The sequence below is a fragment of the Xanthomonas sp. CPBF 426 genome, from assembly GCF_903989465.1.
In the GTDB taxonomy this organism is placed as follows: Bacteria; Pseudomonadota; Gammaproteobacteria; order Xanthomonadales; family Xanthomonadaceae; genus Xanthomonas; species Xanthomonas euroxanthea.
The window spans coordinates 343977-401647 of record NZ_LR861805.1 but is presented as its reverse complement, the minus strand read 5'-3'; the positions used below and the strand labels follow the sequence as shown (position 1 = coordinate 401647).

General features: G+C 67.7%; 51 protein-coding genes (2 of these 51 cut by a window edge). 30 read left to right on the top strand and 21 right to left on the bottom strand.

All coding sequences use genetic code 11. The features are described 5' to 3' along the window. The 4 genes from H7A87_RS01690 to H7A87_RS01675 form a co-directional block, all read left to right on the top strand. A protein-coding gene (locus H7A87_RS01690; protein ID WP_104649551.1) for a LysR family transcriptional regulator crosses the window boundary here: on the top strand, positions 1–146 show its final stretch. 793 nt of this gene lie to the left of the window's left edge; only the last 146 of its 939 coding nucleotides appear in the window; its start codon lies beyond the left edge, outside the window; its stop codon occupies positions 144–146. After that, entirely contained in the window at positions 146–811 is a 666-nt protein-coding gene (locus tag H7A87_RS01685) for an epoxyqueuosine reductase QueH (RefSeq protein WP_119129342.1), read from the top strand. Before H7A87_RS01690 ends, H7A87_RS01685 begins: the two co-directional genes overlap by 1 nt. Before the next feature lie 93 nt (positions 812–904). Further along, the gene (locus tag H7A87_RS01680; protein ID WP_119129341.1) at positions 905–1807 is read left to right on the top strand and encodes a methylenetetrahydrofolate reductase; all 903 of its coding nucleotides are present in this window, start codon (positions 905–907) and stop codon (positions 1805–1807) included. 274 nt (positions 1808–2081) lie between these two features. Then, positions 2082–4040, top strand: coding sequence for a choice-of-anchor X domain-containing protein (locus H7A87_RS01675; protein WP_180496859.1), 1959 nt, complete (start codon positions 2082–2084; stop codon positions 4038–4040). Between the two features lie 295 nt (positions 4041–4335). On the opposite strand, the gene H7A87_RS01670 is transcribed toward H7A87_RS01675, so the two are convergent. The 7 genes from H7A87_RS01670 to H7A87_RS01640 form a co-directional block, all read right to left on the bottom strand. Continuing rightward, positions 4336–5475: an MFS transporter gene (locus H7A87_RS01670; protein ID WP_119129340.1), complete on the bottom strand. Its 1140-nt coding sequence runs from the start codon at positions 5473–5475 to the stop codon at positions 4336–4338. Between the two features lie 134 nt (positions 5476–5609). Next, positions 5610–6461, bottom strand: coding sequence for a formyltetrahydrofolate deformylase (gene purU, locus H7A87_RS01665; protein ID WP_164739953.1), 852 nt, complete (start codon positions 6459–6461; stop codon positions 5610–5612). Positions 6462–6529: 68 nt separating this feature from the next. Then, positions 6530–6922 carry an XVIPCD domain-containing protein gene (locus H7A87_RS01660; RefSeq protein ID WP_104583895.1) on the bottom strand — a complete coding sequence of 131 codons (393 nt, stop codon included), beginning with the start codon at positions 6920–6922 and terminating at the stop codon, positions 6530–6532. A 386-nt stretch (positions 6923–7308) separates the two neighbouring features. Further along, positions 7309–8184, bottom strand: a complete 876-nt coding sequence (locus tag H7A87_RS01655) for an NAD(P)-dependent oxidoreductase (RefSeq protein WP_119129338.1) — start codon at positions 8182–8184, stop codon at positions 7309–7311. Between the two features lie 81 nt (positions 8185–8265). Next, complete coding sequence (locus H7A87_RS01650; RefSeq protein ID WP_180496858.1) at positions 8266–9384, bottom strand: NADH:flavin oxidoreductase/NADH oxidase; 1119 nt, start codon at positions 9382–9384, stop codon at positions 8266–8268. Positions 9385–9444: 60 nt separating this feature from the next. Next, complete coding sequence (locus H7A87_RS01645; RefSeq protein WP_119129336.1) at positions 9445–10326, bottom strand: NAD-dependent protein deacetylase; 882 nt, start codon at positions 10324–10326, stop codon at positions 9445–9447. Beyond that, positions 10323–10943, bottom strand: coding sequence for a TetR/AcrR family transcriptional regulator (locus H7A87_RS01640; protein WP_119129464.1), 621 nt, complete (start codon positions 10941–10943; stop codon positions 10323–10325). The genes H7A87_RS01645 and H7A87_RS01640 overlap by 4 nt, the downstream gene beginning before the upstream one ends. Positions 10944–11288: 345 nt before the next feature. On the opposite strand from H7A87_RS01640, the gene H7A87_RS01635 reads away from it, so the two are divergent. After that, entirely contained in the window at positions 11289–13772 is a 2484-nt protein-coding gene (locus H7A87_RS01635) for a TonB-dependent receptor (RefSeq protein WP_232087906.1), read from the top strand. 101 nt (positions 13773–13873) lie between these two features. Beyond that, complete coding sequence (locus tag H7A87_RS01630) at positions 13874–14884, top strand: nuclease (RefSeq protein WP_119129335.1); 1011 nt, start codon at positions 13874–13876, stop codon at positions 14882–14884. A 331-nt stretch (positions 14885–15215) separates the two neighbouring features. On the opposite strand, the gene H7A87_RS01625 is transcribed toward H7A87_RS01630, so the two are convergent. Further along, positions 15216–16442: an MFS transporter gene (locus tag H7A87_RS01625; protein ID WP_119129462.1), complete on the bottom strand. Its 1227-nt coding sequence runs from the start codon at positions 16440–16442 to the stop codon at positions 15216–15218. Between the two features lie 155 nt (positions 16443–16597). Here H7A87_RS01625 and H7A87_RS01620 point away from each other — a divergent pair, with 155 nt between their 5' ends. Together H7A87_RS01620 and H7A87_RS01615 are read left to right on the top strand one after the other, a co-directional pair. Then, complete coding sequence (locus H7A87_RS01620) at positions 16598–17485, top strand: LysR family transcriptional regulator (protein ID WP_119129334.1); 888 nt, start codon at positions 16598–16600, stop codon at positions 17483–17485. A gap of 576 nt (positions 17486–18061) precedes the next feature. Next, positions 18062–18730 carry a hypothetical protein gene (locus tag H7A87_RS01615; protein WP_104649560.1) on the top strand — a complete coding sequence of 223 codons (669 nt, stop codon included), beginning with the start codon at positions 18062–18064 and terminating at the stop codon, positions 18728–18730. Between the two features lie 18 nt (positions 18731–18748). Here H7A87_RS01615 and H7A87_RS01610 read toward each other — a convergent pair whose 3' ends face one another. Together H7A87_RS01610 and H7A87_RS01605 are read right to left on the bottom strand one after the other, a co-directional pair. Then, the gene (locus tag H7A87_RS01610) at positions 18749–19555 is read right to left on the bottom strand and encodes a TatD family hydrolase (protein ID WP_115675691.1); all 807 of its coding nucleotides are present in this window, start codon (positions 19553–19555) and stop codon (positions 18749–18751) included. A 566-nt stretch (positions 19556–20121) separates the two neighbouring features. After that, entirely contained in the window at positions 20122–21039 is a 918-nt protein-coding gene (locus H7A87_RS01605) for a LysR family transcriptional regulator (protein ID WP_104583904.1), read from the bottom strand. 127 nt (positions 21040–21166) lie between these two features. Between H7A87_RS01605 and H7A87_RS01600 the strand changes: the two genes are divergently transcribed. The 7 genes from H7A87_RS01600 (at position 21167) to gvpU (ending at position 30581) form a co-directional block, all read left to right on the top strand. Then, on the top strand, positions 21167–22219 hold the full coding sequence (locus H7A87_RS01600; RefSeq protein ID WP_119129333.1) for an aromatic ring-hydroxylating dioxygenase subunit alpha: 1053 nt from the start codon (positions 21167–21169) through the stop codon (positions 22217–22219). 17 nt (positions 22220–22236) lie between these two features. Further along, a complete protein-coding gene (locus H7A87_RS01595) occupies positions 22237–23196 on the top strand; it encodes a PDR/VanB family oxidoreductase (protein WP_119129332.1) in 960 nt (319 codons plus the stop codon). Between the two features lie 562 nt (positions 23197–23758). Beyond that, a complete protein-coding gene (locus H7A87_RS01590) occupies positions 23759–25330 on the top strand; it encodes an adenosine deaminase (protein WP_180496856.1) in 1572 nt (523 codons plus the stop codon). An 89-nt stretch (positions 25331–25419) separates the two neighbouring features. After that, positions 25420–26571, top strand: coding sequence for a nucleoside hydrolase (locus tag H7A87_RS01585; protein WP_119129460.1), 1152 nt, complete (start codon positions 25420–25422; stop codon positions 26569–26571). 201 nt (positions 26572–26772) lie between these two features. Beyond that, positions 26773–28233, top strand: a complete 1461-nt coding sequence (locus tag H7A87_RS01580; protein ID WP_119129331.1) for an AtzE family amidohydrolase — start codon at positions 26773–26775, stop codon at positions 28231–28233. Beyond that, positions 28233–29813 (top strand): gamma-glutamyltransferase family protein, encoded by a 1581-nt coding sequence (locus H7A87_RS01575; protein WP_119129330.1) that lies wholly within the window; start codon positions 28233–28235, stop codon positions 29811–29813. The genes H7A87_RS01580 and H7A87_RS01575 overlap by 1 nt, the downstream gene beginning before the upstream one ends. Positions 29814–30122: 309 nt before the next feature. Continuing rightward, entirely contained in the window at positions 30123–30581 is a 459-nt protein-coding gene (gvpU, locus tag H7A87_RS01570) for a gas vesicle accessory protein GvpU (protein ID WP_104583975.1), read from the top strand. A gap of 383 nt (positions 30582–30964) precedes the next feature. On the opposite strand, the gene H7A87_RS01565 is transcribed toward gvpU, so the two are convergent. Beyond that, complete coding sequence (locus H7A87_RS01565; RefSeq protein WP_119129329.1) at positions 30965–32164, bottom strand: MFS transporter; 1200 nt, start codon at positions 32162–32164, stop codon at positions 30965–30967. Positions 32165–32583: 419 nt separating this feature from the next. Further along, the gene (locus H7A87_RS01560) at positions 32584–33477 is read right to left on the bottom strand and encodes a LysR family transcriptional regulator (RefSeq protein ID WP_119129328.1); all 894 of its coding nucleotides are present in this window, start codon (positions 33475–33477) and stop codon (positions 32584–32586) included. 584 nt (positions 33478–34061) lie between these two features. Between H7A87_RS01560 and H7A87_RS01555 the strand changes: the two genes are divergently transcribed. From H7A87_RS01555 to H7A87_RS01520, 8 genes are all read left to right on the top strand, one after another. Next, positions 34062–35333 carry an allantoate amidohydrolase gene (locus tag H7A87_RS01555; RefSeq protein ID WP_119129327.1) on the top strand — a complete coding sequence of 424 codons (1272 nt, stop codon included), beginning with the start codon at positions 34062–34064 and terminating at the stop codon, positions 35331–35333. After that, complete coding sequence (locus H7A87_RS01550; RefSeq protein WP_115675681.1) at positions 35323–36579, top strand: alanine--glyoxylate aminotransferase family protein; 1257 nt, start codon at positions 35323–35325, stop codon at positions 36577–36579. Before H7A87_RS01555 ends, H7A87_RS01550 begins: the two co-directional genes overlap by 11 nt. Then, positions 36576–37466: an allantoinase PuuE gene (gene puuE / locus H7A87_RS01545; protein ID WP_119129326.1), complete on the top strand. Its 891-nt coding sequence runs from the start codon at positions 36576–36578 to the stop codon at positions 37464–37466. The genes H7A87_RS01550 and puuE overlap by 4 nt, the downstream gene beginning before the upstream one ends. After that, positions 37463–37858, top strand: coding sequence for an oxalurate catabolism protein HpxZ (hpxZ, locus tag H7A87_RS01540; protein WP_104583916.1), 396 nt, complete (start codon positions 37463–37465; stop codon positions 37856–37858). Before puuE ends, hpxZ begins: the two co-directional genes overlap by 4 nt. Further along, a complete protein-coding gene (gene uraD, locus H7A87_RS01535; protein ID WP_119129325.1) occupies positions 37855–38346 on the top strand; it encodes a 2-oxo-4-hydroxy-4-carboxy-5-ureidoimidazoline decarboxylase in 492 nt (163 codons plus the stop codon). The genes hpxZ and uraD overlap by 4 nt, the downstream gene beginning before the upstream one ends. Beyond that, positions 38343–39764: an FAD-dependent urate hydroxylase HpyO gene (gene hpyO / locus H7A87_RS01530; RefSeq protein ID WP_119129324.1), complete on the top strand. Its 1422-nt coding sequence runs from the start codon at positions 38343–38345 to the stop codon at positions 39762–39764. Before uraD ends, hpyO begins: the two co-directional genes overlap by 4 nt. After that, complete coding sequence (gene uraH, locus H7A87_RS01525) at positions 39734–40093, top strand: hydroxyisourate hydrolase (RefSeq protein ID WP_119129323.1); 360 nt, start codon at positions 39734–39736, stop codon at positions 40091–40093. The genes hpyO and uraH overlap by 31 nt, the downstream gene beginning before the upstream one ends. Positions 40094–40198: 105 nt before the next feature. After that, entirely contained in the window at positions 40199–40672 is a 474-nt protein-coding gene (locus tag H7A87_RS01520; protein WP_016901421.1) for a DUF1456 family protein, read from the top strand. A gap of 630 nt (positions 40673–41302) precedes the next feature. On the opposite strand, the gene H7A87_RS01515 is transcribed toward H7A87_RS01520, so the two are convergent. After that, positions 41303–43420, bottom strand: coding sequence for a methyl-accepting chemotaxis protein (locus H7A87_RS01515; RefSeq protein WP_180496855.1), 2118 nt, complete (start codon positions 43418–43420; stop codon positions 41303–41305). A gap of 183 nt (positions 43421–43603) precedes the next feature. On the opposite strand from H7A87_RS01515, the gene hrpB reads away from it, so the two are divergent. Both hrpB and H7A87_RS01505 read left to right on the top strand, forming a co-directional pair. Continuing rightward, positions 43604–46105: an ATP-dependent helicase HrpB gene (gene hrpB, locus H7A87_RS01510; protein ID WP_119129322.1), complete on the top strand. Its 2502-nt coding sequence runs from the start codon at positions 43604–43606 to the stop codon at positions 46103–46105. A gap of 300 nt (positions 46106–46405) precedes the next feature. Beyond that, on the top strand, positions 46406–46837 hold the full coding sequence (locus H7A87_RS01505; RefSeq protein ID WP_104649576.1) for a hypothetical protein: 432 nt from the start codon (positions 46406–46408) through the stop codon (positions 46835–46837). Positions 46838–47236: 399 nt separating this feature from the next. On the opposite strand, the gene H7A87_RS01500 is transcribed toward H7A87_RS01505, so the two are convergent. Together H7A87_RS01500 and H7A87_RS01495 are read right to left on the bottom strand one after the other, a co-directional pair. After that, the gene (locus H7A87_RS01500) at positions 47237–47809 is read right to left on the bottom strand and encodes a pseudouridine synthase (protein WP_119129321.1); all 573 of its coding nucleotides are present in this window, start codon (positions 47807–47809) and stop codon (positions 47237–47239) included. A 328-nt stretch (positions 47810–48137) separates the two neighbouring features. Continuing rightward, positions 48138–48992, bottom strand: coding sequence for a class I SAM-dependent methyltransferase (locus tag H7A87_RS01495; RefSeq protein ID WP_053046057.1), 855 nt, complete (start codon positions 48990–48992; stop codon positions 48138–48140). A gap of 229 nt (positions 48993–49221) precedes the next feature. Here H7A87_RS01495 and H7A87_RS01490 point away from each other — a divergent pair, with 229 nt between their 5' ends. From H7A87_RS01490 to H7A87_RS01475, 4 genes are all read left to right on the top strand, one after another. Further along, complete coding sequence (locus H7A87_RS01490) at positions 49222–50193, top strand: aldo/keto reductase (RefSeq protein WP_104583922.1); 972 nt, start codon at positions 49222–49224, stop codon at positions 50191–50193. Positions 50194–50312: 119 nt separating this feature from the next. Further along, complete coding sequence (locus tag H7A87_RS01485) at positions 50313–51341, top strand: NADP-dependent oxidoreductase (protein ID WP_119129320.1); 1029 nt, start codon at positions 50313–50315, stop codon at positions 51339–51341. A 76-nt stretch (positions 51342–51417) separates the two neighbouring features. Further along, entirely contained in the window at positions 51418–52221 is an 804-nt protein-coding gene (dkgB, locus tag H7A87_RS01480) for a 2,5-didehydrogluconate reductase DkgB (RefSeq protein WP_119129319.1), read from the top strand. Between the two features lie 143 nt (positions 52222–52364). Then, complete coding sequence (locus H7A87_RS01475; protein WP_104583925.1) at positions 52365–52667, top strand: hypothetical protein; 303 nt, start codon at positions 52365–52367, stop codon at positions 52665–52667. Between the two features lie 61 nt (positions 52668–52728). Here the strand turns inward: H7A87_RS01475 and H7A87_RS01470 are convergent, their stop codons facing one another. Next, complete coding sequence (locus H7A87_RS01470; protein WP_164739289.1) at positions 52729–53139, bottom strand: hypothetical protein; 411 nt, start codon at positions 53137–53139, stop codon at positions 52729–52731. Positions 53140–53299: 160 nt separating this feature from the next. On the opposite strand from H7A87_RS01470, the gene H7A87_RS01465 reads away from it, so the two are divergent. Further along, positions 53300–54166, top strand: a complete 867-nt coding sequence (locus H7A87_RS01465) for a DUF2884 family protein (protein WP_119129317.1) — start codon at positions 53300–53302, stop codon at positions 54164–54166. A gap of 258 nt (positions 54167–54424) precedes the next feature. On the opposite strand, the gene H7A87_RS01460 is transcribed toward H7A87_RS01465, so the two are convergent. The 5 genes from H7A87_RS01460 to zapE form a co-directional block, all read right to left on the bottom strand. Beyond that, a complete protein-coding gene (locus H7A87_RS01460) occupies positions 54425–55126 on the bottom strand; it encodes an alpha/beta fold hydrolase (RefSeq protein ID WP_104649584.1) in 702 nt (233 codons plus the stop codon). 282 nt (positions 55127–55408) lie between these two features. Continuing rightward, positions 55409–55837 (bottom strand): organic hydroperoxide resistance protein, encoded by a 429-nt coding sequence (locus H7A87_RS01455; RefSeq protein WP_104583929.1) that lies wholly within the window; start codon positions 55835–55837, stop codon positions 55409–55411. Positions 55838–55941: 104 nt separating this feature from the next. Further along, positions 55942–56403, bottom strand: coding sequence for a MarR family transcriptional regulator (locus H7A87_RS01450; RefSeq protein ID WP_104583930.1), 462 nt, complete (start codon positions 56401–56403; stop codon positions 55942–55944). A 106-nt stretch (positions 56404–56509) separates the two neighbouring features. After that, positions 56510–57190, bottom strand: coding sequence for a hypothetical protein (locus tag H7A87_RS01445; RefSeq protein WP_232087905.1), 681 nt, complete (start codon positions 57188–57190; stop codon positions 56510–56512). 2 nt (positions 57191–57192) lie between these two features. Next, positions 57193–57671, bottom strand: partial view of a cell division protein ZapE gene (gene zapE, locus H7A87_RS01440; protein ID WP_119129316.1) — the 3' portion only. The gene runs 616 nt beyond the window's last position; the window shows 479 of its 1095 coding nt (coding positions 617–1095); the start codon falls outside the window, past its right edge; it ends in the stop codon at positions 57193–57195.

Here is a 57671-nt window from a genome sequence, read left to right as displayed (position 1 = left end):
TCCCCAAGCAGATCTTCCTGGGCGCACGCGAGGCGGATATCGCCGTCGACTACCTGCGTGCCTTCATTGAACTGGCGCGCCAACCCGCCAATGGCACCGCCAACACCACCGCCGACACAACGACCACTCCGCCGGGAGCCCACTGATGGACAGCACCGCCACGCGCACGCCACTGCCACTGCCTGCCGGCCACGACAAGGTCTTGCTGCATTCCTGCTGCGCGCCATGCTCGGGTGAGGTGATGGAGGCCATGCTGGCGTCCGGCGTCGACTACACCATCTTCTTCTACAACCCCAACATTCATCCGCGCAAGGAATACGAGCTGCGCAAGGACGAGAACATCCGCTTTGCGCAGCAGTGCGGCGTGCCCTTCGTCGATGCCGACTACGATCGGGACAACTGGTTCGAGCGGGCCCGCGGGATGGAGAACGAACCCGAACGCGGCATCCGGTGCACGATGTGCTTCGACATGCGGTTCGAACGCACCGCGCTGTATGCGCACGAACACGGCTTTCCGGTGATCACCAGCTCCCTGGGCATCTCGCGCTGGAAGAACATGCAGCAGATCAACGACTGCGGCGTTCGCGCTGCGGCCAGGTATCCCGGCCTGATGTACTGGGAGTACAACTGGCGCAAGGGCGGCGGTTCCTCGCGCATGGTCGAGATCAGCAAGCGCGAGAACTTCTACCAGCAGGAATACTGCGGCTGCGTCTACTCGCTGCGCGACACCAACCGGCACCGCGCCGAAAGCGGGCGCAATCGCATACAACTGGGCGTGAAATTCTATGGCGATGGGGAACAGCAAGACTAAGCGCCTCGCCAGGGCAGCGACGCTGGCCGGGATTTCAGTCTGTGTCATGGCGCCCTTCCCGCTCGCCCAGGGCCCACGTAGCGGCGCCACCCAATGACCACCAACGCACGGCAAGATCGTTTGACTCATCCGCACACGCCACGCCTGGCCAGCACCATCACCGATGCCTATTCCCTGGAGGTCAGCGCAACCGCCATTGCCGGGCTGAGCGCAGCGGCGCCCGCGATCATGCGTGGCGCGACCATTGCCATCCCCTACCTGCCCAACCAGGACGACGCCGCGCGGCTGGCCGCCGCATGCATGGTGCGCAAGCTCGGCTTTGCGCCCATGCCGCACCTGTCCGCGCGCCGGATCGGCTCGCGCGACGCACTGCACGCCTTCGTCAGGCGCGCCGTCGATGAGGCTGGCGTCGAGCGTTGCCTGGTGATCGCGGGCGATCCACCGTCGCCGATCGGGCCGTTTCCGGACAGCGTGTCGCTGATCGACACCGGGGTCTTCGAGCGCTGCGGCATCCGGACCATCGCCGTGGCAGGGCATCCGGAAGGACATCCGGGCATGCCTGCAAGCGAGCGCTGGGATGTGCTGAAACGCAAGTGTCGCAGCATCGCCGAGCGCGGCATGGCACCGCTGATCGTCACCCAGTTCGCCTTCGATGCCGACCTCGTGCTGACGTGGTTGCACGCGCTGCGCGCGCGTGGCATCGCACACCCCGTGCGGGTGGGCGTGCCTGGTCCCGCCGGCGTGGCGGTGCTCGCACGCTATGCCGCACGCTGCGGTGTCGGCGCCTGCACCGCGATGCTGTCCAAGTACGGCATCTCGCTGGGCAAGCTGTTGGGCACCGCCGGGCCGGATCGGTTTGTCGATCGCCTCGCCACCGGCCTCACCGGAGCGCATGGAGAGGTCAGCCTGCACTTCTTCCCGTTCGGCGGCATCGCGCAGACGGTCGCGTGGGTGGAGCAGTACCGCGCCCGCACCGCGCCGCACCGCGCCGACTGACACCTGCCGGGCACGCCGCGCGTCATCGGCCGCAGACCTCGAATGGGCGAGCACGAGCGTGCGGGTGGGCGAGCTGTCCACGACCTGGATCACAGTCTGGACTGCTTCATTTCTGTGGCTGTGCTTGCGGCGCGCCGGGTGCTGCAGCGCACAGCGGACCTGTCACACGGGCGCGGTATAACCATCGGCGAATCGCGGCGAGGGGGCGCTGCATCCGGTGTCGTTGCACTGCGCGACGGCATCGCTTCTGCAACGTTCAAGGAGAGATGTCGCCATGCCGAAGCCGTCGCTGTTGTCCTTGCTGTGCACCCTGTCGCTGGTTTCCCTGCCGCTTGCCGCGGCCGAGCTGCAGCCCAAACAACTGGCTGGCCCGCCGGAGGAGTTCGCGCAGATGCGCGCACCCGACCCGGCCGAGTCGGCGATTCTGTCCAAGAGCGCCTTGCTGCCGGTGGAATTGACGCCAGCCGGCAACTCCGCACGCTGGCAAGGCACGCTGCCGGTGGAAAACGGCCATTTACGTTTCATGGTGCTGGCCGGTGAACAGCCGTGGGAGGCGGCGGTGACTGCACCACGCATTGCCGGCGCGCGCGCGGCCGCCGTTGCTCCGCAACTGCAGGCGCAGCGCACGCTGCTGGGCACCGCAGAAAGCGGCACCAGCGGCATGCGCTATGCGGTGGAATCGGCGCAGAACGGAGCGTGGTCGCTGGCCCTGCAATCAGCAACGCCGGTGGCGCAACGCGGGTATGTGCTGATGGAAGGCGATGCGCGCACGCAGCTGGCCTCGTACCCGCGCCATCGTCGGCAGCAGGTCGGCCAGTCGCTGACGCTCAACGCCTTGCTCAGCGGCAACGATGCAGCCGGTGCGAGCTTGCTGGCCGCGCAGGCGGGGCAGATCGAGACAGCGAGCCTGCGTGTGATCGACCCGCAAGGCGGCATCCGCACGCTGCCGATGGCAGACGACGGGCAGCACGACGACGGTGCTGCCGGCGATGGCGTGTATGGCGGCACGTTCCAACCGACAGCCGAAGGCACCTGGATCGCACAGGTGATCGTGCGCGGTCGCGACCAGGCCGGGCAGCCGTTCGTGCGCACCAGCGAGCATGTGTTGCCGGTGCTGGATACCTCCCTGCGCCTGCTCGGCAACGCGCTCAGCGCACGCGCTGCCGACGGCACCCGGCTCAGCATTGCCTTGCCGGTCGCCGCGCGCGGCAAGGCCCCGTCGCATTACCGCGTGTTCGGCCAGGTCTGGGGCACCGATGCCAAGGGCAGGCAGGTGCCGGTGGCATGGATCGGCGGCATGCTGACGCCGCAGCAAGGCCAGCTGCCGTTGAGCCTGGACGAACGCTGGGTCGCGCGTGCCGGCGCGCGTGCGCCGTTCACGCTGCGCGGGCTGCGCATCGAAGACCCGGACCATTACATCCCGCTGGTACAGGCCGACACGCTGCCGTTGCAGCTGCCCGCGTTGCGCCGTGCCAGCATCGTGCGGTCTGCCGGTGCCATCGACGAGAGCATGCGCATGGGGCCGCGCCCGACAACGCTGGCCCGCGCCAGTGCGATGGCGCAGCCGCAGGCCACGGGGTCGCAACTGGTGCTGGTGCATGGCTATTGCTCCAACGGCGTGTGGCCGCAGGCGCAGTTCACCAACGCGTCCTCGTTCATCGATGCCAAACAGAACCGCAGCAACGACCAGTTCGCACAGCGGCTGGCGCAGTTCGCCAGTCAGTGGTCCTCGTTCGCGACGGTGGCGCACAGCCAGGGCGGCATGGCGGCGCTGCATCTGTACACCTACTACTGGAGCGGGCTGGATAACGCCACCGGTGGGCGGGTGATGCAGTCGGTCGGCACCCCCTACCAGGGCACCAATCTGTCCGGCATCCTGGCGGCCGTGGGCTCGTGGTTCGGGGTGGGTTGCGGCACCAATACCGACATGACTTACGACGGCGCCAAAGCCTGGCTGGCCGGCATTCCGGCCGATGCGCGCGCCAAGGTGAACTACTACACCACCTCGTTCGCCAAGACCAACTGGTACACCAACGACTACTGCAACGCGGCCTCGGACCTGGTACTGAACGACCCGGAAGATGGCACCGTGGAGCAGGTCAACGCGCAGCTGCCGGGCGGCGTGAACCGTGGCCACACCACCGGGCAATGCCACACCACCGGCATGCGCGACCCGGCGCAGTATCTGGACGCAAGCCGCAATGCAGTGATGAACGCCAACGCCGCGAAGTGATGCGGCATCCATTGCAGGGTCCGTGGCCGCCCACCACGCACGCCGTAGATGCGTGGTGGGTCCGATGTGGCCTGCCGCCTCGGCTCCCGCGAAGGTGGGCGGACAAGCCCCTGCTGCGACGAGGTCCGCGTGATGCGGGCAGCGCACACCGCGCTGCCCGCCATCCACCGCCTGCACGGGCTGCACGGTCCCGACGACGACATTGACGAGCCTGCACCCCGCCCTTCGTAGGAGCGTGCCTGCGCGCGACGCATTGCCGAAGAGTCACCGACTGCAGGTCGGTGACCCAGCACGCTCACACCCTCAACCAACGCGTCGACACCGCCACGCCCACCATCAACACCGCGACACCGAGCAGGGCGCCGACTAGGCCGATGCCATGCGCGGCGAAACCGATCAGTGCCGGCCCGGCCAGGATGCCGGCGTAGCCCAGGGTGGTGACCGCGGTGATGGCGATGCTCTCCGGCATGCGCGTCTGGTTGCCGGCCAGCGAGAACAGGGCCGGCACGATATTGGCGCAACCCAGGCCGACCAGCACGTAACCGGCCAGCGATGCCTGCCACGGGCTCACCAGCGTCAGCACCAGGAAGCCGGCGCTGGCCAGCAGCGCGCCCACCACGATCGAGCGGATGCGCCCCAGGCGCTCCACCACCGCATCGCCGAGCAGGCGCGTCACCGTCATGGTCAATGCAAACGCGACATAGCCCACGCCGGCGGTGCTCGGGGCAACCTGGTGCACATCGGCCAGGAACACCGAGCTCCAGTCCAGGATGGTGCCTTCGGCCAGAAACACCACAAACGCCAGGATGCCGATGAACAATACGATGCCTCTGGGCAGGGCCAGCAACGGCCCCTGCTGCGCCACGCGCTCGGTCCGCCAATGGCGCACCGACAGCACGCCGACCACGAGCATGGCGATCACCCCGGCGAGCGCCGCGCTCAGCGGGGAAACCCGCGCCGACAGCAGCAAGGTCATCGCGCCGGCACCGACGAAACCGCCGATGCTGAAGAACGCATGGAATCCGGACATCATCGCGCGCCGGGCATCGCGCTCGACCACCACCGCCTGCATGTTCATCGCGCAATCCATCGCGCCCACGCCGGCACCGAACGCGAACAGCACCGCGCCCAGCATCCACGGATTGGCGACAACGGCCAGCAGCGGCAGGCTGATGCAGATCAGCGCCGCCGTCACCGCCATGACCGCACGGAAGCCGAAGCGGGCCGACAAGGCACCGGCCAGCGGCATCGCCAGAAACGAGCCTGCCCCCAGGCACAACAGGATCAGGCCGAGCGCGCCATCGTCCACGCCGGTCCTGGCTTTGGCGAATGGCACCAGCACCGCCCAGACCGCGGCAGCAAAGCCGGGAATGAAGAACGCCGCGCGGGTGGCGTGCTGTTGCACGCGAGCGCTGGAGCCGGGGACAAGCGACATGCAGGCAATTCCAGAAGGGAGCGGCGAACCGAGTGCGACGGTGGGCGCTAGGCCGGCGCGTTCGCGGGCCGGGTGTGGCCTGCGCACTGCTCCACTGCGCGTGCTGCAACCGTCCGTGGGGATATGCGAGGGTGCTAGCGAAACACCACCGTGCGATGGCCATTGAGCACGATGCGGTGTTCGACATGGCGACGCACCGCACGCGCGAGCACCAGCGATTCGGTGTCGCTCCCCAGCCGCACCAGGTCGCGCGGCGTCATCGCGTGATCCACACGCGCCACGTCCTGTTCGATGATCGGGCCTTCGTCCAGGTCTTCGGTGACGTAGTGCGCGGTGGCACCGATGATCTTGACCCCGCGTGCGTGCGCCTGGTGATACGGCTGCGCGCCCTTGAAGCTGGGCAGGAAGCTGTGATGGATATTGATCGCGCGCCCCGCCAATGCGCGGCACAACGCCGGCGACAGGATCTGCATGTAGCGCGCCAGCACCACCAGATCGATCTGCAGCGCTTCGATGAGGGCAAGCAGCTGCGCTTCCTGCGCAGCGCGCGTGTCCGCGCTCACCGGCAGATGGTGGAAGGCGATGCCGTAGGAGGCGGCCAGCGGCGCGAAGTCGGCGTGGTTGGACACCACGGCTGCGATATCCACCGGCAATTGCCGGCTGTGCATGCGGAACAGCAGATCGTTGAGGCAATGCCCCTGCTTGCTCACCAGCACCAGCAGCCGCGCGCGACGGCGCGCATCGTGCAGCTGCCAGTCCATCTGGAATTCCTCGGCCAGCTGCGCAAAGCGGCGTTCCAGCCCGGCAATCTCGGTGCCCGGCGGCTTGTCGAAGTGCACGCGCAGGAAGAAGCGGCCACTCTCGTCGTCGCCGAACTGCTGTGCGTCGAGGATGTTGCAGGCCAGGTCGAACAGCAGGCCGGTCACGCGATAGACGATGCCGGTGCGGTCGGGGCAGGACAGGGTGAGGATGTAGTCGGAGCGCATCGGCACAATGATAGCCAATGCACCCGGCTGCGGGCGCAGTGCTTGCGCCCGTAACTTTCCCGTGCGGCTCAGCGCGGCGGCAGGCGCAGCATCAGTCGCCGATTGATGTCATCCAGTTGCGCCATCGATGCCTCCACCGAGGTCTCCATCGCTTCCTGGGTGGTGATGTGCGCACGCAGATGCGCAGGGTCGGCCAGTTCGCCACGCACCAGGAACACGTTCTCGCCCACCTCGCCGACGTGCCGGCTGAGCACCACGTAATCCACCTGGTCGAAGCCGTGCTGCTTGGCCAGCGGCAGCAGGCGCGCGGCCATGCGCACACTGGCCTCGTCGGTGGGTTTGTCCAACTCGGCATCGAGCACGGCCACCGCTTCGCGGATCTGCGCAAACAGATAGTGGTCCGGATGCTCGGGATGGTCCGGGCCCACCGGGCCCTGGTCGACGACCGGTGCGGCGGTCATCGTCTACCACCGGCGCAGCGCAGTGCGCGCGGTGTGCGCCCGGTCGAACCGAGCGTGATATGCAGGTGTCGCATCGCATCCTCCCTGGAGCGGCGGCTGTCACGAGCCGGCATTTTAGAAGGTCTGCTGCATGTTTAGGTGAGTAAGAGATGGGCTGTGCTGCTTTGAAGCGAAGCGGCCTGAGCGTGTGCAGCAGATGTCGCTGACGGTAGGCGAAATCTGCTGCACATGGGCTTCGCCCCGTACCCTCACCTTGACCCCCGCTCCGCCTCCCCCCTGCCCGCGCCGGAGCGCGGGCGCTTCAAGGCACGCACGCCAGTGACGCGCGAGCGATGCCTTCTCGCTTCGCCGAGAGCGGGGCTAGCTCCGCCTTGCGGATGCGGCGATCAGGCCTGCCCTGCCCGCCGCGCCGATACCTCTGCCAGCACGGCCCAGTCGGCGTTGCCGTCGCCATGGGCGATCGCCTCGTCCAGGCCGGCGCGCAGCAACTCGCCCAGCGGCATCGGCACCTGCTTGTCGGCACCGGCCTGGATCGCCAGGTCCACGTCCTTGCGCCCCAGGGTGGCGGTGAAGCCGGCCGGCAGATAGGCGCGCTGCATGATCAGGCGGCCATAGCCCTGGTACGCGGGTGCGGCGAACAGGGTGCTGGTGAGCATGCCCAGGAACTGGGTGGCGTCCACGCCGTGGCCGCGTGCCAGCGCGCTGGCTTCGGCCATGGCGCCGATCGCGCTGGCCAGGCAGAAGTTGGCCGCCAGCTTGACCGCATTGGCCTGCTCGGGGGTGCGGCCGATCTCCCAGGTGCGTAGACCGAGCACGTCGAACATCGGCTGCACGCGCGCCAACGCTGCCTCGTCGCCGGCGGCCAGGATGTTGAGCTTGCCGGCTTCGGCCACATCGACGCGGCCAAGCACCGGTGCGGCCACGTAGGCCACGCCGCGCTCGGCATGCAGGGCGGTCAACTCGTGCGCCAATGCCACCGAGATGGTGGCCATGTTGACGTGCACGCTGCCCGCCGGCAGCGCGTCCAGCACACCATGCTCCAGCAGGGTCGCGCGCACCGCGTTGTCGTCGGCCAGCATCGAAAACAGCAGCGGGCCATGCGCGGCGTCGCGCGGTGCATCCACCACCGTGGCGCCGGCCTCGCGCAGCGATTGCGCGCGCCCGGGCGAACGGTTCCACACACTCAGTTCGAACCCGCCGCGCAGTAGGTTGTGCGCCATCGGCAGGCCCATCGTGCCCAAGCCCAGAAATCCTATCGGCATCTGTTTTCCTTATTCGATCTTGCGTCAAGAGCGGCAATCCAGACACCGCACGCTCTGCTTCTTTACCACTCCCCGCGTTAATCAGCTGGCGAACACGCCACGCGCATCGCGTGGCTCGCAGCGCAGGTATTGCGGCGCGGGTGTGACCGACGCACCAAGTGCAGCGGCCGCATGCCACGGCCAGCGCGGGTCGTACAGGATGCCGCGCGCCAGCGCGATCGCATCGGCCTGGCCGTCCTGCAGGATCGCCTCGGCCTGCGCCGGCTCGGTGATCAGGCCCACGCCGATCACCGGCGTGTTGACCTGCGCCTTGATCTGTTGCGCAAACGGAATCTGGTAGCCCGCCTGCACCGGAATCTGCTGGCGCGGATCCAGCCCGCCGCTGGAGACATGGATGTAGTGCGCACCGCGCGCATCCAGCGCCTTGGACAAGGCGATGCTCTGCTCGACATCCCAGCCGCCCTCCACCCAATCGGTGGCCGAGATGCGCACGCCGATGGCGATCTTGTCCGACACCGCCGCGCGCACCGCGTCGAAGATGCGCAACGTCAGCCGCATGCGGTTTTCCAGCGAACCGCCATAGGCATCGCTGCGCTGGTTGCTCAGCGGCGACAGGAACTGATGCATCAGATACCCGTGCGCGGCATGCAGCTCGACCAACTCAAGACCCAGGCGTTCGGCGCGCTGCGCCGCATCGACGAATGCCTGCACCACCGCATCGATGCCGGCATCGTCCAATGCCTGCGGCAGCGGCTGGCCGTCACCGAACGCCAGCGCCGATGCGGACACGGTCTGCCAGCCATGCGCGTGATCCGGCGCGATCGCCGCGCCGCCGTTCCACGGCAGATCGGTGGAGGCCTTGCGCCCGGCGTGCGCCAGTTGGATGCCGATCGGCATCGGCGACCAGCGCCGCACCGATTGCAGTACCTCATCCAGCGCCTGCTCGGTGGCATCGTCGTACAGGCCAAGGTCCGCATAGGAGATGCGCCCCTGCGGCTGCACCGCGGCCGCTTCCAGGATCAGCAGGCCGGCACCGGATTGCGACAAGGTGCCCAGATGGATGCGGTGCCAGTCGCTGGCGCGGCCGTCCTGCGCGGAGTACTGGCACATCGGGGCGATGACGATCCGGTTGGCGAGCGCAAGCGGACCGAAGCGGATGGGGGAGAACAGCTGGCTCAAGAGGGCATCCACAGATGACACGGGGGTGCCCATTGCACTGCGCCGCGCGCGTGGGCACAACCGCTGCGATGGATCACTGCGTCATGCCGAGCGCGCACTGGCGTCATCGACGCTGCGTGCAAGCAACGGATCGAACGGCGCGTGCAGGAATGTCAACGCCTGCGCGCACGACTGTTCGACCTTCAGGCTGAGCAGCTCGTCCGCGCGGGTGCGCCCGAAGTTGAGCGCGGCGATCGGCAGGCCGTTGCGTGCAGCGGTCTGCACGAAACGAAAGCCCGAATACACCATCAGCGAGGAGCCCACCACCAGCACCGCATCGGCCGCCTGCAGATGCGCAAATGCACGCTCCACACGCTCGCGCGGCACGTTCTCGCCAAAGAACACCACATCCGGCTTCAGCACGCCGCCACACACCGGGCACGGCGGCACCGCAAAATGGTCGAAGGCCACATCGTCCAGGTCCGCATCGCCATCGGGCGCCTGCGCCGCGTCCAGGTCGGCCCAGCCGGGGTTGGCCTGTTCGAGCAGCAGCTGGAAGTCGGTACGTGGCATGCGCCGCCCGCAGCCCATGCAGCGCACCACATCGAGCCGGCCATGCAGGTCGATCACCGCCTGGCTGCCGGCCGCCTGGTGCAGGCGGTCGACGTTTTGCGTCAGCAGCACTTCCAGCTGGCCGCGCGCTTCCAGTGCGGCCAGTGCGTGATGGGTGGCGTTGGGCCGCGCCAGGCCGAAGCGCGGCCAGCCGACCAGGCTGCGCGCCCAGTAGCGCTGCCGGGTGGACAGCTCGCCCATGAAGGCCTGAAACGTCACCGGTTGCGGGCGCTTCCAGCCGCCTTGCAGATCACGGTAATCGGGGATGCCCGAATCGGTGCTGCAACCGGCGCCGGTGAGCACGAACAGGCGCCGGTGGCGTTCGATGAAGTCCTGCAGCGGGTTGCCGTCCTGCACCGGTGACGCCGTCATCGTGCAACTCCGGTGGCCATGAGGTAACTGTGCAGCAACACCACCAGTTGCGCCTGCAGCGGCGCAATCCGCACAGCCGGCGCGCCATCCTCGAGCAGGCTCTTCAACGGCCCGGTGATGGCCGCCATGCCGATCTCGGCCACCGCCTGGCAATCGTCGAAGCGCACATCCGAGGCGGTGGCGAGCGCGGCGGCGAACGCCTGCTGCGAGCGCCGGCGCGCCTGCGCGCCCAGGATGGCGCCACCATGCAACTCGGCAATGGCGTACAGCGCGCGTGAGACATCCACATGCTGCAGCTTGGCCTGCACGAAGGCACGCACCAGGGCCTGGCACTGCTGCGCAAGCGTGCGCCCGTGCTGTTGCGCGCAGGCCAGTTCCACCGCATCGATCACCGTCTGCAGATGCCACTGCAGCAGCGCGATCAACATCGCCTGACGATTGGGGTAGTACTGGTACACGCTGCCGACCGACACGCCGGCACGCTCGGCCACCCGCGTGGTGGTGCAGCCCTGCAGGCCGTCGGCCACCAACACCTGGATGCTGGCCTGGCGAATGACCTCCACGGTGGCGCGCGAGCGCGCTTGCTGCGGGGCTTTACGCGGTGCGGGCAGGGGCAGGGAGGTGCTCACGAATGCGAATGTCCACACGGATGGATGGCACATAGTCTGGGGGCCTTCTGCCTGATTCCAAGGAAGCGCCTCGTCCAGCTCCGCCCCGGTGGGCGCTGAGCACCGACGCCGGCCGCGCTCGATGCCTTTACCCTCTGCCACGTACAGTTGAAACCGCTTGAAAACAGGCGCCACGTCACAAATCGTGGTGCCGGATCACGCAGTTAGCGTGATCCGGTGCACACGCAACGCTGCGGAAACATGGCACAGCGACAGTGGGCAGCTCCCCCGCTACCCCCCATCCCTGCCATGCCCTACACCCACACCCGGACGCGCTCCGGAGTGCGTCATGCCGTGTCGCGTCGTCCGCTCGTCGTCGCGCTGGCACTGACCCTGGCCACCCCCGCGCTCGCGCAGGAAGCCGCGCCCGCCACGCCTGCCACCCGCAAGGGCGAGGACGGCATCTTCTCGCTGGACCGGATGATCGTCACCGGCGCCGGCCAGGCCCAGAACCAGTTCGATGCCTCGTATGCGATCACCGCGCTGACCGCCGAGCAGATCGACAAGCTGGCCCCGCTCAACCTCGCCAGCCTGATCGGCTCGATGCCGGGCATCTATGCCGAATCCACCGGCGGCGAAGTGCAGAACGTCTACCGCATCCGCGGCATTCCCGACGAGGGCTCGTTTGCGGTGATCCAGGAAGACGGCATCAGCCCCTACCCGGACAACAACGGCTACTTCTACAAGACCGAAGGCCTGGTGCGCCCGGACCTGATGGTCGAATCGGTGGAGACCGTGCGCGGCGGGCCCTCGCCGATCTTCGCCTCCAATGCCGCGGCCATCGTCAACTTCGTCACCCGCCAGGGCGGCGACACGCCCGAAGGCGCAGTGCGCACCACCGTCGGCGACACCGGGCTGTACCGGCTCGACGGCTATTGGTCGGGCAAGCTGGCCGACGGCTGGTATCTGGCTGCCGGCGGCTTCGTGCGCCGCAACGACGGCTACCGCGACGTGGACTTTCCGGCCGACGAGGGCGGGCAGTTCCGCATGAACCTCACGCACACGCTGGACCACGGCAGGATCACCTTCACTGCCAAGCATCTGGACGACAAGAACGCGTTCTACATGCCGATCCCGCTGTACGACCCGCGCGACACCACGCGTTCGCTGGACCCGTTGATCGACCGCTTCACCGGCACCTTGAGCACCGCGCAACTGAAGCGCGCCAGCATCGTGTCCAGCGATGCCAACGGCACGCCGCAGCGCGAACTGCGCGACCTGTCCGATGGCCGCCACATGAAATTCAACCATCTGGGCGCGAACCTGGACCTGGCCTTCGACAATGGCTGGAGCCTGTCCAACAAGGCCATCGTCAATCGCCTGGACATGACCTTCGACGCGCTGTATTCCAGCAATGCGCCGCAGGACGCCAGCGCGTATGCCAACAGCCGCCGCGCTGCCGCCAGCGCCGCGTTTCCCGGCCTGACATCGCTGGGCTACGTCTACACCGATGATGGCAGCCGCTTCGATCCGGCCAGCACCGACGGCCTGGTGATCCAGGGCCAGTACCGCGCCATGAACGTGCGTGCCGATTCGTTTGCCGACGACCTGCGCCTGCATCGCCGCTTCGACTGGGGCGGCGACACCCACGACATCACGTTGGGCGTGTACGGCGCCTACTACGCGCGTTCCTACAATTCGCGTTACCAGAGCTATCTGTTGGAGATGCGGCAGAACCCGCGCACCATCGACCTGCTCGGCTACGACGCGGCCGGCAACGTGGTCGGCGGCGTGACCAAGGACGGCGTGGTGATCTATGGCGCCGACCGCACTCAAGGCAAGGCCTACACCAGCATGCTGGCGCCCTACATCGCCGACACCTGGCAGGTGACCGACAAGCTGCGCCTGGAAGGCGGCGTGCGTCACGAGCGCTACCGCTACCGCGCCTGGAGCATGTTGCGCAGCACCGGCAACCTGGGCATGGCCGACACCCTGGCCGACGATGCCGCGCGCCTGTTCACCGGGGCCCGCGCGCACACCGCGCTGGACGTGGGCGTGACCAACTGGACCGCGGGTTTCAACTACGACATCAACCCGACGGTCGGCATCTATGGCCGCGCCTCGCGTGCGCACCGCGCGCCCAGCGAGGGCGCCAACGAAGGCAATGTCAACATCCCCACCGCCGACCAGTTCGAGCTCGGCACCAAGCTCAACTTCGACACCCTGGACGTGTTCGCCACCGCCTTCTACACCAAGTACGACCCATACAACATCGGCACCAGCGCGGTGAACCCGCAGACCGGCGCGGCCGAATCCAAGGACTACCGCGGCAGCGTCACCAACCCCGGCATCGAACTGGCAGCGGTGTGGACGCCGGCGCAGTGGCTGCGTTTGGATGCCAACCTGACCTACAACGACACCAAGGTGTCCGACCTGACCGAAGTGGTGGCCAATGGCGCAGTGGCCGTGGTCAACGTGGACGGCAACATGCCCAACCGCCAGCCAAAGCTGTACGGCAATGCGGGCCCGACGCTGTACTTCACCACCGGTGCGTTCGACTGGGAAACCTCGTTGCGCTACGCCTACGTCGGCAAGCGCTACGCCGACCTGGAGAACACCACCGAGCTGGCCGCCTACGACACCCTGGCGGCCAACATCCTGGTGCGCAACGGGCCGTGGGATGTGCAGCTGTCGGTCGACAACCTGACCAACACCTTTGCGCTGACCGAAGGCAACCCGCGCACCGACACCATCTCCGGCCAGGGCACGCGCGAACCGATCTACGGCCGCCCGATCTACGAGCGCAACTCGCGGCTGGTGGTGACTTACCACTTCTGAGTGCACCGACGTCCGGGGTGTCGCAGCCTCGCTACCGGCGCTCCACTTCCCGATCCATCGCCTGCAGCGTGGCGTACGCGCTGCAGGCCACAAGGACTGCCATGACACCCTCCCCTCTTGCCTGTGCGCTGCTGTTTGCGGCAGCGACATGTTCCGGCAATGCCGCCGCCTGGGGCCACCGTGCGCACGCGGCCATCGACAGCGCCGCCGTGCAGGCACTGCCCGACGACGGCCCGGTCTTCCTCAAACAATATGTGCAGGTGATTGCCGACGGCGCAACGCTGCCGGACGGCTGGCGCAGCGAGAGCGAGCCATTTCTCAAGATCGAAGAAGACCCCAACCACGGCTGGTTCCGCGAGCAGTTCGCCTTCATGCAACACCCGCCGCGCTCGCGTTATGCCTTCGTGCTGGCGCTGTATGACGAACAGCGGCGCATCGCCAGCAGCGACCCGCAACGGGCGCAGCACATGAACGTACGCTGGGCCGGCACCTTGCCGTATGCGGCCACCGAAGGCTACCAACGCATCGTGGCAACCATGCGGCAACTCCGCGCGCTGCGTGCCAAGGGCCAGGACACCCGCGAGCTCGAACGTACCTGCGCGTTCTATGTCAGCTGGTTCGCGCACTACATTGGCGATGGCGCGCAGCCGCAGCACGACAGCATCCACCACGACGGCTGGCAGGGGCCGAACCCGAACGGCTACAGCACCGACCCGAAGGTGCACGGCAAGTTCGAGAGCGATTACGTGGACAAGATTGCGCTGACCCCGCAGGACCTGCTGCGCCGCATGCCGGCCCTGGCGCATCAGCAGGGCGATGTGTTCGAGCAGATCCTGCACTTTCTCGACGTGGGCACCGGCCGTGTCGAGCAGGTCTATCGCCTGGAAAAGGCCGGCGCGTTCGACGATGCCTCCAGCAGCGACGGCCGCGCGATGGTCTACCGCACCGCCGGCGATGGCGCGGCGATGCTGCGCGACCTGCTGGTGCGCGCCTGGCGCGAAAGCGCGCTGCAACCAGAAACATCCACGCTGCCGCGCAGCATGGACCCGAGCCATCCGCAGTACGACCCGGCCACCGGATCTGCACCTGCCGGCAGGTCGCCAACCGCATGACCGCCGTAGGCGACATCGGCTGCCGCCAGCGGCGTGCCGACCCGCGCGCCGGCACCGCTCGCTGCGCGCCTGTCGGCAGGACGGCGCAGCGGGCCCTGCGGCTCGATCCTGCCGTCACGCGGCGTCAATGGACCTTGTTGAGCTGTTGGACAAAGCGCAGCAGATCCTGACTGACAAGCGCTGCCACCGGCAACCGCGCGCGCCAGCTTTTACCACTCCCGATTCCCGATTCCGCCAGGCCAACCACCCGCATGCCGGGCACGCCCATGCGACGCGCAGCTGGCGTCCATATCGGCCTCGGTGGTTCCCGGATGCTCGCGCCGGTCGCTCCTCACTCGCCGCGTGCGGGATGCGGCGCAAAGCGCCCGTACGGCCGCGCGTCGTCGGCGCGCTGGCGTAGCACGTAGGCCGCCGCGAAGGCGAGCGCCAGCAAGGTCAGGCACATGCCGACCAGGGCGCCCCAGCCACCGTGCTGCCAGAACCAGCCGCCGAGCGCACCGATCACGCTGGAGCCGGCGTAATACGCCAGCAGATACAGCGATGCGGCATGGCTGCGGTGCGCACCGCCGAGCCGGCTCACCCACGCGCTGGCGGCCGAATGCGCAATGAAGAAGCCGATCGTCAGCAGCACGATGCCGGCCACCACCAGCGCCAGCACATGCGCCAGGGTCAGCGCCACGCCGAGCACGCACAGCACGATACCGGTGCTGACCACCGGGCCGCGCCCGAAACGATCCGACGCCGCGCCGGCCACCGACGAACTGACGATACCGAACACATAGGCGCTGAAGATCATGCCGATCTGGCTCTGGCTCAGGCCGAATTCCGGCCCGCCCAGCCGGAAGCCGGCGTAGTTGTAGAGGCACACGAACACCCCCATCAGCAGGAACGGCAGCGCGAACAGGAACGGCAGGTTGCGGTCGCGCAGATGCCCGGCCCAGGCGCGCAGATGGAAGCGCAGATTGATGCCGTGCCGGCGCACGAAGTTGCGCGACGGCGGCAGCAACCAGAAGAATGCCAACGCACACAGCAGGTCGAACACGCTCAACATCGCCAGTGCAGTGCGCCAGTCGTAGTGATCGGTCAGCACGCTCATCACGATGCGTCCGCTCATGCCGCCAAAGGCATTGCCGGCCACATACAGGCCGGTGGCCGCGCCCATCTTGTTGGCCGGCAGCTCTTCGCCCAGGTACACCATCGCCACCGCCGGCACCCCGCCCAGCGCGATACCGGACAAGGTGCGCACCAGCACCAGCGCGCCCCAGTGCGGCAGGAAGGCGGCGAGCAGGTTGAGCAGCGCGGCCAGCGCGATCGACACGAACATCAGCCCGCGCCGGCCCAGGTTCTCCGACACCGCGCCGGCGCAGAAGATCGCCAGGGCCAGCGCGCCGGTGGCCAGCGACAACGGCAGCGAGGCGGTGGCCGCATCCACGCCGAAGGCGCGCGCAAACTCGGGCAGCACCGGCTGCACGCTGTACAGCAGCGAGAAGGTCGCAAAGCCGGCCAGGAACAAGGCCAGCCGGATGCGGCCGCTGGCGGGTGCGTCGGCAGCGGGTATGTCGTTTGCAAGGCGGGTGCCCGGCGAGCTGGCAGCACGGCGATCAGGAGAAGACACGGAAGCAGCATCGAGGCAGGAGGACGGCGAGTATTCGCCTGCCAGGACCCCCTGTCCAATATATGATGCTGGCAGTTGCCATATGCAGGACAGATAGCATGGAACTTCGCCACTTGCGCTATTTCCTGGCCGTCGCCGAAGAAGGCAATTTCACCCGGGCCGCAGCGCGGGTCGGCATCGGGCAACCGCCGCTGAGCCAGCAGATCCAGGCACTGGAGCGCGATCTGGGGACGCCGCTGTTCCGGCGCACCCACAGCGGCGCCGAGCTGACCCCGGCCGGCGAGGCCTTCCTGATCGAGGTGCGTCGCGTGCTCGCCGACGTGGAGCGCGCCGCAGAAACCGCGCGGCGGGTGGCGCGTGGCGAATCCGGCCGGCTGCGGCTGGGCTTCACCGCCTCGGCCGCGTTCAATCCGGTGGTGCCGCATCTGATCCGCGACTTTCGCCGGCAATGGCCACAGGTCGAGCTGTTGCTGGAAGAAACCAACACCGCCGGACTGCTGCTGGCCCTGGCCGATGGCCGCCTGGATGCGGCGTTCGTGCGCTACGGCCTGAGCACGCCGCCCGACCTGCAATTGCTGCGCTTTGCCGACGAACCGATGAAGATCGCCGTGCCCACCGCGCATCGCCTGGCCGCCCGCAACAGCGCGCCACTGGCGGCGCTGGCGGGCGAGCCGTTCATCCTGTTTCCGCGCAGCTTCGGTTCCAGCCTCTACGACGAGATCCTCGCCGCCTGCCGGCAATCCGGCGTGACCTTGCGCATCACCCAGGAAGCGCCGCAGATGTCGTCCATCGTCAATCTGGTCGCGGCCGAACTGGGCGTATCGGTAGTGCCGGCCTCCACCGCCCAGCTGCAGCTGCCCGGCGTGCGCTATCTGGATATCGAAGGCCAGATGCCGCTGGCCCGGCTCGCCCTGGCGGTAGCGCCAGGTGCGTTGGACACGGCGCCGCTGGTCCGGCATCTGTGGGCCCTGGCGGAAGTGCTGTGAGCCAGGCTGATCTTGAGCCCACAACACCACGGTTTTTGTAGGAGCGCACTCGTGCGCGATGTGGCTCTTCCGGTAACGCCCTCGCGCACAAGTGCGCTCCTACACCTGCCAACAGATGGCCAGATGCCGCTGGCCAGACTGGCCCTGGCAGAAGTGCTGTGAGCCAGGCTGATCTTGAGCCGACAGCACCACGGGTGTCGTAGGAGCGCACTCGTGCGCGATGTGGCTCTACCGGTAACGCCCTCGCGCACAAGTGCGCTCCTACACCTGCCCAGGCGGAAAGATGTTGGATTGCGTTGCCTGCCAACAGCGATGGCGCTGGTTTTGAGCCGAGGTCTGATCAACACACCCCATCAGCCACACCCGAAGCCGTTGATCCTGTGGAAGCGCACATGCCCGCGATGCTGCTTGCGTGGCGACATCATCGCGGCCAGAGCCTTCGCTGCAGACAGCATGCACGTTGCCTGCGCACGCACGTGCCCTGCCGAATCCGTGCACGCCATCCGGGCACACCGCTTGACCTCAACCGCGATTGAGGTCGTTCAATGCCCGCTTCTTCCACCACCTGCGCCTGCCATGCATCTTCGTCACCTGTTGCTGCCCTGCCTCGACCCCGACCTCAGCCTGCGCTTCTATCGCGACGTGCTGCAGCTGCCGCAACACGGCAACAGCGTTCGCATCGGCTGGAGCACGCTGGAATGTGTGCAGGCGCAGCAGCCGGTGGGCAGTGTGCATCTGGCGTTCAACGTGGCGCCCTCGCGCTTCGACGCCGCTGCGCAGTGGATCGGCGCGCGCAGCAACCTGCTTGCCGATCCACACGGCCGCCGGGAGTTTCGACTGGATGGCGTTTGGCAATCGCACTCGGTGTATTTCGCCGGCCCCGATGGCGCGGTGCTGGAGTTGATCGCGCGCCAGGCCGTGCAGGACGTGGTCACCGGCGACGGCGCGTTCCACGGCGAAGAACTGCTGTGCCTGAGCGAGATCGGGCTGCCCAGCAACGATGTCGCGGTGGTGACCAGCAGCGTCGCCCATCACTTCGGCGTGCGGCCATTTGCACCGGCGGTCGAGGGCTTTGCCGCGCTGGGCGACGATGATGGCTTGTTGATCGTCGTCGATCAGGCACGCCGCTGGTTTCCGCAGCAACGGCAGCTACCGTGGGCCAGCGGTGTGCGGGTCAGCGTGGATGCACCGCAACCGGGGCTGCGCCTGCGCGATGCGCAGGGCTGGGAGTTGCTGGCGGCGTGATTGCCCACGCCGCGCACCTCATGCCGCGGCTGCAGGCGCGGGCAGACGGAAGAATGCCCGCGCGGCGGCCGTGCTGTTGGCCGCGGTCAGCGCCACGTCCTCGCCACGATCGCGCGCGAGTTCTTCGACGATATGCGACAGGAACCTTGGCTCGTTGCGGCGGTCCTTGGGCATCGGCTTGAGCGTGCGCGGCAGCAGGTAGGGCGCATCGGTCTCGATCATCAACCGGTTGGCCGGGATATTGCGCACCAGCTCGCGCAGATGCGCACCGCGGCGCTCGTCGCACAGCCAGCCGGTGATGCCGATGTAGTAATCGCGGTCCAGGTAGTCGAACAGTTCTTCGCGGGTGCCGGTGAAGCAATGCACCACGGCCGGGCCGAGCCGGCCATCGAAGCTGCGCATGATCGACAGGAAATCGTCGTGCGCCTCGCGCTGGTGCAGGAACAGCGGCTTGCCGTTGTCGGCGGCCAATTGCAGCTGGCGCTCGAAGGCCTTGTGCTGCGCCGGCCGCGGGGCGAAATCGCGAAAATAATCCAGCCCGCATTCGCCTACCGCCACCACCTGCGGATGCGCCTGCAGCGTGCGCATTTCGGCCTCGCATTCGGCGGTGAATTCCACTGCGTGGTGCGGGTGCACGCCGGCGGTGGCGTAGAGGAATCCGGGGTGCTGCTGGGCCAGCTGCAAGGCCAGCGGCGAATGTTCCCGGCTGGCGCCAGTGATCACCAGTTGCGCAACGCCTGCCTCGCGTGCGCGTTGCAGCACTGCGTCGCGGTCGCGGTCGAAGGAGTCGTGGGTGAGGTTGGCGCCGATATCGATCAACTGCATGCTGCGGTGTCGCCTGAAAGAGCAGATGTAATTGTACTGGGTGGACGTTGCCCTCATCCGCCCTGCGGGCACCTTCCCCGCAGGCGGGAGAAGGGAAACGCACGGCGTCAGCTGCGTGTTATCGGCGTACCTGCATGCGAATGGCCGTACCTGTATGCCCTCATCCGCCCTGCGGGCACCTTCTCCCGCGGGCGGGAGAAGGGAGACACACGGCGTCAGCTGCGTGTTATCGGCGTACCTGCATGCGAATGGCCGTACCTGTATGCCCTCATCCGCCCTGCGGGCACCTTCTCCCGCAGGCGGGAGAAGGGAGACACACGGCGTCAGCTGCGTGTTATCGGCGGTGCCTGCATGCGAGTGGCGGTACCTGTATGCCCTCCTCCGCCCTGCGGGCACCTTCTCCCGCGAGCGGGAGAAGGGAACCACACGGCGTCAGCTGCGTGTTATCGGCGTACCTGCATGCGAATGGCAGTACCTGCATGCCATCGGCCTGCACGAACGCACGGTCTTTCCCCTCTCCCGCCTGCGGGAGAGGGGCAGGGGTGAGGGCCGCTTGCGCAGCACACTCACCCCACCACCGGCACCACCATCGCATCGATCTTCGCCGCCAGTGCCTGGATCGCCAGTTGCGCCGAGCGCGAGAGTTGCCGCTGCGGGGCCACGCACAGCGCCAGCGTCATCGGCTTGGTCAGGTGGCGGCGGAACGGCACGAACGCCAGCCGGCCGTCGGCCACATCCGGTGCGGCATCCAGCCACGACATCAGGCCCACGCCGGCACCGGCGCGCACCAGCCCGCGCAAGGTGCGCACGTCGTTGCAGTGGGTCAGCCGCTTCACGTCGATGTGCTGGCGCTGGTACAGCACCTTGGCATGCTCGCCGACGATCAACGGCGCGGCCGGCAGCAGCAGGCGATGCTCCAGCGTTTCGCTCAGCTGCAGCTCGGTGCGGGTGCTGAGCGGGTGGCCGACCGGCATCGCGATGCCCAGCGGGATGTCGGCAAAGGCGCGCACTTCCAGGTCCACACTGCTCACCGGGTCCAGCAGCAGGCCGATGTCCACATCGGCCGAGGTCACCATTTCCATCACCCGCTGGTTGCGCGCGGTGGACAGGTTGAAGGTGATGCCGGGGTACTCCTGCACCAGCGCCGCCACCGCTGCCGGCACCACGCCCTCGCTGAGCGCGTCGATCATGGCGATCTCCACATGCCCGCGGCGCAGCCCCTTGAGCTCGTCGAAGCGCTCCAGGGTGCGGGCGTAGGCCTTCTCCCAGCCGCGCACGTCCACCAGCAGCAGCTCGCCGGCGGCGGTCAGCCGCAGCCGCCCGGGCAGGCGCTCGAACAGCTGAGCGCCCAGCTCTTCCTCGGCCTTGAGGATCTGCCGGTCGATCGCCGAGGCCGACACGTGCAGCACCTCCGAGGCCTTGCGGATGCTGCCGCAGCGGGCCACCTCGATGAAGTAACGGGTGAAGCGGGAAAAGGTCAGCATGCGGCGGGGCCCGGTTGGTGTTGCATTTTTTGCAATGGCTTGGCTGAAAATCGATGTTTGATAACACACCCCCGGCTTCCTAGAGTCAATCCGGCACCGCTCCCGCCCTCCGCCAGAGACTGGACCCATGGATGTCGCCGTCCCCGCCCTGCCGCTGCACTGCACCTTCGCCGCCGCCGATTGGCAACGCCTGGCCCAGCACTGGCACGCGGTGGCGCTGAGCAGCGAAGTGGGCGAGGCGCCATTCAAGGCCACCCTGCTGGACGAGCCGCTGGTGCTGTACCGGCTGGGCCAGGAGCTGGTGGCCGCGCGCGATGTCTGCCCGCACCGCGGCGTGCCGCTGAGCATGGGCACCGCCGATGGCGGCGGCGTGGTCTGCGCCTATCACGGGCTGCGCTTCGGCGCGGGCGGGCGCTGCAACCACATCCCGGCCAGTCCCAATCAGAACATCCCGGCCAAGATGCGCCTGCACACCTATGCGGTGGCCGAGCGCTATGGCTTGATCTGGGTCTGCCTGGCCAAACCGGCCGGCGTCAGCGAGGCCGAGGTGCAGATCCCGCCGATGCCGGGCTGGGACGAGGAGGGTTTCCAGCAGATCGTCTGCCCGGCGTTCGATATCGGCGGCAGTGCCGCGCGCCAGCTGGAAGGCTTCATCGACGTGGCGCATTTCGCCTTCGTGCACACCGCCACCTTTGCCCAGCCGGACAAGCGCGAGGTGCCGGCCTACACCACCACCGAAACGCCGACCGGCTTCAATGCCGACTATCTGAGCTCGGTGGCCAATTATTCGGTGGACATGCCGCTGCCGGACGTGGACCCCGACTTCCAGTGGCTACGCCATTTCGAGGTGCACCTGCCGTTCACCGCCACCCTCACCATCCACTTCCCGGTGCCGGGCAAGCGGCTGGTGATCATGAACGCGGCCAGCCCGGTGTCCAAGCACAAGACGCGCCTGCTGGTGCCGATTGCGCGCAACTTCGACACCCATCTGCCGGTGGAGGACGTGCACGCCTTCAACCTGCGCGTGTTCGAGGAAGACCGCGCCATGGTCGAGGCGCAGCGCCCCGAATACCTGCCGCTGGACCCGCTGCTGGAAGTGCATATCCCGGCCGACCGCAGTTCCATCGCCTATCGCCGTGGCCTGCGCAGCCAGGGCTATAGCGACTTTTTCCTGCGCTGAAAGCCGAGGAGCACGCCATGCAGTTGCACGAGGTGCGCGTTGCCGAAGTCGTCGACCAGGGCCATCGCCAACGCGCGATCCGGCTGGAGCCGGTCGGCGCGCAATTGCCGGCCTTCGAGGCCGGCGCGCATGTGGACCTGCATCTGCCCGACGGCATGATCCGCCAGTATTCGATCGCCAGCGCGCCGCATGTGCGCGACCACTATGTGCTGTGCGTGAAGCTGGCCGATGCTTCGCGCGGTGGCTCGCGGCATCTGTGCGAGCAGCTGAGCACCGGCGATCGCCTGCGCATCTCCACACCGCGCAACCTGTTTCCCCTGCATCCGGGAGAGCGCCACGTCCTGCTGGCCGCAGGCATCGGCATCACCCCGCTGCTGTCGATGGCCGAAGCGCTGGAAGCGCGTGGCGAGCCCTTCGTGCTGCATTACTACGCGCGCCGGCACGCCGATGTGGCGTTCGGGCAGCGGCTGCAGCAGGGCTTCACGCATGGCCAGGTGCAGGTGCATCTGAGCGACGGCGGCGAAAGCCCGCGCGTGCATGTGCCCGAGGAACTGGCACAGGCACGTGCGCGCGACCAGCTGTACCTGTGCGGGCCGGCCGCCTTCATGGACCACTTCACGCTGCTTGCCAGGGCGCACGGCTGGACGACGGAGCAACTGCACCGCGAACACTTCGCCGCCGCCGAGCCCGGCATCGCCCACGATGCCGACAGCGCCTTCGAAGTGGAGCTGGCCGCCAGCGGCCGCGTGGTGCAGGTGCCGGCCGAGTGCAGCATCGCCAGCGCCTTGCTGGATGCCGGCATCGAGGTACCGCTGTCCTGCGAGCAAGGCATGTGTGGCGCCTGCCTGACCGGCGTGATTGCCGGAACGCCCGACCACCGCGACAGTGTGCTCAGCGACAGCGAGCACGCGCAGAACCGGCAGATCACGCTGTGCTGTTCGCGTAGCCGCACGCCGCGGCTGGTGCTGGATCTTTGAAGGTGCCTGTCTGTCGTGACTGCCTAAGCACTGACATTGCCACCACGGCTGTGCACGCGTGACGACCGCACTGACCGATGCAGCCGGCGACCACGGCGCATGACAACCCGCGATGCCGATGGGCCCGACACGCTGCCCAGCGTCGCAAGGGCACTGTGTCCGTCCGGGACAGCGATGCACTGCGCACCGCGCAGGCTCCCGCACGTATCGTGTGCCCGACGCCGGAGAGCACTCCGTCCATGCAGCGCGATTGTTTGCAATGCCCCTGTGCGTTTCACGCCGGATGTGCGGACGCGCAGCATGCAATGCAGCGCGTCCGCAAGCCGCAGCGCTGGAAGTCAGGCTCCGCATCTGGCGGGCGACATGCGCAGCTGCTCACGCGTTGCGTCATGCAACGCGGAGGTGTCTTTCAGCCTCACCCGTGCAACGGGCGGCCGGCGTGATCTCCCGTGCCAACTTAAACCACCTCAACCGCTGGCCGTCCACCGCGCTGCAAGGCATGCTTTGCGTCTACCGGCGGCGTGATTGCGCCATTGTTTTTTCTTTCCGAGTTATCCAACGCATGTCCATCGTTCATCGCAGCCTGCTTTTGGCGTTATGCGTCCTGTTGCCCACCGCCGCGCAGGCACGCAACCAAGCCTCGCCTGCACAGCAACGCGAGCAGCAGGTGGCGCAGCTGTTGCGCACCGCCGCCGATCACCCTGCACAACTGCGTGCCTGGCTGCAGGCGATGCCCAAGGGCGGCGACCTGCACAATCATCTGTCCGGCTCGGTGTATGCCGAGGACTACCTGCAGTGGGCCAGCGACGATGGCGCCTGCGTGCAACTGGACGACCTAAGCCTGCGTGCGCCGCCGTGCGCCAAGGGTCAGGAGCCCGCACGCGACCTGGCCACGCGCAATGCCGCGCTGTATGGCCAGCTGGTGGATGCCCTGTCGATGCGCAAGTTCCTGCCCAGCCCGTCGCAGCCCACCGGACACGACCAGTTCTTCAGCACCTTCGGCAAGTTCGACGCGGTGGTGCGCATGCGCGTTGCCGACACCGTGGCCGCGGTGCTGGAACAGGCCGCGCGCGACCGCGTGCCGTATGTGGAAATCATCGCCAACCCGCCACAGATGGACCAGGCGGCAACACAGATGCAGTCCCTGCCCTGGCAGGGCGACGACGACGCGGCCAACCTGCGCGCCCTGCAGGATGCCTTGCCGCCCCTGGTGCAGGCCGCACAAGCCGCGCTTGCCGACACCGACGCGCAGGTGCGCCGTGTGCTGCACTGCGACCAGCCCACTGCGCGTCCCGGCTGCCAGGTGACGTACCGCTACGTGCCTTATGTGCTGCGCGTGTTGCCGCAGCCGATGGTGTTCGGGCAGATGGCGCTGGCGCACGCGCTGATCGCCGCCGGTGGCAGCCGCGCGGTGGCGTTGAACATCGTCGCGCCCGAAGACAACCCGGTGGCGCTGGCCGATTACACCCGCCACATGGCGATGTTCCGCTTCTTCGCCACACGCTATCCCGACGTGCCGCTGTCCCTGCATGCCGGCGAGCTGGCACTGGGCCTAGTGCCGCCGGCGCAACTGCGCTCGCACATCCGCCAGGCGGTGGATGTCGGTGCACGCCGCATCGGGCACGGCGTGGACCTGCCCTACGAAGACGACGTCGATGGACTGCTGCAGCGCATGCGCGACCAACAGGTTGCGGTAGAGATCAACCTCACCAGCAACGATGTGATCCTTGGCGTCAAAGGCTCCGCGCATCCGCTGGCGATGTATCTGCGCGCCGGTGTGCCGGTGGTGCTGTCCACCGACGATGCCGGCGTCTCCCGCGCGGACATGACCCATGAGTATCAACGCGCGATGCAGGAACAAGGCATCGATTACCCCACGCTCAAGCAGCTGGCCCGCAACGGCCTGACCTACAGCTTCCTGCCGGGCGCCAGCCTGTGGGATGCCGACGGTAACGCTGCGCAGGCCTGCGCCACCGCGTTGCAGCGCGACACCGATGATACTGCCTGTCGAGCATTCCGCCAGGGCAGCGAGAAGGCTCGGCTGCAATGGCAGCTGGAAACCGACCTGGCCCAGTACGAACGCACGCTGTTGCATGTAGGAGCGCGCCCGAGCGCGAACGGGCTTTCCCGGTAACGCCACATCGCGCGCAGGCACGCTCCTGCCAACGCGCCTTCCGATCCATCGCCGCTGCAATGCATCCCACCTTCCACGACAAAAACGCAATGACTCACCCGCACACCCCCTCCTCCAAACGCCGCGTCATTCTCGAAGACGACATCGATGGCTTCACGCCTGCGCAGCTGCTGCTGTTGCAGTCGCCCGAGGTCGAGGTGCTGGGCATCAGCGCGGTCAGCGGCAACATCTGGCGCGACGAGGTGCTGGCGCATACCTGCCGCCTGCTGGAACTGGCTGGCCATCCCGACATCCCCGTGCTGCCCGGCCCGGTGCATCCGCTGCTCAACAGCGAACTGGCCACCGAGCGCTGGGAAGCGCTCTACGGCAAGCTGGTCTGGAAAGGGGCATGGACCAGGCACTGGGTGGACGGCGACACCGTGCAGAGCGCGCCGCGCTATCACGCCCACGACGTGGTGCCCGAGCTCGCACTGGGCAATCCCAGCGTGGTGCGCGCGCGTGAGGAGCCAGCCGCGTTGTTCATGCTGCGCATGGTGCGCCAGTATCCGGGCGAGGTGAGCATCATTGCCACAGGCCCGTTGACCAATCTGGCGCTTGCGCAATCGCTGGATCCGGCCTTCGCCACGCTGGCGCGCGAGCTGGTCTACATGGGCGGCAGCCTCAACCCACGGCAGCAACGCAACAGCATCAGCGCGCAGCAGTTCGCACGCGAGTTCGTCAACTCGCCACGCCGCGAATTCAATATCCGCTGGGATCCGGAAGCGGCCAGCATCGTCATGCGCGCCCCCTGGCGCAAGATCACCATGGTGCCGGTGGATCCATCGACCGCGACCGAACTCACGCCCGACCTGCTGGCGCGCATGAGCGCGGCCGATACCAGCATCGGCCATGCCTTGCGCCGCCGCGAGCCGGGCTTTCCGATGTGGGACGAGTTGGCCACCGCGGTATGGCTGCGGCCCGAACTGGCGACACGGACCGAGACGCTCTACGTCGATACCAACACCGCCTTCGATGCCGGCTACGGCGACATCCTGTCGTGGGCACCGGGGTACCAGCCGGGGCTAGGCGAGCAGGCGCAGACCGTGGTGCACGCAGTGGATATCGAGGCGTTCGAACAATTGCTGGTAGACCACCTCACCGCGCCGCAACCACCAGCAGTCGGCTTGCCGCTCCCCCTTGTCCCCTCGGGAGATGCTGCCCGAGGCGCGGATGAGGCTGCGCCCCCGAGCCGTGGCGATTGACCGGCAATGCTGAAACGCCGCGCCTGTCATCCACCTTGGTCGTGGCAGCAACCGCAGCTCACTTGACGCATCTGTGCATCCTGCACCATCCGCCGCAGCCCACCAGCCGGTTCAGCAGCGGCGCATTCGCACCACCTGCAGGCCGCGACATCGACTCCCGACTCCCAAATCCCGACTCCCAGCCCTCGACCAGGTGACCCCATGCAACTTCCAGCGCAGTGGCAGGCCGGCATCGATCGCAATACCGACGTGCTGCGTGGCCACGCGCAGCTGCTCGCCAGCTTCAACGCCCCGCGCCCCGCCGCGCCGGACACCGCCACTGCGCGCGGGCTGATCGCCTCCATCGTCAGCGCCACCCGCAGCCAGCCCACGCTGGCCGCACGCCATGCCACCCAGACGCTGACGCGCATCAACCAGGCCAACGACAGCCTGCGCGCGATCACCCGCCTGCTGCCTGCACGCGCCGCCGCCGATGCCGCGCGCGTGCAGGCCGCGCTGGCCGGTGGCAGCGACGGCGGGGCGCTGGCCGGCGTGCCGTTCGTGGTCAAGGATCTGTTCGACGTCGCCGGCCAGGTCACTACCGCTGGTGCCGCCGTGCGTGCGCAGTGCGCGCCCGCCAGCCGCGATGCGGCCGTGGTGCAACGGCTGAGCGATGCCGGCGCGTTGCTGGTCGGCACCGCCAACATGGACGAGTTCGCCTACGGCTTTGCCACCGTCAACGCGCACTACGGCACCACCGCCAACCCGCACGATCACCGCCATCTGGCCGGCGGTTCGTCGGGCGGCTCGGCCGCCGCGGTGGCCGCCGGGCTGGTGCCATTCGCGCTGGGCTCGGACACCAACGGCTCCATCCGCGTGCCGGCCGCGCTGTGCGGTGTGTACGGCCTGCGTCCCACGCACGGCGCGCTGCCGCTGGAGGGCGTGTTCGGCTTCGTCGATGCGCTGGATGTGGTGGGCCCGTTCGCCACCTCCATCGCCGACCTGCGCCGCGTCTACGAAGTGATGCTGGGGCAGCCACTGGCGCACTGCACTGCCGGCAACTTGCGCATCGCCCGCCTCGGCGGCTGGTTCCAGCGCAACCTGGATCCCGCGCTGGATGCCGGCCTGGGCACATTGCTCGCCGCCTGCGATAGCACCGCCCTGATCGAACTCCCCGACGCAGAGCGCGCCCGCGCCGCCGCCTTCGTGCTCACCGCCGCCGAGGGCGGCCACCGCCATCGCGCCGGCCTGGGCACGCACGCCGAGCAGTTCGACCCGGCCACCCGCGACCGCCTGCTCGCCGGCCTGCAACTGCCCGCCAGCGCGGTGGCCGATGCACACCGCTTCGCGCAGTGGTTTGGCGCGGCCATGCAGCGCCTCTGGGACGAGGTGGATGTGTTGATTGCGCCGGCCACACCCTGCGTGGCACCGCGCATCGACCAGGACAGCATCCAGATCGACGGCCTGCCGGTATCCGCACGCGCCAACCTGGGCATCTTCACCCAGCCGCTCGGCCTGGCCGCGTGCCCGGCGCTGGCCGCGCCGTTGCCGCGCCCCGGTCGCCTGCCGCTGGGCGTGCAGCTGATTGCCGCACCCGGCCGCGAAGACCGCCTGTTCGCGCTCGCCGCGCACCTCGAACGCGACGGCCTGCTCGCCTTCAGCCCGCCAGCGGAGACACGCTGATGCTGCATACCTTGCGCGCACGCCGCGGTATGGTCGTGGCCCCGCATCACCTTGCCGCGCAGGCCGGGCGCGATGTGCTGCGCGACGGCGGCAACGCCATCGAAGCGGCCGTCGCCACCGCCGCCTGCCTGGCCGTGGTCTACCCGCACATGACCGGCATCGGTGGCGACGGCTTCTGGCTGATCCACGACCCCGACGGCCGCGTGCACGCCATCGACGCCTGCGGCCGTGCCGCGCAGGCCGCGACCCTGGACTTCTATCGCGGCCACGCCAGCATTCCGTGGCGCGGCCCGGGCGCGGCCAATACCGTCGCCGGCACCATCTCCGGCTGGGCGCTCGCCCTGCAGCAGGCGGGCGGCGGCCTCTCGCTGCAGCGCCTGTTGCAGGACGCCATCCACCACGCCGGCGATGGCGTGCCGGTCACGCTGGGCGGCGCGCACATCGCCGCCAGCAAGAGTGCCGAACTGCGCGTGCAACCCGGTGCCTACGCCAGCATCTTCGAACCGCACGGCGCGCCGCTGCACGAAGGCGCACTGCTGCAACAACCGCAACTCGCACACACCCTGCAGCGGCTGGCCGACCAGGGCCTGGACAGTTTCTATCGCGGCGCACTGGCCGAGGACATCGCCGCCGACCTGCAGGCGCTCGGCAGCCCGCTGCGCGCGCACGATCTCGCAAGTCATCGCGCCGAGCCCAGCGTACCGCTCTCGGTCGCCATCCACGGCGCACGCCTCTACAACCACGCGCCGCCCACGCAAGGCCTCGCTTCGCTGCTGATCCTTGCCTTGTTCGATCGCCTGCAGGCCGAACACGCCGACAGCTATGCGCACCTGCACGGCCTGATCGAAGCTACCAAACAGGCCTTCCTGATCCGCGACGCGCACCTCGGCGACCCCGCCTGGATGACGCTGGACGCACAGGCGCTGCTCGATGACAGCGCCGCGCTCGATGCGCTCGCCGCACGCATCGACATGCGCAGCGCACTGCCCTGGCCGCAGCCCTCGCAGGCCGGCGACACCGTCTGGTTCGGCGTCATCGATGCGCACGGCCGCGCGCTCAGCTGCATCCAGTCCACTTATTTCGAATTCGGCTCCGGCCTGGTGCTGCCGCGCACCGGCATCACCTGGCAGAACCGTGGCTGCAGCTTCCGCCTCGCCGCCGACGGCTGGAACGCGCTCGCCCCGGGCCGCAAACCCTTCCACACCCTCAACCCGGCCCTGGCCACCTTCGACGACGGCCGCGTCATGGCCTACGGCACCATGGGCGGCGAAGGCCAGCCACAAACCCAGGCCGCGATCTTCTCCCGCTACGCGCGCTTCGGCATGCCGCTGCAACAGGCCATCACCGCGCCACGCTGGCTGCTCGGCCGCACCTGGGGCGAAGACAGCACGTCACTGAAGCTGGAAGACCGCTTTGATCCGGCACTGGTGCAGGCACTGCGCGATGCCGGGCATGCGGTGGAGCTGTTGCCCGCCTACACCTCGGTGATGGGACACGCCGGCGCACTGGTGCGCGAAGTGAACGGCGTGCTCAGCGGGGCAAGCGATCCGCGCTCCGATGGTGCGGCGGCCGGGTGGTGATGGTCGGGGCTTGTCGGCGCTTCCTGCATCTGCCTCGGTGAGGGGTGGACGTTGTTGGTAGCCAGCTGCGCCATCGCGCCGGAGCGGCGGCTTGTACGCTGGCAGAGGCGAGCGCTAGCGATCAGGACTCCAGCCAGGGCGGAACATGGCATAGACTCCGGGCATGCTCTCCAAGGCGATGATGGCGGACCCAGCCGCGCCGATCGCTGCACAGGACGCGCTTGCTTTTTTGGGCATGCGGGGCGATGAAGAGGGATGTCGCCGCGCTTATTCGACACACGCATCAACCCTTCCACCAAGGAGAGCCACATGACAGAGCAAGACGACAATCAACCGAACCTGGAGGACGTCAAGCTGGCGTTCGACGGCCAGAGCGTGGATTGGTATCTGCAGAAGCTGGTCGCCACCGTCAACACCTCGAACGTGCAGTTCGGCATCACGCTGTTTGTCGAAGGCATCATTGTGTCGGGCCAGCTGGTCAGCGGGAAGCAGTACTTCGAGGCATTTGCGCAGGAATTCTCTGCCGCCTATCCCGGCGATGCCGAGGAAAAAGAGGATATCCGTCGTGCGTTTGCCAGCCACGCCAGCATCTACGACACCGAGGAAGATGCCGAGCAGAGCAGCACGCCGCCGCAGTTCCTCCACCTGATCGACTCGCGTTGCTTCTCGCCCGGCGGCCAGCCCCTGCCAAGCAACCGTGGCGTGCTCTGGCGCGGCAAGCTCAATGCCGTGTCCGGCTTCACGCTGGGATCGCTATCGGCGGATTGAGCCTGGCAAGCTCCACGTTGGTGTGAGGTGCCTGTCATCTCACATTGGGCTGTTGGAAATAACGCCAGGAGCACGCTCACGGCTGCACAGCAGCCAAGCGTGCTTGCGCTTGCTGACAACGGTGCGCTCGCCAACGCCTTCCGTTGGCTCTCAGCATCAGACCGGCGCTGCTCGAATGGCAGCAGCGCCGCGCAGCAATGCCGACGCAGACAGCTTGAGCGTGGGCCGCGGGCTGTGGCCGATGGCAAACGTCACTGCCGCGCAAGGCACGCGCGCTCGTGGCTTCGTGATGCGCTTCAGAAAATCCGCTGCCGCCCTCGCGTCGTTGCGTGGCACGAACTGGCCTCCACGCACTGCGCGCTGCATCGCGCAACCGCCGGCACTCACGGCTGCAAACGATCGCCCCGCCCTGCAACCAGTGACGCTGCCAGCAGCAACACGCTGGCACCGACGAAGGTGGCGCCGATCGACACATGATCCAGCAGAACGCCGCCTGCGGCACCACCCAGCAGGATCGAGAGCTGGATTGCGGCCACCATCAGGCCGCCACCGCTTTCCGGTGCGTCCTTGACGCAACGGCTCAGCCAGGTGGACCAGGCCACCGGCATCGCCGAATTGAGCGTGCCCCAGGCAATCATCGCCACGGCCACGGCCCACACCAGATGGCCGGCCAGCAGCATGCTGATGGTCGCCACACCCAATGCAACCGGCAGCACGCTGAGCAGGGTGAACAAGCGCTTGGGCACCAGCGCGGTGGCGGCATAGGTCCCGACGAATCCGGCCAGGCCGAGGCCGAGCAGCAGCAACGACAGCTGCGACACATCGACCTGCGCGACGGTTTCCAGAAACGGGCGGAAGTAGGTGAACGCAGAAAACGCGCCGGCAAACCCGAGCATTACCGCCAGCATGGCGCGCGCCACATACCCACGCTTCAACAAGGTGACGATGCCACCCAGCGAGGTGGCGCCTCGCGCGGGCATCGATGGCAGGCTGCGCGATTGCCAGAGAATGGTCAGCGCCACCAGCGGCAACATGCCCCAGAATACCCCGCGCCAGCCGATGGTCGCGCCCAGGTAGCTGCCCAGGGGCGCGGCGAATGCGGCAGCGACCGCGTTACCGATGAATATGATGCCCAAGGCCTTGGGCACCGCATGCTCGGGCATGATGCGCATCACCGTGGCAGTGGACAACGCCCAGAACCCGCCGATGGTGATGCCGAGCAGCGCGCGTGCCACCATCAACATGCCAAAGCTGTGCGCGTTGGCGATCAACAGCAGCGACACCAACATCACCCCGGTCAGGGCGAGCAACACATGGCGCCGGTTGAAGCGCGACGACAACGGTGCGATCAGCAGGCTGGCGGCCACCGCGAACAGGCCGGAGATCGAAATCGCCTGGCCGGCCATGCCGGCACTGGCATGCAGATCGGCAGCGATTGGCGTCAGCAGGCTGACCGGCATGAACTCGGAAGCGATCAGCAGCGCAACGCAGAGCGACATCGAGCCGACCGCGCTCCAGGTCTGGCGTGTTGCGACAGGTGCGGCGCGCGAAGATGGATCGGTAGCGAGCGAACTGGCTTGCATATTTGGCCCTTGTGCGAAGTGGGATGCGAGACGAACGCCACGCCGCAAACGCGCTGACGCGGCGCTCGATGGCGAACGTGGTGTCCGGAAGGAATGCGCTGCAGGCAGCGATGCACTGCATCGACCTGCCACCGCAGCGACGCACGACGGGCGCAATGCAGCAACGGATGCTGCGGCTCGGGCGTGCGTATGTCTGGAGGTGCCGCAGCTTACGCAGGCAGTAGGCGGCGATAAAGCTGGTGGATTGGCACAGGCCTATGAAGCCGGCTCATCAACCGCGCATCCCTAGGTGATCGTGCAGCGTGATGCGCCACCTTCGTTCGACACCGACTTCGGTTTGCGCGAGTGCAGCGCAGGCATGCGCCCATGCTGCGATCGCACCGGAACGATCGGCCGCTGCCGGCAACGCGGCAGATCCATCAACCTTTATAGCGCAAGGCGTCGACCACCAGGTTGAAGGCGGAGGAGGAATGTCGGCGGCTGGGGTAGAACGCGTGCAAGCCCGGCCAGGTCGGCGACCAGTCCTTCATCACCCAGCGCAGCCGCCCGGCTTTGATGTGCGGGCGTGCCAGATCCTCCTGCACGAACGCGATACCGAAGCCGTCCACCGCCGCGTCCAGTGCTTCGTAAGTGCCGTTGAAGGTCAGCTGGCCGTCCACGCGCACGATGACTTCGCGGCCGTCCTTTTCCAGCTCCCAGGCATAGATGCCGCCGGCGGTTTTCATGCGCAGGTTGATGCAGCTGTGCGCGGTGAGGTCCTGCGGCGTCCTGGGAACGGGGCGGCGCGCGAGATAGGACGGCGCGGCGACGATGGCCATGCGCATGTCCGGCGCGATGCGCGCGGCGATCATGTCCTTCTCGACCTGATCGCCCAGCCGCACACCCAGGTCGTAACGGTCGGCGACGATGTCGGTCAAGCCGTTGTCGACCACGATTTCGACCTTGATTTCGGGGTAGTCGCGCAGCAGCCCGGACAGCTTGGGCCACAGGATCGCGCGCGCGGCGTAGTCGGTGGCGGTGATGCGCACGGTGCCTGCAGGGGTGTCGCGCATGTCGCCGAGCGCAACCAGCGCCTCCTCGATTTCCGCAAAGCGCGGCGCCACCGTCTGGATCAGCCGCTCGCCGGCTTCGGTCGGCGCCACGCTGCGGGTGGTGCGGGTCAGCAGGCGCACACCCAGCGTCGCTTCCAGCCCGCGGATGGTGTGACTCAGCGCCGACTGCGAAACCCCCAGCTTGGCGGCAGCACGGGTGAAGCTGCCCTCGCGAACGATGGCGATCAGCGCCAACAGGTCCTTGAAGTTGTCGCGCGCCATTGGTGAATCTCTTTCATGGAATACGGGAAACTGTAGCAGTTGGTGCCATGGGGACCGTGTGGACTGCGCTTCTCCCGCTGGGGACGCTGATGCAGCGCCTGCACGCGACGAGCGTGCTTGCAGTGGTGCGACCGCGCCGCCAGCGCGCACCGGGGCGCTGCGCGGAGGTTCGGGTGAGGGCAAGTGGCCAAGCAGGCGAGGTGTCACTTCTGATGCCGCGTGGCGGCGCGTTTGTCATTGCAAGGGCTGAGAGCCCTGTGTGGCGCCCCCTCATCCGCCCTGCGGGCACCTTCTCCCGACGGGAGAAGGTGCACAACGCTGTGCAAGCTGCCTGTCGCATTTTTTGCAACGCGCACCCCTAAAAAAACCGCTTTGGGGTGACAGGGCCGGTTCGTATAGTCCAATCGACAGGCGCTGCCTGCCACGCGCGCCTGTCGCCACGATGTCACCGGGCAATCGCCGGGCAATGGACCGCCCAGCGTGCTCCCCCCTTTCCACGCCGCCTGCGGAGGCCTCATGCACCAGTTCGTGTCGCATCGCGGTCCTGGCAGCGCCGGCAGAACACCACATTCGCACGGCACCCCATGCTGAGCGCGCAACGCACCTCATCCGCCCCCTGCTCGGGCGCACGCGCGGTTGCCCGCTGCGATGCTCTGGGACTGGCGCCCTACAGCGACACACCCGCCGGGCTGTTCCGCGCCTGGCTCAGCCCGGCGCATCGCGCCGCCGTCGCACAGGTGGGCCAGTGGATGCACCAGGCCGGCATGCAGGTGCGGCTGGATGCAGCGGCCAATCTGGTCGGGCGCTACGAAGGCGCACGCGCCGACGCACCGGCGCTGCTGATCGGCAGCCATCTGGACAGCGTGCGCGATGCCGGGCGTTACGACGGCCCGCTCGGCATCCTGCTCGGCATCGAATGCGTCGCCGCGCTGCATGCGCAGGGGCGGCGCCTGCCGTTCGGGATCGAGGTGATCGCCTTCGGCGACGAAGAAGGGTCGCGCTTTCCTGCCTCGATGTTCTGCAGCCGTGCAGTCGCCGGCACGCTCGACCCCGCCACGTTGGCGGTCACCGATGCGGCCGGCATCGACGTGGCCAAAGCGCTGGCGGACTGGGACCTGGATATCGCCCAGATCCAGCAGGCCGCACGCGCGCCCGGCAGCGTGCTGGCCTATCTGGAAACCCATATCGAACAAGGCCCGGTGCTGGAAGCGGCAGGCCTGCCGGTCGGCATCGTCACCGCGATCGCGGCGCAGCGGCGCTTTGCGCTGCGCTTCGACGGCCGCGCCGGCCACGCCGGCACCACCACCATGGCCCTGCGTCGCGATGCATTGAGCGCCGCTGCCGAGGCCCTGCTGGCGATCGAAGGGATTGCACGCACCGGCAGCGACGATCTGGTCGCCACGGTCGGCAAGCTCAACGTCGCACCCGGCGCCACCAATGTGGTGCCGGGCCGGGTGGACTGCACGCTGGACGTGCGCGCCGGCGACGACGCAACGCGCGATGCGGCGGTGCAGGAGATCGAACAGGCGCTTGCACGGATCAGCGCCAGCCGCGGCATCGCCATCGCCCTGGATCCACTGCAGACCTTGGCCGCCAGCCCCTGCGCACCGGCGCTGATGACCCGTCTGCAACACGCAGTCGCCGCACAAGGCATCGCGCCACGCCAGCTGGTGTCCGGCGCCGGCCACGATGCGATGGTGATGGCCGCGCTCTGCCCCACCGCGATGCTGTTCGTGCGCTGCGCCGGCGGCATCAGCCATCATCCGGACGAACACGTGGCCCCGGCCGATGCCGAGCTCGCACTGGCGGTCATGCGCCACTTCATCGAACACCTGGGAGATCCCCTTGTCACCTGATCTGCGTCACCTGCCTACCTTCGGCGAACTCGATCCCCCGCAACGGCTGTTGATGGGCCCGGGCCCGGTCAATGCGCATCCGCGTGTGCTGCGCGCGATGGCGGCCGACCTGCTCGGCCAGTTCGACCCGGAAATGACCACCTACATGAACGAGGTGATGGCGCTGTACCGGCCGCTGTTCGGCACCGAGAATCGCTGGACGTTTCTGGTCGATGGCACCGCGCGCGCCGGTATCGAAGCGGCGCTGGTGTCGCTGGTCAGCCCGGGCGACCGCGTGCTGGTGATCAACTTCGGCCGCTTCGGCCTGCTGCTCACCGAAATCCTCGGCCGGCTCGGTGCCGACGTGCACACCGTGGATGCGCCCTGGGGCGAAGTGGTGCCGCTTGCTGCAATCGCCGAGGCGATCGAGCGCGTGGCCCCCAAGCTGGTCGCTACCGTGCACGGCGACACCTCCACCACCATGGCCCAGCCGCTGGATGGCGTGGGCGCGCTGTGCCGCGCGGCCGGCGCGCTGAGTTACGTGGATGCCACTGCCACCATCGGCGGCATGGAGATCGCCAGCGATCGCTGGGACGTGGACGTGGTCACCGGCGGCCTGCAGAAATGCCTGGGCGGGCCGTCCGGCTCGGCACCGATCACCGTCTCCAACGCGGCGGCCGAGGCGATCTTCGCGCGCCGCCATGTCGAACGCGGCATCGTGCGCGCCGACATCGTCGACGGCAGCGGGCCGCGCATCGCCTCCAATTATTTCGATCTGGCGATGATCATGGATTACTGGTCCGACAAGCGCCTCAATCACCACACCGAAGCCACCACCATGTTGTACGGCGCCCGCGAATGCGCGCGCGTGGCGCTGCAGGAAGGCCTGGACGCCCGCTTCGCCCGCCACGCCGCCGCCGGGCGTGCGGTGAGCGCGGGCATCCGCGCGTTGGGGCTGGAGGTGTTCGGCGACGATGCGCATCGCATGAGCAATGTCACTGGCGTGGTGATTCCACCCGGCATCGACAGCGATGCGGTACGCCGACGCATGCGCGAGGATTTCGAGATCGAGATCGGCACCGCGTTCGGTCCGCTGCAGGGCAGGATCTGGCGCATCGGCGCAATGGGCTACAACGCGATGAAGCACAAGGTGCTGATCACCCTGGCCGCGCTGGAAGCGGTGCTGCGCGCCGAAGGCTACGCCTGCACACCGGGGCTGGCGGTGGATGCCGCCCTGGCGGCCTGGCACGCGGAGCCGCATGCATGAACACCGCGCGCGACCTGGTCGGCTATGGCGCCACCCCACCTGCGGTGCAGTGGCCCGGGGGCGCACGCATCGCGGTGCAGTTCGTCATCAACTACGAAGAGGGCGCGGAAAACTGCGTGCTCAACGGCGATGCCGGCTCGGAAGCCTTCCTGTCGGAAATGGTCGGCGCCCAGTCGCAGCCCGGCGCGCGCGCCATGGCGATGGAAAGCCTGTACGAATACGGCAGCCGCGCCGGCTTCTGGCGGCTGCATCGGCTGTTCACCACGCGCAACGTGCCGGTGACCGTGTTCGGCGTGGCGCAGGCCTTGGCCTCCAATCCCGAGGCGGTGGCCGCGATGCAGGCGGCCGACTGGGAAATCGCCAGCCACGGCCTGCGCTGGATCGATTACCAGCAGGTGGACGAGGCCACCGAGCGCGCGCATATCGCGCAGGCCATCGCCGTGCACACCCGTGTCACCGGCAGCCGCCCGCTGGGCTGGTACCAGGGCCGCACCAGCCCCAACACCGCGCGCCTGGTCGCCGAAGAAGGCGGCTTTGTCTACGACGCCGACAGCTATGCCGACGATGTGCCGTATTACGACACGCGCCACGGCCGCGCGCAGTTGATCGTGCCGTACACACTGGACGCCAACGACATGAAGTTCGTCGCCTACAACGGCTTTGCCGATGGCGAGCCATTCTTTCGTTACCTGCGCGATGGCTTCGAGCAACTGCGCAGCGAGGGCGGCCGCATGCTGTCGGTCGGCCTGCACGGGCGCATCGTCGGCAAGCCGGCGCGTGCCGCGGCCCTGGCACGGTTTGTCGATCACGTGCTGGCCAGCGGCGATGCCTGGATTGCGCGCCGCATCGATATCGCGCGGCATTGGCTGCAGGTCCATCCGGCATGAGCATCGACACCACCGACATCGACCTGCCCGAGGTGATCGCGCAAGTGACCGCGGCCTTCCACGCGTACGAACAGGCCCTGATGGACGACGACATCGCCGCAATGGACGCGCTGTTCCACCCCGCACCCAGCACGGTGCGCTACGGCGTGGGCGAAGTGCTGTACGGCATCGAGGCGATCCGCGCCTTTCGCATCGGCCGCGGCGGCTCGCCGCAACGACAGCTCGTGCAGGTGCAGGTGCACGGCTTCGGTCACGACTTCGCCACCACACATGCGGAATTCGTTCGTGCCGGCAGCAGCGCGCGCGGCCGCCAGAGCCAGAGCTGGGTGCGGTTTTCCGACGGCTGGAAGGTGGTGGCCGCGCATGTCTCGCTGCAGGGGACGCATGCATGAGCGTGATCGACGACAACACGCTGGACGATGCCGCCTTCGTGGCACGCTACCGCGAGCTGTTCGAGCATTCGCCGTGGGTGGTCGAACGCGCCGCACGGCGGCGCCCGTTCGCCGATGTGTACCGCGGGCTGATGCAGGTGGTGTTCGACGCGTCGCAGGAGGACCAGGTTGCGTTGATCCGCGCCCATCCGGAGCTGGCCGGCAAGGCGGCGATCGACCGCACGCTCACCGCCGCATCGGCGGCCGAGCAGGCCGCGGCCGGATTGGACAGGCTCAGCGACGCCGAGTTCAAGCGCTTCCACGCGCTCAATCAGGCCTATCGCCACCGGTTCGGATTTCCGTTCGTGATCTGCGTGCGGCTGCACGACAAGGCCGGCATCCTGGCCGCACTGGAACGCCGGCTGGATGCATCGCGCAGCGAAGAACTGTCCACCGCCCTCGCCGAGATCGGCAAGATCGTTCACCTGCGCCTGGAGGCACTGCCATGAGCCTGGCCCAACTCGAACGCGAGCTCCACCACGATCTGCAACGCCTGGCCCACGGCGGCGATGCATGGACGCAGCCGCGCGTGCATCCGGCCGGGCACGTGTATGACGTGGTCATCGTCGGCGCCGGCCAGAGCGGCCTGGGCGCGGCGTTCGCACTGCAACGCGAGCGCGTGCACAACGTGCTGGTCATCGATGAAAACGCCGCGGGACAGGAAGGTCCGTGGGTGACCTATGCGCGCATGCAGACCCTGCGCACGCCCAAGCAGATCACCTCGATCGACCTGGGCGTGCCCTCGCTGACCTTCCGCGCCTGGTGGGAAGCCCAGCACGGCAGCGCCGGCTGGGACGCGCTGGACAAGATTCCGCGCGGCAGCTGGATGGACTATCTGCGCTGGTACCGCGCGGTGCTGCGCTTGCCGGTGCGCAATGCCACCCAGCTGGCGCGCGTGGAGCCGGACGTGGCGCCGGGCATCCACCGCCTGCATCTGGCCATGGGCGCGCCGCTGCTCACGCGCAAGCTGATCCTGGCCACCGGCATCCAGGGCGGCGGCCAATGGATGGTGCCGGACTGGATCAGCCGCGCCCTGCCCGCGCAGCGCTACGCGCACACCTCCGGCCACATCGACTTCGCCGCGCTGGCCGGCAAGCGCGTGGGCATCCTGGGCGGCGGCGCCTCGGCATTCGACAATGCCTGTTTCGCGCTGGAGCAAGGCGTCGCCAGTGCCGAAGTCTTCGTGCGCCGCAGCGCATTGCCGCGCATCAATCCGTTCCGCCACATGGAACAGGCCGGCATCATTCCGCGCTTTCTCACGCTGCCGGATGCGGACAAGTACCGGATGATGGCCAGCTTCTTCGCACACAACCAGCCGCCGACCAACGACACCTTCCAACGCGCCTGCGCGCATGCCGGCTTTGCGCTGCACCTGGGCGCGCCGTGGCTGGAGGTGGCCGAGCGCGATGGCGAAGTGGTGGTCCGCACACCGCAGGGCGAGCATCGCTTCGATTTCCTCGCCGTTGCCACCGGCCTGGTCACCGACCCGCAGCTGCGCCCGGAACTGGCCGCGCTGTCCGGGCGCATCGCCTGCTGGGCCGACCGCTACCAGCCGCCGCCGGGCCAGGCCAATCCGGTATTGGATGCACATCCCTACCTGGGGCCGGGCTTCGAACTGCTGCCGCGCACGCCCGAGGATGCCGCGCTGCTGCATGGGGTGTTCGCCTTCAACTATTCGGCGCTGATCAACCACGGCCCGTCGGCGGCAGCGCTGTCCGGGCTCAAGGTCGCATTGCCACGGCTGGCCCGCGCGGTGGCCGATCAGCTGTTCCTGGACGACCGCCAGGCCATCGTCGACAGCTACCTGGCCTACGACCAGCCCGAATTCGTCGGCCAATGGCCGCAACCGACCCAGGCGGTGGCATGAGCACGCTGTCCACCCATGTGCTGGATACCGCCACCGGCCGCCCCGCCGCCGGCATCGCCTTGCGTCTGTTCGCCGACGCCGGCCTGCACTTTGCCGGGGTCACCAACCAGGACGGGCGTTGCCCCGAACTGGCCGCGCTCACGCTGCAACCCGGCCGCTACCGGCTGGAGTTCGAGGTGGCCGGCTATTGGCGTGCCACCGGCACCGCACTGCCGGACCCGCCATTCCTGGAGCAGATCCCGATCGCGTTCGGCATCGCCAACGACGGCCATTACCACGTACCGCTGCTGCTTTCGCCGTACGGGTATTCCACCTACCGCGGCAGCTGAGCGGTCGCCGCTTCGGCAACGGACCGGCGGGGGCATACGCCGCGTTGCGCATCGGCCCCGTAGAATGGCGCCTTTCCGGCGACAGGCCGGGGCCCCGGAATTGTCATGATCCACAACGATGTACTGCGCAGCATCCGCTACATGCTCGACCTCAGCGACGACAAGGTAGTGGAGATCACCCACCTGGCCGACCCGGAGTTCGCGCTCGACAAGCCGCAGGTACAGGCCTGGCTGAAGAAGGAGGACGAGCCCGGCTTCGAGCCCTGCACCGACGCGATGCTGGCGCGCTTCCTCGACGGCCTGGTGCTGCGTTTCCGCGGCCGCGACGAAAGCCAGCCGGTACGTCCGCTGGAAACCCGTGTCGGCAACAACCTGGTGCTGAAGAAACTGCGCGTGGCCTTCGAGCTGAAAGACGTGGACATGCACGCCATCTTCGCCAGCGCCGGCTTCCCGCTGTCCAAGCCGGAACTATCCGCGCTGTTCCGCCAGCCCGGCCACAAGAATTTCCGCCCCTGCGGCGACCAGCTGCTGCGCGCCTTCCTCAAGGGCCTGACCGCCCGGATGCGCGAAGCGGGTTGACGACCTGATACCGAGGTCGGCCTGGTGTGGCCTGATCGTCTGACGACGCCGCGACTTGAACTCGCAGGTTTTTAGCGCAGTTTTCGTGTATCTCGAAGTGGCTGGATGGTGTCGATGGATCGATCGTGGAGCGGTCGATCTGTTGCTTGGCTGCAGGGCCCTTGCCCGCCCACCATCGCAGGACACGCCGTGAATCCGTCCATGGAGGCTCTTACGCGGCATCCATGCCGCGTAAGGTCCCGCGACGGTGGGCGGGCAAGGACCAGTCGAGATGGTCGGTGTGCTTGGTGCAAGCAATGCACGACGTGCGTTGTTCGGATTGTGGGAGCCCAGTGAGCCCCTCAATCGAAGCCGAGCAACAGGCAAGCGGTGAACAAGGCGATCTCAAACTCCTCGGCGTTCCAAAGCAAAAACGGGTTTTGACCCGGCCACCGACCAACGCTCTGGTGCGGTGTCCTCGTCGATTGCGGGACCGTGTGGCGGCATCGATGCCGCCACCGAGCCTCACGGATGGATTCACGGCGTGTCCCGCGAGCGGTGAGGGCACCGCACGCTCGACCGACCAGGCGTTTGACCTAGCTGTTGACTGCAGCTAGGCGTGTGCCTGGCATCTTTGCGCGTGGTCCTGTGTCACGCCGCAGCCGCCAGGCGCGGCCGGCGTGCATCCAGACGGAACACCGCTACCGCTTCGCTCAGTTCCACCGCCTGCTCTTGCATTGCACGTGCCGCGGCGGAGGCCTCTTCCACCAGTGCGGCATTGCGCTGGGTGGTTTCGTCCATGTCGTTGACCGTGCGGGCGACCTGCTCGATGCCGGACGACTGCTCGCGCGATGCCGCGGAAATTTCCGCGATCAAGGTGGTGACCTGCTGCACCGACTGCACGATCTGCTGCATCGTCTGCCCGGCCTGATCCACGCGCGCGCTGCCACGCTCCACGCTGTCCACCGAGGCATCGATCAGGTGCTTGATCTCCTTGGCCGCGCCGGCCGAACGCTGCGCCAGCGCGCGCACTTCCGAGGCGACCACGGCGAAACCACGGCCCTGTTCGCCCGCCCGTGCGGCTTCCACCGCCGCGTTCAAGGCCAGGATGTTGGTCTGGAACGCGATGCCGTCGATAACGCTGATGATCTCGGCGATCTTCTTCGACGAGACCTCGATCTCGCCCATGGTGTCGACCACGCTGGCCACCATCTCGCCGCCGCGGCCGGCGATCTCCGCGGCCGCCTGCGCGCCGCGGCTGGCCTGCTGCGCGGTGTCGGCGTTCTGGCGCACGGTGGAGGTGAGTTCTTCCATCGAGGCGGCGGTTTCTTCCAGGTTGGCGGCCTGCTGTTCGGTGCGCTGCGCCAGGTCGTTGTTGCCGGCAGCAATCTCCGCCGAGGCGGTGCGGATGGTCTGCGCGGCCAGGGTGATGTCGCCGACGATATCGGTCAGGCGCTGCACGGTGGCGTTGGCATCGTCGCGCATGCGCGCGAACACGCCTTGCTGGTTGCCGTGCATGCGCGCGGTCAGGTCGCCGTCGGCAATCGCCTTGAGCAGCTGCGACAGCTCGGCCAGGTTCTGGTCCACGTTCTGCATCAGGCCGTTGACGCCGCTGACCATGGCGCGGAATTCGAACTGGTAGGCCTCTGCATTTCCGCGCGTGGCGAAGTCGCCGGCCGCAGCGGCGTCGACCAGGCCACGGATTTCGCCGTTGATCGCCGCCAGGTTGTGCTTGGTGGTGTCCATCGCCTCGGTGATCTGCGCCTTCTCGCCCGGCAGGCGCGGCATGTCCACCGACATGTCGCCCACGGCGTAATGCTGCATCACCTGCAGCATTACGCCGATCAGACCGACCTGTGCGCCGATCAGGCCATTGGTGTCGTCGACCATGCGGCCGTACGCGCCCGGGAAGGCCTGCGCGTCCATGCGGTAACTCATCTGCCCGGCTTCGTGGCGCTGCGCCATGTCGGCCTGCGCGGTGGAGACATCGCTGAGCGTGTTGACCACCTGGCCCATGGCCTGGCCGAGCAGACCGATTTCATCGCGATTGCTGACCGCCGCACGCGCCGACAGATCGCCGGCTGCCACCTGGCGCGCCGCGCGTGCGACGTGTTCGATCGGACGCACGATCGAGCGACGGATCCACCAGCCCAGCACCGCCACTAGGCACAACGCCGCCACGATGGTGGCCACCGCCGACAGCACCAGCTTGTGCTGCGCCGATTGCGAACCGGCCAGCACCGCGGCATCGGCCAGGGTCTTGCTGCGCGTCACCAGCGCTTCCAGCGTCTGGCTGGGCGCGCGGTCCTGCCCCTTGACCAGCTGGTCGCCGACCTGGGTGTCGTAACCGGCTTCGGCAAACTTGCCCAGCGCTGCTTCGTAGTGGCGCTGCAGGCCCAGATGCGCCTTGGCAAAGTCCTGCGCCAGCGTCCGCACCTGCGGGTCCCGGGTGGCCTTGGCCAGCGCCTCGGTGCCTGCCTGCACCTTCCTGCCCTGCTCGCGGAAGGCGCCCAGGTGCTTGTCCAGCTGCGCCGGGTCGCGCCCGCGGATCAGGACGTTCTTCCACTCCTGCACCTGCAGGCGGAAGTCGCGGGTGATCTCCTCGCTGCTGGAGGCCTGCGCCACCTCCGGCGGTACCTTGCCCGACAGGCTCAGCCACGCCGTGCCCAAACCACCGAGGGCACACAGCAGGATGACCGACAGACCCAGCGCGAGCGCGCCGAGCAGCTTGCTTTGCAGGCTGACGAATTTCGGTGTGGCAACAGACATGGGGCGTCCAGAGTGGGAATTGCACCGGTTATCGACAGGTGTACTACCGATCTGAAGCAGTGCCCCGGCGCCAGAATCTGCCTTGAATGCCCAAAGAGGTGAGCACTTCCGGATTCCCCGACAGGCTTCACCCGTCCGCCCGACCATCGCGCCATCTGTGGCGGCCCCGTATCCTTCCCGCGCATGACCGAGCCTGCTTTTCCGATCTCCCCCCTGCTGCCGCAGCTGTGCGACAGCCTGGCCACCCATCCGCGGCTGGTGCTGGAAGCCCCGCCCGGCGCCGGCAAGACCACCCAGGTGCCGCTGGCCTTGCTGGACGCGCCGTGGCTGGCCGGTCGCAAGATCGTGATGCTCGAACCGCGCCGCGTGGCCGCCCGCAGCGCCGCCGTGTTCATGGCGCGCCAGCTGGGCGAGCCGGTCGGCGAGACCGTGGGCTACCGCATCCGCTTCGAGAACAAGACCTCCGCGCGCACCCGCATCGAGGTCGTCACCGAGGGCATCCTGACCCGCATGATCCAGGACGACCCGATGCTGGAGCACGTCGGCGCGCTGCTGTTCGACGAATTCCACGAACGCCATCTGGCCGGCGACCTCGGCCTGGCGCTGGCGCTGGACGTGCAGGCGCAGGTGCGCGAAGACCTGCGCATCGTGGCGATGTCGGCCACGCTCGATGGCGAACGCCTGGCCGGCTTTCTCGACGCGCCGCGCCTGAGCAGCGCCGGGCGCAGCTTCCCGGTGGAGGTCGCGCACTTCCCCGCGCGCCGCGACGAAGCGCTGGAGCCGCAGACCCGGCGCGCGGTGGAACACGCCCTGGCCGCCCATCCGGGCGATGTGCTGGTGTTCCTGCCCGGCCAACGCGAGATCGCACGCGTGCACGGCGCCCTGCAGGACGTGCTGGACCCGGCGGTGCAGGTGCTGCCGCTGCATGGCGAGCTGTCGGTCGAGGCGCAAAGCCAGGTGCTGCAGCCGGACCCGTCGGGGCGCCGCCGCGTGGTGCTGGCAACCAATGTGGCCGAGTCCTCGGTGACCCTGCCCGGCGTGCGCGTGGTCATCGACAGCGGGCTGGCGCGCGAGCCGCACTACGACCCCAACAGCGGTTTCTCGCGGCTGGACATCACCACCATTGCGCAGGCCTCGGCCGACCAGCGCGCCGGCCGCGCGGGGCGCGTGGCCAGCGGCTGGGCGTACCGGCTGTGGCCGCAGTCGCAACGGCTGGAACCGCAGCGGCGTGCGGAGATCACCCAGGTGGAACTGGCCGGCCTGGCGCTGGAACTGGCCGCCTGGGGCAGCGCCGCGCTACGTTTCGTCGATGCACCGCCGGCCGGCGCGCTGGCCGCCGCGCACGAGTTGCTGCAGCGGCTGGGCGCACTCACCGGCAGCGGCGGCATCACCGCGCTGGGCCGGCGCATGCTCGCGCTGGGCACCCATCCGCGCCTGGCCGCGATGCTGGTGCAGGCCGGCGATGCGACCCGCGTGGCGCTGGCCTGCGACCTGGCCGCCTTGCTGGAAGCACGCGACCCGCTGCGTCAGGGCGGCGATGGGCTGGCCGCGCGCTGGCGTGCACTGGCTGCCTTCCGGCAGGGCCGCAGCGCGCACGATGCCAACCGCGGCGGCCTGGCCGCGATCGACAGCGCCGCCAAGCAATGGCGACGCCGGCTGCGCTGCGACAGCGCCCCGCCTGCCAGCGTGGAAGCGCATGCACTGGGCGACCTGCTCTCGCACGCCTTCCCCGACCGCATTGCCGCGCGCCACCCCAACGACCCGCTGCGCTACCTGCTCGCCAACGGCCGCAGCGCGCGCCTGTTCGGCCGCAGCGACCTGCGCGGCGAGCCGTGGCTGGTCGCCAGCGAAATGCGTTACGAAGCCAAGGACGCGCTGCTGCTACGCGCCGCGCCGGTGGACGAAGGCTATCTGCGCCGCAGCGTGCCAGAGCGCTTCGTGCAGCAGGACCTGGTGCAATGGGATGCGGACAAGCGCGCCCTGGTCGCGCGCCGGCAATCCAGCTTCGACCGCATCGTGCTCGACAGCCGCCCGGCCGGCCGCGTCGATCCGGCGCAAGCCGCCGGCGCCCTGACCGAAGCTGTGCGTCAGCTGGGCCTGGATGCCTTGCCCTGGACCGACGGCCTGCGCCAATGGCGTGCACGCCTGCAATCGTTGCGCGCCTGGATGCCCGAGCTGGCGCTGCCCGATCTGTCCGATACGGCGCTGCTGGACACGCTGGACACCTGGCTGCGCCCGGCCTTCGCCGGCAAGACCCGCCTGGATGCGCTGGACGACGCCACGCTGGGCGAAGCGCTCAAGGGCGCCCTGCCGTGGGACCGCCGCCAGTTGATCGACCGCCACGCGCCCAACCGCATCAGCGTGCCCTCGGGCATGGAGCGGCAGATCGTCTACGCCCTCGACCACGCCGGGCAGCCGTTGCCGCCGGTGCTGGCGGTCAAGTTGCAGGAACTGTTTGGCCTTGCCGAAACCCCGCGCATTGCCGACGGCCGCATCCCGCTGACCCTGCATCTGCTCTCGCCCGGCGGGCGCCCGTTGCAGGTCACCCAGGATCTGAAGAGCTTCTGGGTCACGACCTATCCGGATGTCAGGAAGGAGATGAAGGGGCGGTATCCCAGACATCCGTGGCCCGACGATCCTTGGACTGCGACTGCAACCCATAGAGCAAAACCACGTGGCACTTGAGGCCCCTCTCCCCGCGGGAGAGGGGGTGGATGAGGGTACGAGCGAAGCCACGTGCGGTGGAACAACGCGAGGGCTTCGCCCGTACCCGCATCCGCCCTTCGGGCACCTTTTCCCGGTGGGAGAAGGGAAGCGACGCGCATGCGCATCGCTCTGTCATTTACCGCTACTCAGACGCCCGCGCCCAATGCGCCCCACCGCATTACTTAACCGCAAGCCAAACAAGCTCCACCACCGCTAACACGGTCTATACGCATCAGCCCACACACTGCGGCCCACGTACTCAGAAAGGAAACGCCTCCAATGAGCAAGCTGACTGTGATCACCGAACGCGCCCTGGAGCGTGCCCTGGAACTGGCTGGCAATGCTGGCGACCACCTGCGTCACGCCGCATCCAATGCTGGTGATCAGGCCCGTCATGCAGGCAGCAGCCTGCGTCATTTCGGCCCGGGCGCCAGCGAATGGTTGAAGACCGGCGCAGCACTGGGTGCCGTGCGGACCGGCGGCAAGGTCGTTGGCAAAGTGGTCAAGCGCAACCCGGCCGTCACCGTGGCCGCTGCCGTCGCCGGCCTGGGCCTGATCGGTTATGCCGTGTATCGCAAGCGCCAGCGTGACCAGCAGCTCCCCGGCGGCAACGTGCACCGCCTGGATCGCGAAAACGCCAGCAACGCCAGCGCACGTCGCGCGGCCTACCAGCGCCGCGGCGCAGTGACGCCGAGTGACGGCATCGAATAAGCCGTCCTTCCAGGCACAAACAAAAACGCCACGGCCCTGCGCCGTGGCGTTTTTGTTTGTGGATGACATCGGTGCGACCACCTCGCTAAGTCATCGACACCCACTCGCGCGGTCGAGGAATGCGGCACACCATGTGCGGGTCCAGACCATCACCGACCACGTGGGTCGCATTGCCTGTCCACACCCGCGCCCCTCTCAGCAAGCATGTCCTGAAGCACTGCGGGTCGAGGCATCGTTGGAATGGATCGGCCATCCAGGCACGCAACCGTTGCATCCTTCCTGCGTTGCCAATCCAGCGGGTAATGCTGCATGGGCGGTGCAGTAAAGCGACCGGTGTACTGAATGCATCAACTCAGCGTCGCGTGCGGTGAAGCTACCGCGGTACCGGATGCATCAGGCTCAGCGTCGCGTCCTGCCCGGCCGCGCGGGATGCGGCTGTTCGACGCGCCATTGGCCGGGCGCAAGCGCATCCAGTCTCCAGTCGCCGATCGCCACGCGGATCAGACGCAGGGTCGGAAGGCCGACCGAGGCGGTCATGCGCCGCACCTGGCGATTGCGGCCTTCGGTGATCTGCAGTTCCAGCCAGGCATCGGGCACGGTCTTGCGGGTCCGCACCGGCGGATCGCGGGGCCACAGGTCCGGTGCCGGGTCGAGCCTGCGCACCTTGGCCGGACGGGTCGGGCCGTCGTTGAGCAGCACGCCATCGCGCAAGGCCTGCAGGTGCGCAGGCGCCGGGTCGCCTTCCACCTGCACCCAATAGGTCTTGGGTTGCTTGTGGCGCGGGTCGGTCAGGCGATGCGCCAATGCGCCATCGTCGGTCAGCAACAACAAGCCTTCGCTGTCGTGATCCAGACGGCCCGCCGCGTACACATCGGCCGGCAGGCCGAATTCGGCCAGCGTGCGTTTGGGCGGCTGCGAGCGGTCGCTGAATTGCGACAGCACGCCATAGGGTTTGTTCAACAACACCAACATGCCAGTCCTGTTGCGCAAGATCGTTGCAGGCCAGGCGCGTGGCGCGTGGGTCGTGCACCGGGTTGAATAAATCGCGCCGCGCGCGACGCCGAGGCGCTGCACCTGCCTGCAACGGCGATGAACGCCGATGCAGCAAGCATCGCGACGCGGGCGCTGCTGCAAGCATTGGCCTGCTGCGGGCGACCACCGCTGACCGCGCTATCTGTACGGCTGTGCGCCTGGTAGCGCCGTCATCGCATGGCGCACGTCATTCCAGCAGCGACGCACCGCGACGGACCGTCAGAGACCTGCACGCCGCCGCGCGATGCGTCGGCATGCAGGCAAAGCCTCACTGCTTGACAAACTTCAGGGTCATGCGGTCGCTCTCGCCGATCGCCTTGTACTTGGCATCGTCGGCCTTGTCGTGGCTGTTGCTCGGCGGCAACGTCCACACGCCACCGGGATAGTCCTTGGTGTCGCGCGGATTGGCATTGACCTCGCTCTTGCCGGCCAGCTTGAACCCGGCCGCTTCTGCCATCGCAATCAACTGCGCCTGGCCGACATAGCCGCTCTTGTCGTCGGCCGGCACGTCGGCCTTGGCACGGTGCTCGACCACGCCGAGTACACCGCCGGGCTTGAGCACCTTGTAGAAGCCGGCAAACATCGCCTCGGCATTGCCGGCCATGCGCCAGTTGTGCACGTTGCGGAAGGTCAGCACCAGATCGGCTGAATTGTCCACGCCGAACGAGGGCGTCTTGGGCACATAGGAGACGAACGACGGCTTGCCGTACACCTGCGGCTTGGCGGCAAACTTCTTCTCCAGCTCGTCGCGCCCGCGCTGTGCCGAATCGCGGCCACGGCCTTCCGGCACCGCCGCCGGGTCGACCACTGCCGCCACGTACTTGCCCTTGTCGCGCAGGTACGGCGCCAGGATCTCCGAGTACCAACCGCCGCCCGGCGTGATTTCGATGACGGTCTGGGTCGGCTTGATGCCGAAGAACGCCAGCGTCTGGCCCGGATGACGGTAGACATCGCGCTGCACGTAGACACGATCGCGCCAGTTGCCGTCGATGGCTTTCTGCAGCGCCGCGTCGGGCGCCGGCAGGCTGGCGCTATCGGCCGGTTTCATTGCCATTGCCAGTGGCGCGCTCATCGCCACTGCCATCCCCACCACACATGCACACACCAGCTTGTTGCGGATCATCGCAGCGCCCTTTGCGGGAAAAAGTAGCGCGAGCCTAGCATGCGGCCGGAAGCCTGCCATGTGCATGGATCAAGGCGCCGCATGACGCGCCGCACCAGCGGGAAGCGACATGTTCAAATGATGTGAGTCGATGAGGGCGATCGGCGGAACGCAGAATCCACGCAGGTGTCACACGCAACATCGACACGCATGACTATGCTGTCGGCAGTTCGAATCAGGAGCATCCGTGATGACCCATTCCCGCGCGTTAGGCCGCTCCGGCCTGCAGGTTCAACCGATCGTGTTCGGTGGCAATGTGTTTGGCTGGAGCGCCGACGAGGCGACCTCGTTTGCGTTGCTCGATGCCTTCGTCGATGCCGGTTTCAATCTGGTCGACACCGCCGATGCGTACTCCGGCTGGGTGCCGGGCAACCGCGGTGGCGAGTCGGAAACCATCATCGGGCGCTGGCTCGCACGCAGCGGCAAACGCGACAAGGTGTTGATCGCCACCAAGGTGGCCAAGTGGAGCGAGCATCCGGGCCTGTCGCCGGAGAATATCGCCGCTGCCGTGGACGATTCGCTGCGCCGTCTGCAGACCGACGTGATCGATCTGTACCAGGCGCACGAAGACGACGCATCGATTCCGCTGGAAGCCACGCTGGCCGCGTTCGGCCGCTTGATCGAACAGGGCAAGGTGCGCGCGATCGGTGCGTCCAACTACAGCGCCGCCCGCCTGCGCGACGCACTGGATGTTTCCGAGCAGTACAAGCTGCCGCGTTACGAAAGCCTGCAACCGGAATACAACCTCTACGATCGCGCCGGCTATGAAGCCGAGCTGGAGCCGCTGGTGCGCGAGCGCGAGCTCGGCGTGATCAGCTACTACTCGCTGGCCAGCGGCTTTCTGACCGGCAAGTACCGCAGCGCCGACGACGCCGGCAAGAGCAGCGCGCGTGGCGCCTCGGTGGTCAAGCAATACGTCAATCCGCGCGGCCTGCGCATCCTGCAGGCGCTGGACGATCTGGCGGCCACCCACACTGCGACGCCGGCCCAGATCGCACTGGCCTGGCTGATCGCGCGTCCGGGCCTGACCGCACCGATCGTCAGTGCCACCAGCGTGACCCAGTTGCACGATGTGCTGGCCGCTGCACAGCTGTCGCTGAGCGCCGATCAGATTGCACAGCTCGATGCCGCAAGCGCCCCCGAGCCGGCCGACGCGGCCTGACGCATCGGTTTGCAGCACGCGCGCATCGCAGCGACGGACACACGTCTTCCCGCGTGCAGCCGCCAGCGCGGCTGTGCCTTCCGGCCGCGTACGCGCGGCCCTTTCCGCAAGGAATCCCCATGACATCGATCACCAACCGCCGCATCGTGCTGGCCTCACGCCCGCACGGCGGGCCGAACGCCGACAATTTCCGCATTGAAGAGGTTGCCCTGCCGCCCACCGGGCACGAACAGATCCTGGTGCGCAATCGCTTCCTGTCGCTGGACCCGTACATGCGCGGACGCATGGACGACGGCCCGTCCTACGCCGCACCGGTGGAGATCGACGCGGTGATGGAAGGCGGCACCGTCGGCGAGGTGCTCGAATCGCACCATGCCGGCTATCAGCCCGGCGACCTGCTGGTGCTGCCCGGCGGTTGGCAGAGCCATAGCCTGCTCACGCCCACCACGCCGCTGCGCAAGCTACCCAAGGACGATGCCCTGCCGCCCAGCACCGCGCTGGGCGTATACGGCATGCCCGGCTTCACCGCCTACGCCGGCCTGCACGAAATCGGCAAGCCGCAGGCCGGCGAAACCCTGGTGGTGGCGGCGGCCAGCGGGCCGGTCGGCGCCACCGTGGCCCAGCTGGCGCGCCTGCAGGGCCTGCGCGTGGTGGCCATTGCCGGTGGCGAGGAAAAGGTGCGGTACCTGCGCGAGGTGCTGCGCGTGGACGTGGCACTGGACCACCGCGCCGACGACTTCGCCGAGCAGCTGCGCGCGGCCACCCCGGACGGGATCGACGTCTACTTCGAGAATGTCGGTGGCAAGGTCTTCGACGCGGTACTGCCGCAATTGAACGACTTCGCGCGCATCCCGGTCTGCGGCGTGATCGCCACCTACAACAGCCGCGGCCAGGTCTCGCCGGGGCCGGATCGCCTGCCGGAGTTCATGGGCCAGGTGCTGCGCAAGCGGCTGACCGTGCGCGGCTTCATCCAGCACGATTTCATCCGCCTGATGCCTGCCTTCCTGCGCGAGATGGGCCAGTGGCTGCGCGAGGGCCAGATCCAGTACCGCGAACACGTCCTGCACGGCCTGGACAGCGCCCCGCAGGGCCTGATCAGCCTGCTGCGCGGCGAGAACTTCGGCAAGGCCGTCGTTGCCCTCGACTAGCTCGACTCGCAGCGCCGGATACGTTCCCCGCTTTTACGATTTCCCATTCCCCATTCCCGATTACCAAAGGAACACAATGACAGTCCCCGCATTCGGCCTCGGCACCTTTCGCCTCAAGGACCAGGTCGTCATCGACTCGGTGCGCAACGCACTGGCGTTGGGCTACCGCGCCATCGATACCGCGCAGATCTACGACAACGAAGAGCAGGTTGGCCAGGCCATCGCCGCCTCCGGGCTGCCGCGCGACCAGCTGTACCTGACCACCAAGATCTGGGTCGACAAGTTCGAACGCAGCGCCTTGCTGCCCAGCCTGCAGGACAGCCTGCGCAAACTGGGCACCGACCATGTCGATCTGACCCTGATCCACTGGCCTTCGCCGAAGGATCAGGTTCCGATGCGCGAGTATCTGGAAGCCTTGAACGAGGCTCGGAAGCAGGGCCTGACCCGTGCGATCGGTGTGTCCAACTTCACCATCGCGCTGATCAGGCAGGCCATCGAGATCCTGGGGGCCGATGCCATCGCCACCAATCAGATCGAAGTGCATCCGTATCTGCAGAACCGCACCCTGATCGCGTTCTTGCGCGAGCAGGGTATCCATGTCACCTCGTACATGACACTGGCCGTGGGCGAGGTGCTGAAGGATCCGGTGATCCAGGCAATCGCTGCGCGCCACGACGCCACTGCGGCGCAGGTCACGCTGGCCTGGGCCTTGCAGCAGGGGTATTCGGTGATTCCGTCCTCGACCAAGCGCGACAATCTCGAAAGCAATCTCAAGGCGCAAACGCTGCGGTTGAGCGAGCAGGACATGACCGAGATCGCCGCCCTGGACCGCGGCCAGCGCCTGGCCAATCCGAAGGCCATCGCACCCGACTGGGATTGAGGTCCCGGCTGCCACGGGTCGGCGCTGTCCGGCCCGTGGCCCCGCCACCGCGGCGACCGCTCGTCGTCGCGTGCTGGTTGCACACGGCAGGCGCTGCTACGGTGCCAGGCACAGGGGGTAGCCTCGGCAACGGAGTCCTACCCATGCACAGCGCATCCGTCTTGACCCGCCGCACCGTCAATCTCGATACAGAGATCGCCTACTGGCGCAATGTCCACGCCGAAGGCCATCTGGGTGGCTATGCCTTTGCCGATTACGCCCGGTTACTGACGCTCGGCTACGACATCTATCTGGCCTATCCGCGCGCGACCGAAGCACAGCTGTACCGCGTGCTGCAGGACGGCTATTACCACTATCGACCGATGCTGTCGGTGCCCTGGGACCAGGCGCGCTGGATCGTGCGGCATGCGTGGCGCCATCTGGAAGAAGCCGCCGTCCGGCATTGAAGCGAGCGTCCTGACCTAACGCGACCACTGCGCAGCCCGTGCGGCCGCGCAGCGCCTCAGCTCACTGCCCCAGCGCCATCGCCTGGCGATCGATGCGGTGCTTGTCGGCCAGTGCCTGCATGCCCTGCAGCGTGGCGGCGATCAGGCTGGCATAGCGCAACCGCCACAGCGTGGCGCGGGCATTGTCGTCGTGGGTATTGCCCAGGCCATCGAGCACCTGCGGCAGACGGCGGTCGGCCAGTGCGGAGGCGGCCAGGTACGGCTTTTCCGGTGCAATCACGTCCACCGGTGCGCGCCAGTCGTTGGCAACCTGCTGGGAAATGCCGGCCAGGTGCGAGAGCTGGTGCATGCCGATCAGCGTCTCGTGCAGCATCTCGCGGCACGCCCACTGCCAGAGCGCCACCTTCTCCGATGGGTCCTTGGCAATCTCGGTGAGTGCCAGATCAACCTTGTCGATGCGTGAGTCGCGCATTGCTGAGCTCCGATGCTGCTGTGCAACATAATTCACACCATACACCGTGAGTATCGAGTGAGCCAAACGTTTGAAAGATGTCGGCGCGCCGACGCTCGACCCCGCTCACGCGGTGCGGCATCTACTCCGGCCGGCGCCGCGGCACCCTGACTTCCTGCCCATGGCAAGGCGCGCAGCCGCACGCCATGCTGCCGCATCCCCGCTCCCAGGCATCGTCATGCGCTTGCCCACCGTCCTGGCCCCGCTCCTGCTGCTGGCGGCCTGTAGCGCACAGGCCACAGCCGCCAAGCCGCAGGTGTCCGCCGAGCAGTGCGATGTCAGGACCTCCTACGACGTGCTGGCCGACAGCGGCGGCATCTGGCTGCGTCGCAAGCAAGGCATACCGCGGGAGATTTTCTTCCACGGTGGCGAGCTCAACATCGACCGCCAGCCACAACCGGTCAGCGCTGCCGATGCGCAACGCCTGCGCGACCTCGAGCAAGGTGCCCGCGCCTTGATGCCGGCCGTGACCGCCATTGCCCGCTCGGTGGTCGACATCAGCTTCGACGCACTGGCCGGGGTGGTGCAGATGCTCACCGACAGTACGCGCCAGGAGCGCAAGGTCGAGCGCCTGCGCGGCACCGCGCTTGCGCAGGTCGATGCCACGCTGGGGCGTGGGCGCTGGGAACAGGCACTGTTCGACGAACGGTTCGAAGCCAGTGTCGAACGCGCTGCCGACGACCTGGCCGGCAGCCTGACCCGCAGCGTCATGTGGACGGTGATGACCGGACGCACTGCGCAGCTGGAGCAGCGCGGCGAACAACTGGACGCACGCATGGAGCAGCAGATGCAGGCACGCAGTCAGGCGCTGGAAGCGCAGGCACGGACGCTGTGCACGCAGGCGCAGGCACTGTATGGGCTGCAGCAGGCGCTGGAATATCGCTTCCAGGGCGAGCGGCTGCAGATGCTGGAACTCGACACGCACCGGCAGAACGATCAATCCGATGTACCGGCGTCCAACAGCGTCGTGGTGACGGCGGCGCACTGACAGCGGCGATGCAGTGCAGGCGGCATGGGCGTACCTGCAAATCGGTTCTCGCAGCACACTGGCTCGCGTCGGCTGTCCGGTTGCGGTGAGTGCGCATGACATGGTGCATGCATGCATCACGTATCAGCCAACGGCGCGTTGATGGTCTTGCCAGAACCGCTGGTCTGGAGCTGGCTCAGTCCGCGCTGGTTGATACCCTCTGCCGCAGGGCGGTCGCACGGCCACAGGCGTGGTTGCGTCAGCTCGGCTGCCGCAGCGTCAGGTGAGCAACCAGTGGCGCAGCGCATCCGATACCGCCTGCGGCTGCTCCAGTGGCGACAGATGCCCGCAGGCAGGCACCGTTACCAGCCGCGCGTGTGCTGCCAGTGCGGCCATTTCCTCGTGCAATGCAGGCGGAGTGATCGCATCGTCCTGACCGCACAGCACCAACAGCGGGCCGGCATAGGCGCGCAGCAGTGCGCGGCCGTCCTCCCGCTCCAGCCGGTTCTGCCGCAGGAATACCTCCACGCCCAGACGCTGGGTCATGCCACGCACCCGTTCCAGCAAGGCCTCGTCGTGCCAGCGCGAGGGGTGCACATAGTGCCGCAGCAGCCGTTCGCCGAATCCGTGGAAGGCACTGGCGCCACGCACGCTCGCTTCCTGCGCGCGCCGTTGTGCCGCGCGCTCGGGCGAATCGGCACGTGCAGAGGTATCCAGCAACGCCAGCCGCTCGACGCGCTCAGGGGCGATACGCAGGATTTCCTGCGCGACATAGCCACCCAGCGAAAACCCCGCCAATGCAAAGCGCGGCGGCATCTGCACCAGCAGCTGCGTTGCCAGCGCGCGCATGCTTTCGCCCCGGGTGAGGTCGCCGACCACGCAGTCGGCAACGTCGGCCAGTGCCGCGCGCTGGGCGTGCCACAACTGCGCATCGTTGAGCAGACCGGGAAGCAGCAACAAGGTGGGACGCGTCGCGCTCATGCGCAGCAGCGTCCGATCGAGGGCGCAGAAACAGGCACTGTCATCGCAACAGTGTGCCGCGCGGCGATGCACATCACCAGCACATGCATGCGCATCCAGATGCGCGTCGCATCGACTGCTATGGCGTCTCGTCCCGCAGGCGTGCCAGGTTGCGCTGTCGGCGACGCCGGTCGCCGGTGGTTCTGCGCAGCAGCGCTGCGCTGCTGCAACAAAACGGCCCGACGCATGCGCCGGGCCGTTTCTGGCGCCACCCCATGGCGCGGGTGGCGATGCTGGCGTGGATCAGGCCAGGGTCAGGGTGACGTCGATGTTGCCGCGGGTCGCGTTGGAGTACGGGCAGACCTGGTGGGCCTTGTCGACCAGCGCCTGCAGTTCGGCCTGATCCATGCCCGGCACTGCGATGCGCAGTTCCACGGCAATGCCGAAGCCGCCCGGAATCTGGCCGATGCCGACGCTGCTGTCGATGCTCACTTCGCCCGGCAGCTTGAGCTTGTCCTGGGCCGCGACAGCCTTCATCGCGCCGATGAAGCAGGCAGCGTAGCCGGCAGCGAACAGCTGCTCCGGGTTGGTGCCATCGCCGCCGGCGCCGCCAAGCTCGCGCGGGGTGGACAGCTTGGCGTCCAGGGCCTTGTCGGAAGACACGGCGCGGCCTTCGCGGCCACCGGTGGCAGTGGCGTGGGCGGTGTAGAGGACTTTTTCAAGTACAGCCATGGTGGTTCTCCAGGTGAGCGCTGTCAGCGCGTGATGTGAATGAGTAGTTGGCGATTGAATCGTGTGCGACATGTTGCATGGTACGTAGGCACTGCTGGCTCGCCTTACCCCGCGCCGAGGTTGGAGCGTAATGTCTCCAGCTGCTGCTTGAGGTGACGCAATTCCTCCAGGGAACACGCCGAGGCACAGAAGACCTGCTCGGGTACTGCGCCGGCCTTGGCGCGCAGCGCGCGGCCGCTATCGGTCAGCGCGATGATCACCTGACGCTCGTCGCTGGCAGCGCGCGTGCGGGTGACCAGTCCGGCGGCCTGCAGCCGCTTGAGCAGCGGGGTCAGCGTGGCCGAGTCCAGGAACAGGCGCTCGCCGATCTCCGACACGCTGCGGCCGTCGGTTTCCCACAGCACCAGCAGCACCAGATATTGCGGATAGGTCAGGTCCAGCGTCTTGAGCAGCCCACGGTAGAGCTTGTGCATCGCCAGGTTGGCCGAATACAGCGCAAAGCACAGCTGGTTGTCGAGCTGTAGCAGCGCGTCGGTCCGGGCGGTGGGGGCTGTGGCGGTGTCCATGCCTACAATCTACATCGCACGCTATTTAATAGCAAGCGATTTCCGGCGTGCCGTTCCTGCGGGTAAGCGGCTGCGCCACTGCCGCGCCACCACCTTGAGCCACGGCTCAGGTGAACTGGATGAAGAAATGCCCCGCCCCAGCGCCGTCGCCCAGCTTCCTGGCACGCTGGTCTGCAAACAGATAACCGGTGCCATCACCGAACAGGCCGGCGTAGCCGGGATCGACGCGGCGTAATTGCGACTCTACAAACTGGGCAAGGAAGTAGTAGCGCGGGCTCGTATGGATGGGATCGTGCACCCAACACGGTCGCCCAAGTTGCTTGCTCATCCCTGCGCCGTTGTCGTCGTCTTCCAGTTCTTCGGCCATGTCGTCGTCATTGAATGGCTGCAGACCGATCCAATGACGCCCCAGCAACAACGCACCGTCACCGACGCACACCTCCTGCGCGGCACGTCGATGCAGCAGCACCTTGCTGTGGCCCAGTGCGAGCTTGTCGCATTCACCTTGCTGATTGACGGTGAGCCTGCGGAGCGACGATCGGCTGTGACCGCCGCCAGGTCGTTCGATTGAGGCGAAGACGGTCAGCGCCATCTCCTCGGGCAGATACGGCGTGGGCAGGAACGACCCGGTAAGCATGACGATGGGCAGCATCGGCTGCCCGGTCGCTGGATCCGTTGGCCATCGCGCCGCATCGTGCAACCAGGCACCGCCGCCGAACTGGCCCAGGCCGCGGTCTTCGTCGGCAACGACGATCTTGTGGAGTCCGGGGCCGGGGCGCGCCTGCATATCTATGCGCGATGCGCGGTGGCCAGATAGTCGGCGCTCTGCATCTCGATCAGGCGCGAGGCGGTGCGCTCGAATGCGCCGGCCAGGCGCTGGCCGCTATACAACGCCGGCGGGGCGTCCTGCGCGGTGCAGACCAGGTTGACATGGCGGTCGTACAACTCGTCGATCAGATTGACGAAGCGGCGCGCGGCGTCCTCGTTCATGCGGTCGAAGTGCGGGATGCCGCCCAGCAACACGGTGGTGAACTCACGCGCGATCTCGATATAGTCGCCCGGGCCGCGCGGGCCCTCGCACAGCGCGGCAAAATCGAACCAGGCGATGCTCTTGCCGCGCGCACGCACGGCAATCTTGCGTGCCTCGATTTCGATGTTGCCGCTGCGCGCCTCGGAATTTCCGCTCAGTTCGCCCCAGCGCTGCAGCAGCCACGCGTCGGCCTGCGCATCCAGCGGCGCGCGATACACCGGCGAGCGCGTCAGCGCGC

Excerpts from the sequence above, each read along its gene's own strand:
- H7A87_RS01685 (WP_119129342.1), top strand. The coding sequence starts at position 146 with ATGGACAGCACCGCCACGCGCACGCCACTGCCACTGCCTGCCGGCCAC.
- H7A87_RS01680 (WP_119129341.1), top strand. The coding sequence starts at position 905 with ATGACCACCAACGCACGGCAAGATCGTTTGACTCATCCGCACACGCCA.
- H7A87_RS01675 (WP_180496859.1), top strand. The coding sequence starts at position 2,082 with ATGCCGAAGCCGTCGCTGTTGTCCTTGCTGTGCACCCTGTCGCTGGTT.
- H7A87_RS01670 (WP_119129340.1), bottom strand. The coding sequence starts at position 5,475 with ATGTCGCTTGTCCCCGGCTCCAGCGCTCGCGTGCAACAGCACGCCACC.
- purU (WP_164739953.1), bottom strand. The coding sequence starts at position 6,461 with ATGCGCTCCGACTACATCCTCACCCTGTCCTGCCCCGACCGCACCGGC.
- H7A87_RS01660 (WP_104583895.1), bottom strand. The coding sequence starts at position 6,922 with ATGACCGCCGCACCGGTCGTCGACCAGGGCCCGGTGGGCCCGGACCAT.
- H7A87_RS01655 (WP_119129338.1), bottom strand. The coding sequence starts at position 8,184 with ATGCCGATAGGATTTCTGGGCTTGGGCACGATGGGCCTGCCGATGGCG.
- H7A87_RS01645 (WP_119129336.1), bottom strand. The coding sequence starts at position 10,326 with ATGACGGCGTCACCGGTGCAGGACGGCAACCCGCTGCAGGACTTCATC.
- H7A87_RS01630 (WP_119129335.1), top strand. The coding sequence starts at position 13,874 with ATGACACCCTCCCCTCTTGCCTGTGCGCTGCTGTTTGCGGCAGCGACA.
- H7A87_RS01620 (WP_119129334.1), top strand. The coding sequence starts at position 16,598 with ATGGAACTTCGCCACTTGCGCTATTTCCTGGCCGTCGCCGAAGAAGGC.
- H7A87_RS01615 (WP_104649560.1), top strand. The coding sequence starts at position 18,062 with ATGCATCTTCGTCACCTGTTGCTGCCCTGCCTCGACCCCGACCTCAGC.
- H7A87_RS01610 (WP_115675691.1), bottom strand. The coding sequence starts at position 19,555 with ATGCAGTTGATCGATATCGGCGCCAACCTCACCCACGACTCCTTCGAC.
- H7A87_RS01605 (WP_104583904.1), bottom strand. The coding sequence starts at position 21,039 with ATGCTGACCTTTTCCCGCTTCACCCGTTACTTCATCGAGGTGGCCCGC.
- H7A87_RS01600 (WP_119129333.1), top strand. The coding sequence starts at position 21,167 with ATGGATGTCGCCGTCCCCGCCCTGCCGCTGCACTGCACCTTCGCCGCC.
- H7A87_RS01595 (WP_119129332.1), top strand. The coding sequence starts at position 22,237 with ATGCAGTTGCACGAGGTGCGCGTTGCCGAAGTCGTCGACCAGGGCCAT.
- H7A87_RS01590 (WP_180496856.1), top strand. The coding sequence starts at position 23,759 with ATGTCCATCGTTCATCGCAGCCTGCTTTTGGCGTTATGCGTCCTGTTG.
- H7A87_RS01585 (WP_119129460.1), top strand. The coding sequence starts at position 25,420 with ATGACTCACCCGCACACCCCCTCCTCCAAACGCCGCGTCATTCTCGAA.
- H7A87_RS01580 (WP_119129331.1), top strand. The coding sequence starts at position 26,773 with ATGCAACTTCCAGCGCAGTGGCAGGCCGGCATCGATCGCAATACCGAC.
- H7A87_RS01575 (WP_119129330.1), top strand. The coding sequence starts at position 28,233 with ATGCTGCATACCTTGCGCGCACGCCGCGGTATGGTCGTGGCCCCGCAT.
- gvpU (WP_104583975.1), top strand. The coding sequence starts at position 30,123 with ATGACAGAGCAAGACGACAATCAACCGAACCTGGAGGACGTCAAGCTG.
- H7A87_RS01565 (WP_119129329.1), bottom strand. The coding sequence starts at position 32,164 with ATGCAAGCCAGTTCGCTCGCTACCGATCCATCTTCGCGCGCCGCACCT.
- H7A87_RS01560 (WP_119129328.1), bottom strand. The coding sequence starts at position 33,477 with ATGGCGCGCGACAACTTCAAGGACCTGTTGGCGCTGATCGCCATCGTT.
- H7A87_RS01555 (WP_119129327.1), top strand. The coding sequence starts at position 34,062 with ATGCTGAGCGCGCAACGCACCTCATCCGCCCCCTGCTCGGGCGCACGC.
- puuE (WP_119129326.1), top strand. The coding sequence starts at position 36,576 with ATGAACACCGCGCGCGACCTGGTCGGCTATGGCGCCACCCCACCTGCG.
- hpxZ (WP_104583916.1), top strand. The coding sequence starts at position 37,463 with ATGAGCATCGACACCACCGACATCGACCTGCCCGAGGTGATCGCGCAA.
- uraD (WP_119129325.1), top strand. The coding sequence starts at position 37,855 with ATGAGCGTGATCGACGACAACACGCTGGACGATGCCGCCTTCGTGGCA.
- hpyO (WP_119129324.1), top strand. The coding sequence starts at position 38,343 with ATGAGCCTGGCCCAACTCGAACGCGAGCTCCACCACGATCTGCAACGC.
- uraH (WP_119129323.1), top strand. The coding sequence starts at position 39,734 with ATGGCCGCAACCGACCCAGGCGGTGGCATGAGCACGCTGTCCACCCAT.
- H7A87_RS01520 (WP_016901421.1), top strand. The coding sequence starts at position 40,199 with ATGATCCACAACGATGTACTGCGCAGCATCCGCTACATGCTCGACCTC.
- H7A87_RS01515 (WP_180496855.1), bottom strand. The coding sequence starts at position 43,420 with ATGTCTGTTGCCACACCGAAATTCGTCAGCCTGCAAAGCAAGCTGCTC.
- hrpB (WP_119129322.1), top strand. The coding sequence starts at position 43,604 with ATGACCGAGCCTGCTTTTCCGATCTCCCCCCTGCTGCCGCAGCTGTGC.
- H7A87_RS01505 (WP_104649576.1), top strand. The coding sequence starts at position 46,406 with ATGAGCAAGCTGACTGTGATCACCGAACGCGCCCTGGAGCGTGCCCTG.
- H7A87_RS01500 (WP_119129321.1), bottom strand. The coding sequence starts at position 47,809 with ATGTTGGTGTTGTTGAACAAACCCTATGGCGTGCTGTCGCAATTCAGC.
- H7A87_RS01495 (WP_053046057.1), bottom strand. The coding sequence starts at position 48,992 with ATGATCCGCAACAAGCTGGTGTGTGCATGTGTGGTGGGGATGGCAGTG.
- H7A87_RS01490 (WP_104583922.1), top strand. The coding sequence starts at position 49,222 with ATGACCCATTCCCGCGCGTTAGGCCGCTCCGGCCTGCAGGTTCAACCG.
- H7A87_RS01485 (WP_119129320.1), top strand. The coding sequence starts at position 50,313 with ATGACATCGATCACCAACCGCCGCATCGTGCTGGCCTCACGCCCGCAC.
- dkgB (WP_119129319.1), top strand. The coding sequence starts at position 51,418 with ATGACAGTCCCCGCATTCGGCCTCGGCACCTTTCGCCTCAAGGACCAG.
- H7A87_RS01475 (WP_104583925.1), top strand. The coding sequence starts at position 52,365 with ATGCACAGCGCATCCGTCTTGACCCGCCGCACCGTCAATCTCGATACA.
- H7A87_RS01470 (WP_164739289.1), bottom strand. The coding sequence starts at position 53,139 with ATGCGCGACTCACGCATCGACAAGGTTGATCTGGCACTCACCGAGATT.
- H7A87_RS01465 (WP_119129317.1), top strand. The coding sequence starts at position 53,300 with ATGGCAAGGCGCGCAGCCGCACGCCATGCTGCCGCATCCCCGCTCCCA.
- H7A87_RS01460 (WP_104649584.1), bottom strand. The coding sequence starts at position 55,126 with ATGAGCGCGACGCGTCCCACCTTGTTGCTGCTTCCCGGTCTGCTCAAC.
- H7A87_RS01455 (WP_104583929.1), bottom strand. The coding sequence starts at position 55,837 with ATGGCTGTACTTGAAAAAGTCCTCTACACCGCCCACGCCACTGCCACC.
- H7A87_RS01450 (WP_104583930.1), bottom strand. The coding sequence starts at position 56,403 with ATGGACACCGCCACAGCCCCCACCGCCCGGACCGACGCGCTGCTACAG.
- H7A87_RS01445 (WP_232087905.1), bottom strand. The coding sequence starts at position 57,190 with ATGCAGGCGCGCCCCGGCCCCGGACTCCACAAGATCGTCGTTGCCGAC.